Raw genomic sequence first — 57,671 nt, 5'->3', positions numbered from 1 at the left:
TTTCTCTGTTATTTTCTCAGCACTTCAATAGTTTTCTTCTCTTTCCTGCCCTTCAAATATAGATTTTCATTTGGAGCGCAGTCCGTTAATGATTTCTTCTATAAGAAGAAGTGCACCTGAAACTCCCAAATATGTCTTCGGGATTATATGGATGTAGCCTTCTTCCGGAAGGGTTATTTCGATACAAGCTTTGCAACATCCCTTTGCTTTTAAAAGCTGAAGGGTGGGGCTGTCAGCAAAAGCAATATCAACTGATTCAAGGGAAGGATCTCTATCCCAGGCTTCGCAAAATCCTTTTTCCTCCAGAAACGCCTTGAGAGATCCTGTTATTTCAGGATCGCTTCCGGGAAGCAGTTTTACTGCAAAGGGAGCCATTCCCAGGTAGGAGTAAAGCCATTGTGTAAGAGGGTAGGCAAGGGAGCTTTCGGCACGGATTGAAAAGCTGGCTCCTTTGGGGAGACCCGAGTAAGAGTAGAAACGCGAAATCTGCCGGTAACTGGCTTTTCTGGCTTTCTGGATTTCTGCAAGGGCAGGTGCAGGGTCGATATTCAGGACAGTTGCAACTTCTCTCAGCAGGCTTTCACTCGCATTAAACCCTATGGGAGCTCCAAGAGGAGAAAAAACAGCAGGGGTCCCAAAGCTCTCTCTATACCATTCTGCAATCCTTCTGCCGTATTCGGGGAAAAGGACGATATTACAGGCTGCATCGCCTGACTCCCGAATTTCTTCAAGGGAAGTTCCGGCAAGGAAAACTGCCCCCACTTCCAGGCCTAGGAAAGCAAGGAGCCGCTTCATTTCTGCAACCGACCCTTCCCAATGCTTGTGGAGCAGGGAAAGTCCTATCAGATTCACTTTTTTAGGGTTTCTTGGGCGATGGAGGGACCGGAGTTTCATGTTCTCGAGGAGAGCAAGAGCGACATTTTCAAATCCCCTGGCTGCTGGAAGGGAAAAACCCGGGTTTTCCACCACAAAGCAGCGGTTCTGCATTCCTGCTTTTTTGATTACACTCTCCAAGTCGTCTCCCACAAGGCTTGCTCCAGGGGAATTTAGCACCATAAGCAAGCCTTTTTCTTTTGCTGCTATTGTCGTAAGCGCCCTTTCAAATTTTTCAAGGGAACCCCGAATGTAGTCTTCCCCGTCCAGGCCAGTGCAGGGGACTCTAGGCTGACCGAAATAGAACTCGTCCTGAAACGCCAGGGGGTCATGGGAACCTTCCCTGGGAAACTGCCTATCCGAGAGAAAACTGTGGTATAACTTACATCCTATAGGGCCATTAAGGATAACAGCCGCGTCCTTGATTCCTTCTACCGCTAGGATAGAACCCGTAAAGGCGTCAGGGGAAAAAATCAACATTATTCACCTCCATCGTATTTCCACCCTTCCACAACCGGTAGCCTTAAAAGCGTACTCCAGCGTTTTGCAAGTTCAAGCCCGCTCAGAAACCCTACCTGAGGGGAGAAAGGAATGGTATCGTAATGCACTCCTTCTTCATGGACCGAAGGGGCATAATTCGAAAGGACCAGGTTCGGCATCAGGGTCCTGACATCCTTTGCCCTTTTTTCATCCGTATAGTCTTTCTCCACCGAGAAGTCTTCATGAGACCGGAGCCCAGGGCTTACCCTTCCGAAAAATGAAACTGAAATCCCAACTTTGATAATTTCCATTCCCAGATCCCGGATCGTATCCAGAATCCAGTCAATCTCCTCGGTGTAACTCACCACGAGTACGCGCTTTCCCAATAAATAGGGGGTATATTTTGCAATCTCTGCCCTGTAAAGTTCTTCCTGTTCCTGTAGCAGTGGGGAGACATCCTTTCCGGGAAGCAGGCGTTCTGCGAGTGTTTTTACCCAGATGGAACTTTCCCGGAAACCCACAGGAAAAGGAAGCTCAAAAAACTCAAGCTTGAAACGCCCGGAAAGATATGCTTGCAGAGTTCGTGTTTCGGGGTCACCGAAAGCCAGCAGGTTTATTTCCGCTTTTTTAAAAGAGCGAAGGGAAAAGGTGTCTGTCCCCTTTAAAAACCTGCAGTTGACTCTGTACCCCAGCTTTTTGAGCAGCCCTTCGATAGTACGGAAGTGTTCCTCTTCCCGCAGGGAAAACTCCCTTTCTCCTATAATATTGACCAGGCCTTTTTCGAGCTTTACGGCAGGGTCAATCAGGTCAGCAACTCTTTTGTATCCTTCAAGTAGCCCTGTAGAAAAGTCTCCCGTAAGGACTCCTTCCACAGGGAGGGGGATGACCATCGCTCCAGGAAAATGGGCTTCAGCTCTTGAGGCTGCCTCCCTTATATCGTCTCCTATGATTCCTCCGGGGCAGGTGTTTACCACAAAGACCGTTTGCCAGCCGGCTGACAGGGCTTCTTCGATTTTACTCTCAAGCTTTTGAAGCCCTCCGAAGATGATTTCCTCTTCCTTCATATCTGTAGGCAGGATACCTGGAACCTTCTCAACCCCACCTGCATTTATTCCACCTCCTCTTAAAAACGAGCAGGCAAGGGCATCGGCCGTGATATGAGTACAGCTCCTTGGCCCGTGAAGGACTGTAGCGGCATCTCTAACCTGAAAAGTCGCAGTCGCAGCTCCTGAAAACGCACAGCCGTAAAGAGGCGGTCTGAAGGGATATGCTGTCGGGAACGGTGTGGACATTTCTTCAGGAGTTTCTGCAGGCTTTGTTTCGTGAATTCCGGAGGAGATTTCTGTGGAATGACTGTTTTCCTGTCTGGAGGAATAAAGCTCAGTACCGGTTTTTTTATCGGGAGCAGGATCTGTACCTAATGGCTTTATGCAGGGCCTTTCCCGTCTTCCCAGCACCAGAGCTTCAAGCTCAAGGTCATCAAGTGGGTTGGCAGGGTGGAGCAGGCTCCTGTCTTTTTCCAGGGTTTCAACATACTTTGCCAGCTCTCTGAATATACTTGCAGGAGTAGAGGAAGGAAAAGCTTCTGCCAGGGTTTTTCCGGCTTTTTCAGCCTGGGAAAAGACTTCATCCCTGGGGATGGAGGCAAGAACTGGCAACCCTACCGCCCGGGCAAAGGCAAAGACTCTTTCCTCCTCAGCAAAAAGTCTTCGCCTATTGAAGATGATGCCTGCAACCCTAGGGGCTGCATCCTCAAAATTCATGATCCCCCGGAGGATGTTGTTTGCTGCGTACAGGGCCATATATTCCCCGGAAGTCACCAGAAAAATCGCATCTGCATATTCTTTCCTGAGGGGAACTGCAAACCCGCCGCAGACCACGTCCCCAAGCACGTCATAGAGAACGACGTCAAAGGAAGAAGCCCTGAGTCCCAGGCGTTTTAAGACCTCAAAACTGCTCAGGATCCCGCGGCCAGCACAGCCAATCCCGGGTTTTGGGCCTCCTGCTTCCACGCAGGCAGTACCTCCGTAGCCTTCAAATACCAGGGCTTCAAGTTGCTGAGCTTCCTGGGGAGTTTCGCGCATATAATCAAGCACTGTTGGGATAACAGCCCCGCTAAGTAGCAGGCGGGTGGAATCGTGTTTCGGGTCGCAGCCGATCTGCAAGATCCTTTTTTTCAAATCAGCAAGGGCAGCCGAGAGATTTGCAGAGACTGTAGACTTGCCTATGCCTCCCTTCCCGTAGAGAGCAATCTGGATCACGTTTTTTCCCCCGATAATTTATTGAACTTAAAAGGGCAAAAACGTGGGAACAGAGAATTAATTATTTTTCCTGCTTTGACGGACATACCTGAATTCTGAAGGATCTGTAATAGTTTTTTAAAAGGAACGATGTTATAACAGATGCGCTGTTCATCTAATTTTTCTGTAAGTTCAAAGATATTCTTATTTTCTAAGATTAGAACTTTCTTTATTTGGGAATTATTTGTAATAAACCAAACCATTTTATCCTGAAACATTTTACAACCCACTATACTCAAAACAGTCATTTTTTACCTACTTTAAGGACAGTGGTACTATAATATATATTTAGAGGTTAGAAAAATATACATGGTACTTTTGCAGTATAAAACAATGACATTTAGAATCTAGCAAAGATCGGCTCTATCGGAAACTTATGAAACCTGACTTTGACAGTATCCACTAATTGGTACTGACTATTTCCCTTCTTTTTTATCCCAAATTGACTTGACAATTTGTTTAAATTTATAAAAATTTGTTATATTTTCTATGTAATTCCACTCTTTTTTACTACCATCAAGCTATATTGATTCGATCAAAATTCGCAAAAATATAATTTTTGACTCCATTTATCTTGAACTTAACTGTAAGTGTCAAATTGGTCGTGCACTATTAGTTAGTTGATGTTATTTCCAAAACAATTTTAGTGGCACATCATACCTTTTTTGTAATTCAGTAAGGTTAATAACATGCTTGACGCACGAAACATAAGGCATTTCTAGCACTGGAAAATTAATCTTGAAGACATCAACCGTATAATGATGGATGATCACCTTTTTTGGAATCGATCAATTCTGCTCTTTCCAGATCAAAGTTTTCAATTATTTTATCATCACTCTTATTCAGTTTCATGGAAGTGAGATAGTCCATTTCAGCATCCTGTATAAGGTTGAGATTATCTTTGGTATTAGCTCCTTTATCAAAAACAATAAGAGAGCCTTTTTTAAACCTACTTTTAACCTGGTTAAAAGTATCAGAAAAGTGCTCAAGATCAAGAACGTTTCCTTTATTCACTGTAATTCCAATAGGTATGTTTATGGGGTCAGCTAACTCACTAACTGCAACTGTTATCTGCAACTTGTCAGGCCTATGATCTCTGCTATATCCGAATTTACCAAGGTTAGATTTAGTCCCATAAAAGACTATACTCGTCCAATCCAGGTTTATATTCGTATCTTCAAAACCATAAGTAGAAAATAGAGAGTCCAGAATATCACACAGAATTTCCTCTTTGTTACGTCCCAAAAGCTCAAGAGTTCTGTAAAGAACTCTTTCGTGAAACCTTTCAAGGTTTAAGATATCTAGAATCTCGTTCTGATTTAACCATTTGCCAGCTTCTTTGATGCTAAAATTATCAGTTAATTTGTAGTTTAACAAACCGATTAGTAAACTATTGAGATCAAGACCCTTGCTTTTATTTTTACTAAAAATATCACCGAAATTAAGCTTTTCATAAAAATATTGGACAGCAAGAATAGATCCGATAGGAACACATATATTCTTGTTAGGAATTGTAGGGAAGGCTCTCTGTTTTGTGATGTTCATTGGACCGAATTATACAAAACAGAGAGCACTTATTTTTATGTAACTGTCAAAGTCAGGATGAAACTAATATCCTCTACCCAAAAAAGCTATATTATATACAGTATCAAGGAATATATTAAAATAATACATTAGTTCGCTAAAGTATGTTCTCAACCTTTACTTTACCTCTATTTACATACGCTACACTGCTGTTCTTACTGAGCCTATCCCAAAAGCCACTTCACTCTTAATAGTTGAGAATTCTCAGAATTGTTTTCAAAGATTATGAGCTTGATTAATTTCCAAAATACAAGGTTCAAGAGGCTAATTTCAGGTTTTGGGATGAACTCACTCTTAATTTTCGTCTGATCCATTCCTGAATGGGGAGTAGAAATATCTCAAATCTGAACTTATCCTATCTATAACTTGAGGCCCTCTCATGACGATTGAAAGTGTTTTTTCTGAAGGTATAGGCATATATTTTTAGTATGAAGGATACCAGTGCGTAAAAGCATCGGTGCTCAATTGATATCTAGTTGACATTTATGCATAGTTCTGAAACTCTTATATGTGCAAATAAGATCAGTTTTATATGTACAAATAAGATCGGTTTTGGGATAGGTTCAATGATAAGAACCTTCAACATTCTTCTCCATTCTGATCTCACGTAATTTACTTCAAAATAACGACAACTTCTTTGCCTAATTTGCCTGCGGATTCCACAAATTCTGCTGTATCTACATCAGGAAATGTGTCTATAATACAAATATCAAACTTTTCATCTAAACAATTCGCTAATTTTCTTATATCCATATTATAAACTTCAAATTTGTCTCCAGATGCTACTAATTTTTCTTCACTGCCTGAAAGTTTAACTGGAAATCCATTAACTTCTAAATTAATCAAAGTAGTTTCTATTGCAGGACTCCATATATCATTAAAAACAACTTTTCGAGCACCGGCTTTAAGGCATGTGATTCCTAAAGTCCCAGGACCACATGTACAATCAAGAACAGTAGGCTTATCGTAAGCTTCCAAAGCATTTTTAAGTATCTCTATTTTGGGCGGCTTTAGCTTTGGAAACTCTATGTGAATTTCATGCTGATATTTGTATATTCCTAAAATCCCATAAGGGGTTTGTATTATATCACATCTCAAATCGCATCCAGCAAGAAGTTCATATACATGAGGATTAGAATCAGAATCTTTTATACCCACAGTTTTTCTTACATCCCCCTTTAAAACTCCTTTAACTTCCTTAACTTCCTTTACAATTATTTCAGCACATTTTTTATCTACTTTATTAGATAATATTACTAAAGAATCCTTTGGCAAATAGAGAATAGAATTAGTTGGATAGCCAGGAGTTACAAGAGGGACACATGCATTCCTTAAATTAGCTTTTTTGTCTTTTATTCCTTCATCCATCATTATTTTTAGCACGTGAGATATTACAGCATCAAGATGCCTCTTTCCGCATTTACAACTTCCAAAATTGTTATCTATTTCATCTAAATTAATCTGTTCTGCTAGAGGAGAGAATTTCTTTATTTTTTCTGTTTTGCAATCGTTGCACGGTTTGTAGAATAATTCAATGTCTTTTATTGCTGTTGAAATAGGCTTTATGCATGTATCTCCACACTTACACCTAATTTCCATATATTTAAATATGGAATTTTTGTATAAGTACTATGTTATTTTTTATTGCCCCTAAATTTTTTCAGACTCTCTTAGAAGGTAAATGATTTCTTTGACCGATTGGAGCTTAATTCTAAAAAAGAAAATACTGAAAGTTTGAGGATTCCTTTCATTATTAATTATCAAATTTAAACAAAATCTGCATCTAATCTGATTTAATTTACACTTAGAAATCTGTATTGGATTCTCAACTTATTCTTCTAAGATTTCTTCAATTTTTGCTCCAAGATTGCGCATATCTTTAAAGAAGTTCGGATAAGAAATTGATACAGATTCAGTCGAGTCAATTGTTGTATTTCCTGCAACCATTCCTGCCAGTGCAAGAGCCATAACAATTCTATGGTCATCCCAGCCATGCACTGAAGCTCCATGTAATTTTCCACCTGTAATGATCAGGCTGTCCCTTTCCTCTTTAAGATTTACCCCAAGTTTAGGAAGTTCGGTTGCAAGGGCGCTCAGGCGGTCTGTCTCCTTATATCGAATATGTTCGGCATTTTCAATCCTGCTTGTCCCTTCGGCAGCTGCAGCCAAGACAGCGACTGTCGGGACAAGGTCAGGAGTTGCTCCGGCGTCGAAGGTTATTGCTTTTAATTTCCTTCCTCCCCTGACGGTTACATTACCTGCTTCTTTATCCCATGTTATATTTGCTCCCATCTGTTTCAGGATTTCAATAATTACTTTATCCCCTTGTCTTGAGGGGAAGAGGTTTTTGACTGTAACTTCAGACCCATCAGTAAGGGCTGCGGCTGCAAGGAGATAGGATGCAGAGGAAAAGTCTCCGGGAACGGTATAGTCTTTGAAATCATATTTCTGTTTTCCCGGGATTATGAATCTGGTACCGTTACTGTCATCGGTTTGAATTTTAACGCCTGCCAGTTCAAGCATCTCAAGGGTTACATCCACGTAAGGCCTTGACTTAAGTTTTCCTTTTATGGAAAGAATGGTACTGTTTTCAGCAAGCGGACAGGTTATTAGAAGAGCCGAGATAAACTGGGAACTGATAGAGCCATCAATACTTACATCCTGTCCCTTAAGTCCGCCTTTGACAACAAGCGGAGCTCTCTCGTTTCCTCGAGTGGAGCAAGCTTTTACTCCCAATTGACTTAGAACTTCAAGAAGAGGCCCGTTTGGCCGGGTACGAAGGGAGGCATCTCCGGTAAGCACTGTAATCCCATCAGTGAGCGCTGCTACTGCGGTCATGAAACGAAGGGTTGTCCCGGAGTTTGCAGCATCGATAACATCATCCGGGATATTGGGTTTACCCTTGACTCCGTGGATAATAAGCTTGTCTTTTTCCCTTTCAACGGAGGCCCCAAACATCTCGGAAGCCTTGACTGTAGCAAGAGTATCGGCTGAAATAAGGGGACGCCTGACGATTGATTCTTTTGAGAGAGCTGCAAGGGTTACAGCCCTGTGAGTGTAACTCTTTGAGGGTGGGGCAAAGACTTCCCCTTTGATTGAGGATTTGTCGATAGAAACACGCATGTGTACCAGATCTCTTCGATTTCATATTTTTGATTTTTCATGAGACTCAGGTGCTTACTTCTAGCCTTCTGAATACTCTTTTTGTAATGCTGCTAATTATTTGATCCGAGTGAAAAAACCTTAAATGTACTTTTAACTCAGTTAAGAGCTCGAATTGGAACCCGGTTTAGAAATCAGTTTACGCCTTTTACGATATTTTCTACCATATCCCAGTCATGGTCATAGACGTGTGCTGAGATACTAATAGTTGTGATTGTTCCGGGTTCTGTTCCCACTCTGTCAGCTACGTACTCGAGAAGTTTTGAGAGCCCATAAAGATTTGCAGGATAGGCTCCCCCAAAATCATGACTTCTGAAGAGAGTTGTGAGGTGTATCTTTCCATCTCTTATTTTAAAATCGTCGAGCATCATGCAGGGGACTTCATTAATTTTCATATCCACTGGAGGGATCCAGGTAATCGCTATTGCTCGCCTGGAAGTAGGACTTTCCTGCAGCTTTTCAATCACATATTCTATCTGGTCTACTTTCCCATGCCAGTTTCGAAGGCGTTGCCCGTATGTATACTCAAAGTCCTGTATGTTTTCTCCCGAGATCAGTTGTTTTGCATACTCTTCAAGCCTTTCTTCATTCCAGGCAGTCTCGTGCGGGATCCTGTTAGTATAGGGATCTTCAATTACTATCATCAAATCCATAAATTCCCTGATCTGACTTCCTCTTTCATCCGTAATAACTTGCCCGTGATTTTGGATAATGTTAAGCCCGCGGTACCATGCATCAGAAATAGTTTTTGCCCTGACGATCCTGCCAATTCCAAATTTATCTTTCATTGAAAACTCCCCGATAAAATCCGGATATGCACAATTAATATCGTTATCCGGTAAAAATATCTCAAATCTGCTATTTTGATTAATATCTCTAATTTTTAGGATTTTTTGGACACACTTTCCCATAGCTAAATATGGTATAATATTCTACACAGGTAGAGTTATTTATCCTATTTTCTTTATTCAGCACTTTCTTTTATAAGTGCTTTCTCTCAGATATAACTTAAATTTCACCATGACTATTGATAGCATATAGCATGCCCAACTTAAAAAAATTTCGGGTAAAAAAGAAAAATGGAATTCCGGACAAAAAAATACGGAAAAGAGATCAAATCAAATTTAAAGAATAATAAGCAGTTGAATCTAAACTGAATTAAATCTGGATAAAAATATCAAATTAAAAACTTGAAAAAACTAAAGAAAAAAGCCTGAATAGAAGAAAAGAATTTAATAAAGGTCTGAGAAAGGTTCTCAGACTCTCATTGCTCTAAGGCGCCTTATCCTCTCTTCTGTTTCTGGGTGAGTGCTGAAGAGAGACTGAATCGTTCCTCCTTTTAATGGGTTAACAATAAACATATGAGCGCTGCTTTCCGTTGCCTGCACATCTGAGGCTCTTGGGTTGTAGTGAGAGTTCCCATATTCAAGTTTTTGAAGGGCATTGGCAAGAGCCCATGGTTTTTTACACATTCCCGCCCCTTCTGCATCGGCTGCATATTCTCTTGACCTTGAGATTGCAAGCTGAATCAAAGTTGCAGCAATAGGTGCCAGAATGGCCATCGCGATAAGGCCTATGATTCCACCGTTTTCGTCATCATCTCTGCCGCCAAAGCCGCCGAAAATTGCAGCCCACTGTGCCCAGTTGGCAAGCATTGTGACGACACCTGCAAGGGTTGCAGCTATGGCACTTATCAGGGTATCCCTGTTCTTCACATGTGCAAGTTCGTGTGCCAGCACACCTTCCATTTCCTCATAAGAGAGCAGTTCAAGAATTCCGGTTGTAGCAGCCACAGCCGCATGCTCTGGATTTCTTCCAGTTGCAAAGGCATTCGGCATTGAAGATTCTACGATATATACTTTGGGTTTTGGCATTCCAGCTTTGAGAGCCAATCCCTCGACAATCCTGTGCAGGTTCGGAGCTTCTGCAGGGGAAACTTCTTTTGCTCTATACATCTTGAGTACTATTTTGTCACTGTACCAGTAAGTTCCGAAATTCATAATTACTGCAAACAGGAGAGCAATAATCATTCCGCCTGTACCCCCCAGGTAGTTTCCTATTAGGACCATGAGACCTGTAAGGGAGGCAAGCAAAATTGTAGTTTTAAGCATGTTCTTCATGACTTCTCACACGACGTCCTCCCAGGCTAATGTCTGGGTTTTCGGTCTTTGATTCTTGTTTCTGGACTTATTTTTATAAATTAGGCAGATTAGAATCAATTGTATATATCTTGAATACAGATATATATTTTTTCTCCCGCAAAACACGGTTAGCACAATTGTGTTATTTAATTTCCTTATTTGTCTGAAATCAATTTAAAATCCTATTAAAACGGAAATTTTGTTCTCAAATAGGGATTTCATTCAAGAAGTTTTATTTTGCTCCTTTGGAATATTCCTTATTTAATCCCAAATTATTAACTAATATTTCTTTTTTGGTATATTTACATTTGTGCGTTTTAGGTGTGATTTAGTTTGATTTCAAACTATTATTACAACTTCAAGTATATGTATTTATTGAAAAAATTTTCTTATTGAGCTGGTTTATCGGTAAAGTAGACAGATGACTAGGAGTATTGGTTATATTGCTCCATCTTCAAGATAATCCGTATTAATTTTCTCAACTTTGTCTCTTTTTGACTTGATACTCTACTTTCACCAGCCCAATTTCATATTTTTCAACCTTGCCAGTTGTTAGCCTGATCTCTTTTCCTATACGGTCAAACAGTGGAATTCCATCCCCAAGAATGATTGGAACAATAAAAATGATCATATCCTCAATCAGGTCTTCTTCAAAAAATGCCTTAATAAGCTGTGATCCACCCATAAGCCAGATATCTTCATCAGTATTTTCCTTCAGCCTGCGTGTAAACTCTCCGATGTCCCCTGAAACAAATTCTACATTTTTTTCTCGGCGCAGCGGTTTGTTTTGTCCTGTAAAAACGTATATTTTCTTCTCCGCATAAGGCCAGTCTCCGAAGCCCAGAACCTGTTCGTATGTTTTTCTGCCCATAAGGACTCTGCCGATTGATGCATAAAAATCTGAATAGCCGTAGTCGGTTTGGGAATTATTGTCATACTCTGTTAACCAGTCTATGCTTCCGTCTTTTCTAGCGATAAAGCCGTCAAGGCTGCAGGCGATATAGAGTTTAATTCTAGGATTATTTTCTTTCATTGCCCCTTCCCCTTTTAGTTTTATTACTACTTTTTATACAATTTTGCTTCTTATTTATCATTTCATTTCATTTCAGTTTTATGTTTCAGGCCGTTCGCAAGCGAACGGGACGGGACGGACGGAGATCCAATATTCGCACATCCTGGGTGAAGTTTTTGTTCTATTATTTCTTCTATTTTTCGCCGAATTAAATCAGAAAACGCAGGATTCTTTCATGTAGTCTCATATAGAAGACCATAATAAGACAAAATTGGGCTCTCATACAAGATTGTTTTCCAGTCTAATTCCAAGAAATCATAACCTTTTTACCTTTCCTTTCCCAAAAGCTCCTCCATGTCTCCCCTTAATTCCGGCATCCCCCTAAAAACAGAACATTCTACAAAAGACCGTCTCTACTGGAACTTCCTCAATATGATCCCTTTCCTTATCGGTTCTATTGCAATCGCCAAGGATTCGCTCAAATGGGTAGCAGTTTACATCGGAATAGCCCTTTTTTTCTTCCTGATTATCGAATTCAGGTTCGTGTGCACCCACTGTCTTTACTATATCCGGGGCAAGGGATGCGTAAAATGTATGATGCTTCCGGGAGTACCAAAAATCTTTAAAGCCCGCCCCGGCCCTCACAGCCCTTTTGAGAGGGTTGTTACTGTTCTCGGGGCTCTTCCCATGTTTCTTTTTCCGGTATACTGGCTTATCAGGGACCCTTTGCTTCTGGGAGCCTATATTGTCTCCTGGGCGCTGTTCTTTCTGACAGCCCGACGATACGAGTGCGTCCGCTGCATTAACTTTGAATGCCCTATGAATTGTGTGCCTGCAGGAATGAAAGAAGAATTTGAAAAAAAGGATGGAATTTCCGAGAATATTGAGTTTCCTAAAAAAAAATTTCAGGCAGAAGGTTCAAGCAAGTGTGCCTCTCTCAGAGTAGAACACAAATTTAAAGATTTCCTTTACTGGAACTTTGTAACGCTGACTATTCTTTTTTCTGCGGGGCTTGCGATCGGTATCAGTTCAACAGGGTGGCTTCTTGCATACATTTTCACAGTTATCTTCCATTTCGGTATTCTGGAACAGCGCTTTTTCTGTACTTACTGCCTTTATTTTGTCAGGGGAGAAAAGTGTCTGAGGTGTATGATGAACTGGGGCTGGCCAAGGCATTTTAAACCAATACCATGCCCTCCGAGCAAATTTGATCTGGCAATTACATCTCTGGGATTTATAATCATAATCCTATTCCCTCTTCCCTGGCTTTTAAAAACACCATTCCTGCTTGGAGCTTACCTGACTTCCATATTGATTTTTTTATTGACAATATGGAGGTATGAGTGTGCCCGCTGTATCTATTTTGGATGCCCTTTTAACAGGGTGCCGGCTGAAGTGAGGAAAGAATATGAAGAGAAAAATAGAGCTGAATAAGGTCCAAGGCGATCAGGCTACTATTTTCCTGTATTATACTCTGAATAATATCCTCAGAAAATTCCCATGCACAATCGCTTGATATTGCTTTTTTCTGGAAAACTATCGGTATACCTTAAATGTGCATAAACTCTTTAAAAAACATATTCGGGAGCGTTTTCCTTTTTCTTATAGGTTAGAATATGTTTTTATACCATTATGTTTATCCGAACATATCGACTAAACCATCAAAAGTCTGTGTAGGGATTTCTATGCGTGGAAAAATAGGTACGATATTTATAATTTCTTTACTGGTTCTGGCTGTCGCGTCCTGCGGATGTGCAGAAAATACGGGGCAGCAGGCCGTTCCTAATTCAAGTACTGAACTTCAGAATTCAGGTACTGTGCAGATCACCGATATGCTGGGCAGGCAGCTAACTGTACCGGGTGAAATATCCTCGGTAGTAGCCACTTCTCCCCCGTCAACTATCCTCGTTTATATGCTTGCGCCGGACAAACTTGCAGGCTGGAATTTCAAAAATAATTTCACCCAGCCTTTCATGGAAGAAAATTGCACAAAGCTGCCTGAAATAGGGGGCTGGTTCGGGACACAGACCGGGAACTATGAAACTATAATCAATATGCATCCTGACATTGTTGTTGAAGGGTACACCACGGATGGAGAAATCCATGAAGCCATAGAACGCAGGCAGGAAAGTTTCGGCAGCATTCCAGTGGTTGCTGTTGATGAATCCATTATCTTTGTGACACAATCTGACCCTACTATCGAATACGTGGGTAAGCTGCTTGACTGTGAATCCCAGGCTGAAAAATTGATTGAGTTCCGCAGTTCAATTCTCAATGAGATCAACAGCACTGTAAAAGATATCCCCGAAGACGAAAAAGTGCGTGTTTATTATGCCGAAGGCCCCAAAGGGCTGATGACCGACCCCTCAGGCTCTCAGCACTCTCAGGTTATTGATATCTGTGGCGGCATCAATGTTGCAGACTGCCAGCTTACACCAGGGAAAGGCATGACGCAGGTTTCAATAGAGCAGGTCATGACCTGGAACCCCGAGGTAATTATCACATCAGATCCGCAGTTCTATTCAACGGTGTATTCCGATCCTCTCTGGGCAAGCGTGGATGCTGTGCAGAACAAACGGGTATACCTTGCTCCTCAGAATCCTTTCTGTTGGATTGACAGGCCCCAGGGCCCTCATCTCATTATCGGGACTGCCTGGACTGCAAAAACGCTGTATCCGGACCTTTTCACAAACATGGATCTTCCCCAGTTAACCCGGGAGTTCTATTCAGAGTTTTTCCACTATGAACTCACCGATAAAGAACTGAATACGCTACTTAACCCTGCAGCAGAGGCCTGAAAGTGAGCGAGAAGGGCAAATCTCCGGGTTTTCCCTATATTGCTGAGCATATCTTTGCTCCCATCTACCCTGTAATAGCAGCTCAAATTATCGAACAGAGCGAAAGAAAACAGGGCATATGTCTGGACCTGGGATGCGGTATTGCATCCCTGGGAATAGCTGTTGCGGAAATCACAGATATGCAGGTCTATGGTGTTGATTTTTCAGCGGAGATGTGCAGGCTTTCAAAAGACAAAGCTTACCGCCACTGCCTTTCAGGCAAAGTTGTTCCTTTGCAGGCTGATGTGCACCTGCTTCCTTTCAGGAATAACTGCGCAGACCTCATAGTAAGCCGCGGTTCAGTATTTTTCTGGAAAGATCTGCCTGTGGCTTTCACGGAAATTTCCCGCGTCCTTGCTCCTGGCGGACAGGCATGGATAGGGGGCGGTTTCGGCACAAAGGAGTTGAAAGCACAGATAGCTGAAAAAATAGTTGAGATAGACCCGGACTGGCATGACAGTTCGAAAGAACGCCTCAGTCCGGAAAACATCCAGGCTATACAGGAAGCTGGAAGGCAGACCGAAATTCTCTCCCGCGTAGTCCAGGACGGGTCGGGTTTCTGGGTGGTATTAAGCAAAAGAGGTTAAAAAATGAAGTGCAATGTGTGCGAATTCGGGTGTGAAATCAATGAATACAGCAGGGGCAGATGCGGCACTTACGCCTGTGCCGGTGATACTATAGTCCAGGATCCTGATATGGGATACATGGGGGCATACCCTGTTTCCATAGAATCAATTCCTTTGCTCCATTATTATCCCTCAGGTAAGTTCCTTCAGGTCTTCAGTGCCGGCTGCAATTTCCAGTGTTCCGGGTGTGTGGCTCGCTTGCTGGCATCAGGTAAATCTCTTCCCCGTTCCTCTCTCACCCCCTCTCAGGTAGTGGAAAGGGCTCTGCAGCAGAAATGTCTGGGTGTAGTTTCCACACTCAATGAGCCTGCTGCAAATTATTATCTTTTCAGGGACCTTGCAGTGAAGGCAAAAGAAATAGGTTTGCTCGCAGGCTGCTCCACCAACTGCTATTTCACAGCCGAGGCTTTAGAAGAACTTGGGCAGTTTGTGGATTTCGTAAATATCGGAATTAAAGGTTATTCTGATAAGAGTTATATAAACTGTGGAGTTCCTTCCTCAGCTCCTGTTTTCCGTAATATTTCCCAACTTTTCGATATGGGTGTACATGTTGAAACTTCAGTCGTTTATTCGAGGGGAAATGAGGAAGAAGTGATAAAGGTTGCAGAAACACTGTCTGATATTTCCCCAACCATTCCGGTTCAGGTCATGAGATTTATTCCTTTTGGGGATGCTCCTATTGAGCTTGAACCCTCAATAGGAGAGGCGGAGAGCCTGTGCACCTCTCTGCGTAAGCACGTAGATTATGTCTATCTCTTCAATTCCCCTGGTACGGAATTCTTGAATACATACTGTCCTGAATGTGGCAGCCTCCTGAGTGATCGGGAATTTCACGGGCCCATGGGATCCAGGCCTGTAAAACCCTGGATAAGTTATACATGTAATTGCGGTAACAGTGTTCCAGTTAAAGGGCTAACTGCAACTGAAAGTTTCAGTGAGGCAGGTTTCATTGGCGGTTACAGGATAAGCCGGGCTTTCGGGATGGTTCATGCAGTGCTTACATGTCTGGGAATACTGGACGATTCCAGGTTAATAGAGACCTGGGGGAAGATCTCCGATACTGAGACCCTTATGCAAATACACCATATGATACAGCAGCCGTATTCTTATCTTGAATTTATCAGGCTTATTGCTGAAAAGGCAAATGTGCCGGAAAAAGGAGAAGAGCTTATTTCCTTTATCCGTACACGCCTGGAGCTTGTCCAGTCTCTTGCAGCAGAAAACAGCGGTCATAAGGTGTATTACTGCATGGGTTCTCCTCTCTTTGCCCTGAACGCCGGGAGAATGGAAAATAACCTTGTGGCATTTTCCGGAGGTGTGAGCATCAATAAACAGCTTCAAAAGGAGGGCAAGCCGGGTATAAATGTCTCTCCTTCATTCATCAATGAGCATAATCCTGACACTATTTTCATCTCCGGTTTCCTTTCCCGCCCACTTGATGAATTCTACGACCTATGCCGGCAATACGGAATAGAAGCGGAGGCTGTAAAACAGCAGCGTGTCTATGCTATCCCACCATCCTGGGATTTTGGAAACCCCCGCTGGATACTCGGGCTCATGTACATAGCAGACAGGCTGTACCCGGGAAACTCAGGAATTGACCTGAAAAAGGAAGCAGATGAGTTCTACCAGCAGTTTTATGGCATGTCGTTTGAAGAAGCCACGCCTAACAGGTCTTTTCACAGGCCTTCCTCCGGGATCTGGCCCAGGCTGAGGTGTACTCATGCCTGACTGCAGGTATTCCCGCACTGCTCTAGTGTACGTGCTGCCCGTTGCCTTACTCATAGTCTCCCTTTTCGTAGGGAGGTATCAGACTCCTGTCTCGGTGGTTGTGGACGAGAGTATGAAAGCTTTTTCATCTCTCTTTTTTGGTACTCCTGCTTCGGTTTCCACCCATCACACCGTACTATTCAACGTAAGGCTGCCCAGGATACTTGCAGCTTTACTGGTAGGAGCTGCGCTTTCAACAGCAGGTGCCTCTTTTCAGGGGATTTTCAGGAATCCCCTCGTCTCTTCCTATATTCTGGGAGTGGGCGCAGGTGCGGGTTTTGGAGCATGCCTGGCAATACTGCTGTGGAATAATTATCTGTTTATACAACTGATGGCTTTTGCTTTCGGACTGCTGGCGATGTTTCTTGCCATAAGTATGGGTAAAGCCAGTAAAGGTACGGGAACTCTGGTGTTCGTGCTTTCCGGCATGATAGTCGGTTCTGTTTTCACGGCTCTTACCTCACTGGTAAAATATGTGGCAGATCCTTATGATGAACTTCCTGCAATAGTATTCTGGCTTATGGGAAGCCTCGCTACTGTTAGGTATGCTGATCTGCTCTACATATTATTGCCCATGTTTATTGGGGCTCTGGTGCTGTTTCTTCTCAGGTGGCGGATCAATATCCTGTCCCTCGGAGACGAGGAAGCTAAAGCTCTCGGGATAAACGTGGAAAAAATGCGCCTGATTATCATCGTTTGTGCAACCCTTATGACTTCAGCCGCAGTCAGCATCAGCGGCGTTATTGGCTGGGTCGGACTGGTTGTGCCCCATATCTCAAGGATGATTGTTGGTCCCAACTACAGCCGCCTCCTGCCTATGAGCATGGTTCTCGGGGCATCGTTTATGCTGCTTGTAGATGACCTGTCAAGGACTATTGCAGCTACGGAAATTCCCCTGGGAATCCTCACGTCTCTGGTAGGCGCTCCTTTGTTTGCATATCTTCTCAGAAGGGGGCGCATGGGATGGAATTGATGCTGGAAGTAAAGTCACTTGACTTTTCCTATGGAAACGTGCCGGTCTTTGAGAATGTATCTTTCTTACTAAAAAAGGGCGAGGTTATGTGCATACTGGGCCCGAACGGGGCTGGAAAGTCCACATTGATCAAGTGCATTGCAGGGATTCTCAAACCTGTCGCCGGTTCTATCCGAATTATGGGAGAAGATACAGCTTCTCTCGGGGCAAGGGGCATTGCCCGGCTTATAGGTTATGTGCCCCAGCAGAATGAGGTTGTGTTTCCTTTTTCCGTACTGGATTTTGTTATAATGGGCCGTGCACCTCATCTTTCCATGTTTGCATCCCCTAGTGCAGAGGATATGGAGATTGCAAGGGAGTCACTTGCAGTGGTTGGACTTTCTGATCTTGCGGAAAGGCCAGTTTCCAGTCTCAGCGGTGGACAGAGCCAGATGGTGCTGATTGCCCGGGCTCTAGTCCAGAAGCCGTCTCTGCTCCTACTGGATGAGCCTACTTCTCACCTTGACTTTGGCAACCAGATCCTTGTGCTGGAAACTGTGCAGAGACTGGCATCTATGGGAATATCCATCGTGATGAACACACATATGCCGGACCATGCATTCTTGGTGGGCAACAGAGCTGCAGCTCTGACCGGAGGCAAGCTGGTTGCTTTGGGAGAGGTTGAAACGGTTGTAACCAGCAAAATGATGTCTTCGGTCTATGGTGTAAAAGTAGCTGTCAGGGAAATTGAAGATATGAAAAGGAAAGTGTGTCTGCCCCTGCAGAGGAAGTAAAAGAACTGAATATATTTTGAATAACAGAAAAAGGGCATAATAGCCTGAATTTCGCTTTCACGATAAAAGGCTGAATATAGAAAAACAAAAACTACTAACTAGTGGAGAATTTTTATGAACTTAAAAACATTTAATTCTTTAGCTCTGGCTATCTTTGTGCTAACGCTTATTCTGGCGCTAGCAGGAACGTGTGCAGCTATGTCGGTTGAAATAAGAGGTACACCCTTTGATACCGGAAGTACGGATGCGCAGAATATTTCGTGGGATTTCAGAAACTTCGGAGCCTTTTTCTTTGGTGCAAATAAGTACAGTAGTCTCATGAATGGGTCTGGAGAGCATCTTTATTTTGAGGACAAAGGAGACAGTCCTTCTCTTGGGAAAGATAATCCTTCAGCCAATATAATCGATGAGGGTGAACTCGTTTATACTGTCAAACAGCTCCCTTCGAAATATAGGGTATTTTCTGAAGAAGAAAATGTGACAAAGGTGTCTTTCTTTTATTCACTGCCGCTCTTTGGTAAACCATATTGTACTATTGATGATGATGCAACACAGCTCACTAAGATATTGTTCCAGCAGGATGAAAACGAAAAGATAACACTCAAGGAAGGAGAGAGTTGGGATATTGCCGGCGGATACAGCCTTACTCTGAACGGGATTGACATTGACGGTAATAAATGCTATTTTTCGCTTTACAGGAATAATACGGAGTTAGATACTGCTTTAGTCTCTGTGGACGGCACTATAGATGATAGGATATTTACTGCAGAAGATGAATTCGGGGATAACTCCTCACATATTTATTTCATTACCTTTGTAGACTCTATCTTTTCAGGTGCGGATGCAAATTTTGCAGTGTTCAAATATACCTGGCTGATAGATAAAGACAAGCCTCTTTCCATTAAGTCCGGGGATAAGTTTGGCAGTTTTGAAGTGGACCAGGCTCTTGAAAATCTGATAGTAATGTCAAATGCCAATTCCATAAAAATTAATCTTAATGCTGATAGCATGACTAACATTACGGATGAGTGGTATTTTAAGACCTCTGATGAGGGAAAAGGAAGTAATGGAGGATATGTAATCTATCCTGCAAAGACAATCGTTGTCGAAGAACAGCAGCCTGGTACTGCAGGAATGAATACTACACTGAACACATCCGGCAGCGTTCAAATGGAAGGGAAAAATAATACGCAGCCAGCTGTAGTGGTAGAAAATACCAGCGAGAAAAACAGAGAGACCTCTAATGAAAGTTATAAATCCTCCTCTGAAACCCCGGATGAAGCAGAAACACCTGTAACTGTTATCAATAAAGGTCCAGCAAGCTCTGGTTTTGGAGGATTTCTGTATACCATTCTCCCAATCCAGTATGGTTCATTATTTTAAAAGGAGTTGAATTTTAAGGAGTGCATTAAACTTTAAAACCCTCATAAAGTTCCTCCTTTTTTAATTTTTAAGTCAGTTTTTAAGTCGAATACGATTCTCTGTAGAGGTGAAGCCTTTTGATTTCTGCCTGTAATTTGAAATTTTGAGTTTTTTCGAGCTCATTTTTCGGAGTTTGAATGGTTTTGGCCTGCGTTTAATGGGTATTTGTTAGATTCGCCTATTTTACCTGTAAAAACTTGTTTTGCTTTTTTTCCGAGTTACTTATTGCCTGAATCGGGATCCTGACCTAAACTCTGAAATAGAGTAACTTTATGAAGTAAGGTAACTATACTTCGTGCAAGGAAAAAGTGACAACCATGAAAGCTGCCTGCATCCAGATGAATATCTCCCTTTGCTCAAAACAGGAAAACCTTGAGCGTGCCCTCTCTCTGGCAGAAGAAGCCGTCTCGAAAGAAGCTGAACTGCTCGTATTTCCGGAAGTTTTCTCAACCGGGTTTTGCTATGACCGCATAGCTGAGGTGGCTGAGTCTGTTTCCGGTCCCACTCTGGAAGCTTTATGTGATTTTTCAAAGGAACATGGATGTATTCTTGCAGGTTCAATGATAGAACAGAAAAAAAGGCAATTAATAGGTGCAGAAAAGCCATCTCCCTCTCAGTTCAACTTGGGTTTCTGCATCGAATCCGGAAAGCTAGCTGGCATCCACCGAAAAACCCAGCTTTACGGTCCTGAGAAAGAATATTTTGCATTTGGAGACCAGATACATCCTATTCAGCTTCAAAAATATGGGCTCTCCATAGGGCTCATGGTTTGTAACGAAATTAGGTATCCGGAAGTTGCACGAAAACTTGCCCTTGAAGGAGCAGACCTGCTGGTTTCAGCTGCCGACATTCCTGACTTTTATCTATATCCCTGGCGCATTATGTCCCTTTCTAGAGCAGTTGAAAACCAGCTACTACATATCGCCTGTAACAGAGTGGGAAATGATAAATACTCAACTTATCCAGGTGGCTCTCTTATTGCCGACGGATGGGGAAGGGTTCTGGCAGAAGCCGGAAAGGAAGAGTGTGCCCTCATTGCGGAAATTGATCTCGAGGAGGCAAAAGAGATCAGACAAACAGGTTCCATACTCGAAGACCGTAGACCTGACCTTTATTAATTTAATATTGAATTTACCATATATCTGACAAAAAAGTCTATAATAATGGATTAATCTAAAATCAAAGTTGAAAAATAAACCTAAATTACAAAAACAATCGTTTAGATAGTAAAAAATAACCAAATAAATAACTAAAATGACCAAATCATTTGAAAAATTAAAAGGTGAACCCTGCAGGGTTACCCTTTCAGCTCTTTAATTATCAGTTCGCGTGTCGTTTTTGCATCAGCCGTACCTTTTGTCTTTTTCATGACCTGTCCTACAAGGAAGTTCAGGGATTTTTCCGTGCCTCCAAGATAGTCCTGCACTGCCGCTTCATTCTCGGCGATTGTTTCGGCAATTGCTTTAGTCACCAGATCGTCTTCGGCTTTGAAAAGGCCTTTTTCTTCAATAATTTGGGATGGAGTCTTTTCCTCCGTAGTGTCCAGCATGGTTCGAATTACTTCAACGGCAGCCCTGTCACTGATTTTACCTTCGGCAAAGAGGTTAACCAGTTCTACCATATATGAAACTTTAAAGGAGTTCTTTATCTTCGGATCTTTTGCATGGATGAAACTTATCTTCTTCCCGTCATAAGAAGAGATTGCAAGGTCACGGTAATTTAATTCCCCAAGGAAAACATCAGCCGTCCATGTTGCTGCAATCTTTGGGTCCACGCCCTCTGCACAGACGTCTTCATAGAAATCGGCAAGCATAATCTTTGATGTCAGAGATTTTGCATGCATGTCCGTAATTCCGTACTGCTCTATGAAACGGGAACGTTTTGCGTCCGGAAGTTCAGGCAGAGTTTCCTTAATTGCAGGAATCCAATCTGTAATTTGCATAGGCATGAGGTCGGGTTCGCGGAAGTAGCGATAGTCTTCAGCTTCTTCTTTTGTCCTCATCGAGAGTGTTACGCCCCGGCCTTCGTCGTAATGGCGAGTCTCCTGTGAGACTTTTCCTCCACGTCGGATCACATTTTTCTGGCGCATGATCTCATAGAGAAGAGCTCTTTCAACTCCTTTATGAGAGGAAATGTTTTTGATCTCAACACGGGTACCCCAGTGGACCGAAACGTTTGCATCCACACGCATTGCTCCTTCCAGGTTTCCGTCAAAAACGTCCAGATACTCAAGGATGTTCCTGAACTTATCAAGGAACCTTCTTGCCTCTTTGGGGCTGCGCATATCGGGCTCTGTAACTGTCTCAATTAGAGGCATTCCCGATCTGTTGTAATCGATAAGAACACCTTTTGATTTCCCTATACTTCCGATGTGCACGAGTTTACCAGGATCTTCTTCCATATGGGCTCTTGTAATCCCTACCGCATGTTCCCCATCTTCTCCTTCAATTACGACTTTTCCATTGCTCACGATTGGGAAATCGTACTGGGTGATCTGGAAACCTTTGGGAAGATCAGGGTAGAAATAGTTCTTCCTGTGGAACTGCGTCTCTTCTGCAATCTCTCCCTCAAGGGCAAGCCCCACTTTAATTGCTGCTTCCACTGCTTTTTTGTTCAGCACAGGCAGTGTTCCCGGAAGGCCCAGGCAAACCGGACAGGTATGAGTATTGGGAGCGGCATTGTGATAGTCTGTAGAACAGCCGCAGAACATCTTGGTTTTAAGCTTATTCAGCTGAATATGGATTTCAAGCCCGATTCTTACCCCGTCAGGGTTTTCATAGACCATTTATGCCACCTCCGGAGGTCTCTTTGTGTGATAATCGGTATTCTGTTCGAAAGTGTATGCTGCATGCAGTACAGCAGGCTCGTCAAAGGGTTTGCCAATTATCTGAAGCCCTATCGGAAGATCGTCCGTAAAGCCGCAAGGCACGGAAATTGAGGGTACACCTGCAAGGTTAATCGGGCAGGTATTTACGTCCGAGAGATAGAGGGTAAGCGGATCTTCAATTTTTTCTCCTATTTTGAAAGCAGGGTTCGGCATAGTTGGAGCCATAAGGAGATCAACTTTTGAAAGAGCACTATCAAAGTCCTGCTTCACAAGAGTCCTGACCTTCAGGGCTTTTAAATAATACTTGTCATGGTATCCTGCTGAAAGAGCATAGGTTCCAAGGAGAATTCTTCTTTTCGCTTCTGTCCCAAAGCCCTCAGCTCTTGTCTTCGAAACCATGGCATGCCAGTTTTCGCCGTTCTCTCTAAGTCCGTAACGTGTTCCGTCGAAACGGGCAAGGTTTGAAGAAGCTTCACTCATTGCAATGATATAATATGAAGCAAGGGCATACTTTATGTGGGGCATAGAGACCTCTTCCCAGGTTGCTCCAAGGTCTTCATATTTGTGTATGGCATTCCATACGGCTTTCTCAACGTCTGGATGTATGCCTTCTCCGAAAAACTCTTTCGGGACACCAATTTTGAGTCCTTTTACATCTTCGACAAGGGCTTTCTGGTATTCGGTTTTACTGTCAATTGAAGTGGAATCTCTGCGGTCGTAGCCGGCTATAACATCCATCAGCACTGCAATGTCTCTTACATTGTTTGCAAGAGGTCCTACCTGTTCAAGAGAGTTTGCATAAGCCACTACTCCATACCTTGAAACTGCTCCATATGTTGGTTTAAGCCCGACTACTCCGCAGAAAGCTGCAGGGCAGCGTACGGATCCCCCTGTATCCGAGCCGAGAGAAAAAGGAGCTTCTCCTGCTGCAACAACTGCTGCACTGCCTCCGGAAGACCCGCCAGGTACTCTTTCAAGGTCCCAGGGGTTTGCAGTCGGCCCAAAATAGCTGGTTTCCGTAGAAGAGCCCATAGCAAACTCATCCATATTGGTTTTTCCTAGGATTACAGCACCTGCAGCAAGAAGTTTTTCGATAACATGAGCATTGAATGGTGGAGCATAGCCCTCCAGAATTTTCGAACCACAGCTGTTTGGCAGTCCGACTACGGAAATATTATCCTTTATTGCAATTGGCACGCCTGCAAGAGGGCCGTCATGTCCCTCAGCATCAATTTTCTTTGCCTGCTCAAGGGCTTTTTCAGAGACTTTTATATAACCATTAATTTTGCTTTTTTCTATAACTTCGAGGTAGTGAGCTGTTACTTCTTCGGCTGAACTTTCTTCTATTTTCTCTTTTACCTGTGCAACACTCATCCATTTTGCCATCAAAAATCCTCCTCAGCCGATTTTCGGAACCCTGAAAGTTCCATCCTGTTTGTGTTCGGTGTTTGCAAGAACGACTTCCTGTGGGAGGGATTCTTCTACCACATCCTCCCTGAATACGTTATAAATCTCAGCCACGTGATAAGTGGGAGCTACATCTTCGGTCGGCAATTCATCAATCTGTCCGAAGTATCCCAGCACTGAATTAAGTTTTTCCATGTATTCGACGGTTTCCTGTTCGCTGATATCAATGCGAGCAAGCCAGCCGATGTGTTCTACATCTTCTTTTGTGATCATGAAAGTTCCTCAAAAATAGAATGATCCCGAATAGAATGCTATTGGTTGCTTCATAATAGAAACAGGTTAATGGGATAAATATATATTCATCTCCCCCTGCATTCGTTTCCGCTCCCAATTGTTACCCAAGTTCCATCTTGGGAGGACGGTACATTTTCTTTTTGCTAAAGAGTGTTGATTTATGGGTAACTTTAATTTGGATGTGATGGCAGCAGTGCATTAGCACTTGTTATTACTTTTTCTGTCTTCTATTAAGATCGTACATCTGGACTTTTTTCATTTTTGCGAGATTGAGTACTTTTTCAAGTTCATTGTCGGCAAGATCTCTAGCCTCTATGTAGCCGCTGTCTACGGCTTCGTTGAATATTTCGTATCCCAGGGCTGAGCGAGCAAGGACTGTAGTCCAGCCTCTGGGGCTGCCAACTCCACCAAAGGAGATATCCGAATTTTCGGCGGTAAGATCCGTACAAAAACGACAGGAAGAACTCCTATATTCGTCAAACTCACTGAGTTCAAAAATTTGTTGTTTTCCGTCCTTCAGAGTAACCTCAAACTTTCCTTTCCGAATTTTCATGGCATCTACGTTTTCCAGCGTGATTCCATAACTTTCAAGTACTGATTTAATTCCCTCATAGGAGAAGGTGTCCATGCAAAAGAGCCCGAGTTTGAGAACCTTTGCTCTCATGAAAAGATGTAGAAATCCATAGGAACTTTTTTGCATTTTAGTGACTGCATCAATATTACAGCTTGTCCCTACGAAGGCAATGCTGTTCATTCCCTGCTTAATTGCACTCATAAGAGCTTCAAGCGTCATTGAGTGGGAATAAATACTGCCGCTACTCTCAAGGATCTCTTCCCTTGTCTTCGCAACTATCGGTACAGGTTTCCAGGTTTCCTCTTTTGAGTGGGTGGTGACCACGGCAGCGTCAATCAATCCCTCATCAAGGGCGTACAAAAGCAAGGATGTCACAACTCCACCATCCTGTCCTTTTATTTCGGGAATAGCAGATCTTGCTGCATATGAGAAGCGAAAACTTCCTATAAGTCCCTCTTCTGTGGTGATGGTTCTCGGACACTGGTAGTAGCAGACCCCACAGGCTTTACAAGGCCCTACCAGCTTTGGTGCGCCATCCTCTATTGTTATATACTCGCAACTTGCTGCGCAGGCTCCACAGAGCGTACATATACCTGGTTTTATAATGTCCTTTTTTAATTTTCCAAAGGAAATTCTCTCTTTCTCGCTAAGATTTCGCTTGAGCCGGATTACACTTTTTTCTAGAGCATCGAATTTCTGTTTACATTCGGGACTGCAGAAATAATAGCTCTTTCCCCCATAGTACGAAAAATATTCAGTATTCTCAGATATTATTTTCTTGCAGATAGGATCAAGTGGCATTAAAAGCCTCCGAAGAAGATTACGCAAACAATTTTAGAAAACAACATAAATGCCATCAAATGCGTGACTCCCGCACGAATTTGATGCTATCCTTAAAGGAGATTGATCTTGTACCAATCAAGTCAATAATTAATATTAAAAGAGTATAATTAATATATATCTTTTTATAATTATAAAATATCTGATTTTATGCCTTTTCTTTTCCCTTTACTTTTCTTCTTGTTTTTCCTTTCCTCTTTCCTCTTCTTCCTGTTTTTCCTTTCCTTTTTCCTTTTCTCTATTTTTTAGATATAATTTTTTCTCGTAATACGCTAGAGGATGATTGATTTTCTCACACAATCTGTCTCTTCCTATGCAGTTGCCATAGGTTCTCATCGTATCACACGCAGGAGGCTTGTATATATTCCCTGTTGCGCCTGCAATATGTTCTATTTGATAAAGGGTAGTTTCCGCATCAAAATCAGGAGAGACATTGAAGAGGTTAAGAATTTCATCCACTGACATTCCTACACTGAGCAGGAAGGAAGTCATGGCAAAACGCATAGAATGGGCAAGGTTCACTCCACCCTGTACGTTTGCAAGGGCATGGGATATACAGGGGGGAAAGAGTTCTGGTTCCACTGCGCCAAAGTCTGTTGCTCCGAATTTTTTCTTGTGTATCTCAAAATGGTCTTTTATTTCAGCAACATAAGGAGCGCAGAAACTTGAGATTTCAGAAGGGATTTTAGGAGCAGGAAACGATTTTTCTATTCTTTCTTTGATCGCTTCTTGAAGAAGTCTTACGAAGTCCTTTTTCGTAACTACGACCATTCCGGATTTAAGTTGTCTATTTGTTAATTTCCATATGGGTTCCCTTATTGAAGAAGAGAAGCGTATATAATCTGCAAAATGCATACTGAAATGTAATTCTTCAGCTTCTGCTTGAATCCCAAAATCTTCCCCAAATTCAAGCAAAAAATCAGTACTTTCTTTTTCGAGCCATTTTAAGGCTGCTTCTGCCTCTTTAAGGGCATATCGCTTGGTAAATAACTGATCATCTACGCAAGCGACCAGAATTTGAGCAAAAGGATAAGAGAGAGTTTCGGAAAGAAGCCAGCTTTCATCTTTTGTCAGCGATTTTTCAATCTCTCCCTCGATGGATTGCATTACTCTTTCCATCCCGCGAGCTCGAGATCTCCGAAAGGCTGGAGAGTTAAGTAAACTCTCTAACGAAACTCCAAGGCTTTCTACATAAGCAGATACTTCTGAAGCAAATGGGTAAAGAGCTATGTGTTCCTCGTCCATCTCAGTCCGACTCAATTCTTGGAGCCAGGAGGTAAGAAATCCTTCCTGCACCGTTTGCAATTTCGAAATCTATGAGTATTGGGAAGTCTTTTCCAAGGGAGAGAGTAACCTCATTTACTTTGTTTGTGGGCTTGACTATATCGGTCAGATAGTCCAGAGAGAAAAGAGAACAGGCTTCACCTGCCTTAAGATCAATTAGCTGGTCTCTGCCCATCTCCAAACGAACCTGGTCGGTATCGCCTTTTGCTTCCATGTAAAAAGTATCGTCAGAAACTCCCATAAGCATATGGTCGCTTATCTTTTCTGCAGCTTTCACAGCACGTCTGAGATCTGCACCGTTCAGGACGACTTTGGCAGGCAACTCGAGCTGGGGAACTCTTGGTTCTGCCCTAATAGTAGAAGGATCGAGAAGAGAAAGTGTATAAGACAGCCCTCCGACATCAATCAGGAGTTTATGATTCCCTTCTTCAAGTTCCATCTGGACTGTGTCGTTCTTATCTGCAATTCCCAGCAGGTCCATAATCTTGTTCAGGTCGACTCCGATTTCACATTCATCAGCATCATATTCATCGAAAGCTGATGATCCAAGCTCAAAAATTCCCATTGCAACATTGGCAGGATCAACGGCTTTTACCGAAATACCTTCAGGTTTTATCTTGAATCTAACCTCATCTACAATTACAGCCAGTGCGGCAACCGCATCTTTCAGAAGCTCTGCATTAATTGCTGCCTTGAACATAATTCTTCTCCAATAAATAAATTTAAGTCTTAGACTCTTTATTACTCTTGAGATATAAATTCCTTTACAGATTCGGAAATTCTCACTCTATTTGAAGAGTAAGCTCTCCGAATAAGGTTAAATGGGTTTCTGGAATCGGAAAAATCATTAGATTCAAACTCCCGGCAACTATATAAATCTTGGTCAGAAAACAGGATGGCTTCAGGCTCTGCTTGAGGCAGAAAGGAAGCTGTAGCCTGATAAATCTACTTTTCCGGGAAATGTGTGCTTTTCAAGAGTTGATAGAAGAGCAATTTCAGTCGTATTCTCTCCAAGTAAATCCGCATTTCGTACATTTAAAGAAGCGAGTTTCGGATTCGTCAGCAGACCTAAGCTGTCTGAGCCACCAGGCTGCGGTATTATTTCCGCACTCTGGGCATTTTGCATTTGTTGTCGGTAGACCTGAAGTCTGTTCCCCTTCCAGAACTACGATTTCACGGTCATCAATCTTAGCTTTAGAAACAAAACTTTTTTCATCATTTTTTATTGGTATTATGTTTCCGCATTTTCTACACTCAAAATTACCGTTTTTAGGAAACATCATACTTTTACATTTGGGACAGAATTGCATTAATATCACTTTTTGCATCGTTTATAATTTTATTATGGTCAAAAGCCAGTTCAGGAATAGAATCAAGCTCAAAAAGATCAACGGACTCCGCATCAGATCCTGATTTTAGCTCTCCGAATCCCTTTGCGAGATAGCATACAGAAACTGTATGTCCTCTGGGGTCGCGGTGAGGATCGGAATAAACCCCTGCAAGTTTGATAAGCTCTACAGAAAGGCCTGTTTCTTCAAAAGCTTCCCTAGCTGCTGCTTTTTCGGTACTTTCTCCGATCTCTACAAAACCGCCAGGAAGTGCAAATTTTCCCTGATATGGGGGATTCTTTCTCTTCACGAGTACAAGCCTGTTTTTAAAGAGGATTATGGTATCAACGGTTAAACTAGGAGTTTGAGGTTTCATAAAACGCCTTCGCATTTCCTTTCCGGGAGATCTTTTTTCCGCCACCAATCCCTTTTGAATTAGCTTTTTTGGCAAGAACGCCAGAATAGAATAATATTAGTATTGTGCATAACGTAGAAATTCTTCATCTTATTTCAATTTTGACATTGTAAGTCTAGTTTCTATCACGCAGAAAAATCCCTTATGCGGTTGCTTCTATTAAATGTTTCCCTTTTATAGAAACAGGAGTTTATTTCCTATTTCTGAAATCTCTCAATCTTTACTTTTATATATATTAGAACATTTTGTAACGTTCTGTTTGTGACGTTATTCTTCTATAATAGGAATCTATTATCTTATTTACAGGCTTAACCACTCTCTATCAATATCTTAACGGAGGTAATATTTTTATATCTCATTAATATGGGAAGTAAAATCCATAACCTTTGAGTTCCTAAATACTAGACTATGAACTAACGAACTTACTAGATTTATATGAAAATCTATTAATTATTTAGATAATTTCATTCGTCACTTTCCAGAAACTTCATAACTTGCCAGAGACTTTCTTAGCTTTCAGAAACAGGATAATCTTCAGAACTAAACTTTACTCTGGCAAAAGAGGTCGTGAAAAATGATAGAAAGTATACTATGGCTCGCAGTCGGGTTAATGGTTACGTCATCCGTCATCCCCAGAACTCTCAGGGTTCGTAAACTTGTCGGAGGGATTGGATGGGGCGTATTTTCCATCCACTGGAGCTATCAGCCTCTCCATTATCTCAAAATCATGGACTATGCCAATGTGCTCCTAACAATAGTAGTAACCCTATTTTGTCTACTTGTAGCGTACATCATGTTTCTGGAGTACAGAAAAGGCCCAATAAAAATAAGAAATAATAGAGAGGTACTGCATTCAACATCAGCCCAGGGTGAGGCTGATTCTCTTGACGTAACCTCGATGCTTACAAGTGCCAGTGCACTAGGAGCTCTTGTCTATTTCCCGTTTGCGAATATTGACTCTCTAAACACTTGGATTATAGGAGGAGTTACTTCTCAGGTTTTCTGGGTTCTCCAATATTTCGACGTCCCTGCATACATGAAAGCCTGGAATATGATTACACTTAACGGATATACAGTTGAGATTATTCTTGCCTGTACGGCAATTGAAAGCATTGCTCTCTTTATGGGTCTTATAGGTGCAGTAAGAGCTCCCCTTAACCGCCTGGCTATGGCTTTTATCGTGTCAGTGCCAGTGATCTATATACTTAATCTTATCAGGGACATTTTCGTGGTAGTTGCTTATGGAGAGCAATGGTTTGGGGCTGATAGCTTTATAATTGCGCATAATTATATTGCAAAGGCAGGTTCAGGTATTGCCCTCTTTATAATTTCATATGTAGTACTCCAGATTCTGCCTGAATTGTTTGAAATGATTGATGGCCTTTGGGTCATATTTTCTAAAGAATTGAGATCCCTTCTGCGCAAGTCTGGAGGAGACTGAGGTCAATGCTTGCAAAAGGATCGGAACCCTGGCTTTTTACCGCTGCGCTTGTTACTGCACTGTTTGCCATCCTTTCCAAGGCAATGAACAGCTCCAATTTAAACTACGCTGCTTACATAGCAATGGCAATGACTTTCTTTATGGTTCTTTTTTTCAGAGATCCTGAAAGAAAGGTAGAAGTTTCGGACACTTATATGATTTCACCGGCCGATGGTACTGTCATAGACATTCGAGGCCGGAAAGTCTGTATTTTCATGTTTCTCCAGAATGTACATGTAAATAGAGCTCCGATTTCGGGAACGATCAGGGAAATAACTTACAAGAAAGGCGGATATCTTCCTGCTTACTGGAAAGACTCTGAAAGAAACGAAAGGAACGAGTTTATTATTCACAGCAAGTATGGGGATGTCAGTGTCATACAGATTGCAGGCACAATTGCCAGACGAATCGTCTCCTATCCTCAAGTAAACGATAGTATCGAGCAGGGACAGCGTATCGGAATGATTCGCTTCGGGTCAAGAGTTGACGTAACAATCCCTCACAACTTCGAAATTATAGTACGGAAAGGAGAGCGGGTACTTGCAGGCAAAACCGTTATAGCGACAATAAAAAATGACAGGGATTTTTGAACATGAACGTATTTCAAATGTTAAGACTCCCGGACCTGGTCTCTCTTTTGAACCTTATCTGTGGAATTAGCTCAATTGCGGTAGCTGCTCAGGCTACAGTCCAGGTTGCCACATTCCAAACGGCGGCAGCCCAGGATGGTTTTGCCCTTGCTTTGATCTTACTTCTTATCGCAGCAATTGCAGATGGGGCGGATGGGTACATAGCCAGGCGATTTAAAGGAGGAGAACTCGGGGAACAACTTGATTCCCTGGCAGATGCGGTTTCTTTTGGGGTGGCTCCGGCTCTTCTCGTATACCTGCAGTTCGGACAAATAAATCCTCTTGTCGGAGAACAAGACCCTCTTATTGCGGTATTTCCGGCTTTTTATGCTATCTGCGGAGTACTCAGGCTTGCACGCTTCAATTCCATGGCTTCCAGTAAAACGGGATTTGAAGGTCTTCCAATAACTGCAGGATGCGTTATGCTTGTTACATACATGTTACTGAGCGAAAACCTTGTCAAAATAGACTTCCTCTTAGCGTTGACCCTTGGTCTTTCTATTCTTATGGTGAGTTCAGTAAATTATCCGAAGATCAGGAATGCCAGGGTTCTCGCTTTTATAGCCTCCATTTTCGGGATAACAATGCTTCTCTACCTGTATAATGTCGAATATATGCGGATTTTCTCGATCCTACCTTTTATCCTCATGTTGACGTACATTTTCTCTCCCTTTTTCAAGGTCCCTCTATTAAGCAACCTGGGTAGTAAGGAATATCGAAATAAAGGACTGAGAGCAGGGAAAGAAAAGTAATAAAACCAGTTTATCTGAGACATACACTATGAGTTCCCGAAGGGAGTGATTTATTTGGTTCAAGAAAAAGTAACTGACAGAGATAACGCACTTTTTGAGGCAGGAATAAAACTAGGAGCTCTTTATCACCAATTTACGGGCTCTCCTGTAAATTTGAACACTGTTTCAAGCCTTGAGCAGGCTATCCAGGAAAGCATTTCAGTCCAGCCTTATGTGGAAGATATTTCCGTAAAAATCGACAGGGATATGTTGAGAAGCAAGCTGAACGACGAATTCGGTTATTCTGAACTTCAGGGGCCTATGCTTAAAGTAAAAATCACTGTAAGATACGACTCTTCAAGGATAAAAGTCGGAATGGAATACGACCCGGAACTGAGTTATCCGCTGATGAAAATTATAGAAATCGAAGAGGTAAACGTTTAAGATAAATAGCCTCTAAAATAAAGACCAAAGTGTTAAAATATGGAAAAATATGGATCAAATTGGACAATATAGTAAAGTAGGAAACAGAGCTTAATACAAAAAGTAGAATTTAATAAAAAGTATAATTCAATAAAAAGTAGAATTTAATATAAAAAATGGAACTTAATGTAAAAAGTAGAACTTAAAGTAAAGAAATAGAGGTTTTTAAACCTCACACTTTACTGTTTCAAAAGCCCTGATAACTTTTTCATTTTGATCCGGAGTCCCGACCGTTACCCTGATAAGAGTATCTCCAGCTTCCCTGAATGAGTCACAGGAACGTACAATGATTCCTTTTTTCATGAGGCTCTGTGTAACGGTTTTTGCTTTCAAGGGGGCAACATCCACAAGTACGAAGTTTGCCTGGGAAGGATAAATCTTAAAAGAAATTTTTTCTCTAAGATACTCTCTGCCCTGTCTTGCGATTTCTATACTCTTTCTCAGGTGTTCAGCATCCGAAAGGGCGGCTACTCCTGCTTTTAAAGCCGGAAGACTTACTGAAAACGGAGTTGCTGCCCTTATATACTCTTTTGCCAGCCACTCAGGCATGATCCCGTAACCCAGGCGCAGGCCTGCAAGCCCGAATACCTTAGAAAAGGTTCGGCCCACAACAAGGTTATCATATTCCCTTACAAGCCCTGCAAGGTTCCTGTCAGCAAATTCAACATATGCCTCGTCAACGAATACAAGAGCCCTGGTATTTTCAAGGATTTTCCTCAGATCAGCTTCGGGAAGGAGGTTGCCTGAAGGGTTATTAGGAGAGCATAGGAAGATTATTTTTGTCCTGCTGGACTCGGCTTCCAGAAGCTTTTCAGGATCAATCGAGAAATCCTGGTTTCTTCTTACAAAGACCGGCTTTCCTCCGCATGCTCGTGCCGGAAGCTCGTAATAGGCAAAAGTCGGAGTAGGGACAATGACTTCGTCTCCTTTTTCAATAATCAGCCTGCAAAGCCCATCTAGAAGCCCGTCCATTCCTGGTCCTGAGGCTATGAGGTTTGAAATCGGGAAGCCTGTGTATTTTGAGAGAGCCTCCTTGAGTTCTATCGCGTCTGCTGAAGGGTAAATATTTGCACAGGGAGCGGTGTCCACCAGGGCCTGAACAGCCTTTGAAGAGGGCCCGAGGGGGTTTTCGTTTGAGCCGAGTTTGATGATTGAAGCCGGATCAAGCCCGTAGGCAGAAGCTATTTCTTCTATGGATTTCCCTGGAACGTACTCTGCGATATCAAAGATTTCTTTTTTTATCAGTTCAGGCCTGCTCAAGAACATCAACTACCGTATCGATCTGTTCTTTCGTAATCACAAGTGGAGGAACCAGACGGAGCACCGAGTCAGAAGTACAATTTATGAGTACTCCATATTCCCTTGCAAAATCCACAAATTTGCTGCAGGGATATTTTATCTCAACTCCTATCATGAGCCCTTTCCCGCGGACATCTACAATATCTTCCCTGTCCATGTTCCTGAGCTTTCCCATGAAATAAGCCCCATTTTCTTTTGAGCGCTTAAGGAGGCCCTCTTCCTTAATTGCCTCAATCGAAGCGAGTGCAGCTGCGCAGGCAAGTGGCCCGCCTCCGAAAGTAGAAGCGTGCTGTCCACGCCCAAAGCTGAGCCCGTCCCTAGCCGCGATAGCACCCATTGGAACGCCTCCACCTATTGCTTTTGCCATACTCATGATATCGGGTTCCACACCGAACTGTTCTTTACAGAACCATGTGCCTGTCCTTCCAAAGCCTGTCTGCACCTCGTCAAAGATAAGGAAAGTTCCAGTTTCATCACAGATTTCCCTGACTTCTTTGAGGTATTCAGGATCCGGGATATTAACCCCGCCTTCTCCCTGAATGGGCTCAAGGATCACTGCAGCCGTGTTTTCCGAAATAGCCTGCCTGATAGCATCAGCATCGGAGTACGGGACAAAAGTAGTCTCGGAACTCACAGGCGGCATGAAAGGGTCTCTGTACATGCTCTTGTGGGTTACGCTGAGCGATCCTATTGTCCTGCCGTGAAAGGAGTGTTCAGCAGCTACAAAGGCGCTTTTTCCGGAAGCCAGACGGGCTAGTTTCATTGCAGCCTCCACGGCTTCAGCCCCGGAATTACAGAAAAAAACGCGTTCCATACCTGTAACCGAGACCAGGGCTTCTGCGAGTTCGGCCTGAATTTCAGTATAATAGAGGTTAGAAACGTGCAGCAGTTTCTCAGCCTGGGCCTGGATTGCCCTGACAACTGTTGGGTGGCAGTGCCCAACATTGTTTACTGCAATTCCTGCTACACAGTCAATGTACTCTTTTCCGTAAATGTCCTTGACAATTGCTCCCTTTCCTTCTGAGAGTACAAGGGGCTGACGCCCATAGGTCTGCATTACATATTTTGAATCTTTTTCTACAATTGAATCGTATTTCGCCTGCAGATTCTCAGGCTCTGTAGCCTGTAAATTTTCAGGCTCTATAACATTCTCTGTCAATTGGATCCCTTCATGAAATTTGCTACTTTAAACTGATTGGAATGTTTAACGAATTAAAGGATGAATATTTTTGAATTCAAGTTTGGTTTTGAGTTTCAAGTTTGGTTTTGAGTTATATCTAAATCTGGAGGCCGTATCGTTCTAAATGAATGTATTGTTTAAATTTTTGAAAGTCTTTTACTTTGAGGATCTGAAGAGTGGCAGTTGAATTACACAGTTGAATTCTGCTATGTCCTCTACGAAATTCAGATAATTCCCTGATTCCCTATGAATGTTACTGCTTCTTCTCAAAAAAGAAATTTTCCGCAATTCTTTCCCTGAGGAATTAGCTCACACCCTGCAGGATAAGATTCGCCAGATCTTGAATGAAAATTCAGAAGTGTTATGGTCAGGGGAAATTACGGAGTTTCCTGGGAATCAAAGGAATAAGAACGGACCCGAGCCGGATTAATCACTTTCAAATTACTCTCCGGACTTCTGTTCCTTTCTATAAGTTCTGGACCCTGCGAAACGTCTAGTTCTTTCCAGGGCCCGAGTTCTGGCAGTTTTTCTTTTTCTACCAGGCACAAAAATATTACTTGCTTTCACAATCTGCTTGACAGGTGAATCTATTTCCACCATATTAAGGGGTTTTACGGGTTTATCCTTAGGCTCATTTTCTGTTGCATCCTTTGGCTCATTCTCGGGCAATTCATTAGTTTCGCGCATAATTAATTTCCCTAAAGCATTGACTTCTGCAAGAACAGGCTTTTCTGCAGCATCACGTAAGAAAGATACTCCTGAAGGTGCTTTTATTGTACCATCTACCCTTGCGTTTTCATATAGTAAGACCGAGTTAGCGTTTACTCCACCGAAAACTCTACTGTTCCTGCCAATCTGAACATCTCCTTTTGAATAGAGATTGCCATAGACAGTGCTATTTTCACCAACGAAGATCTTGCCCTCTGAGTAAATGCTTCCCTTGAGGGTCAGTTTTTCCCCTGTATCGACAGTCTGTGCCCTAATATTCCCTATTATCAGGCAGTTGTCCCCAATAACGGCTTCCCCGGTAACCTCAATAGTTTCAGAGGAAAACTTTGCGCTGGCAGGTATTATCATTACATTTTCACTGGGTTCTTTTCCTTCAAGGCCTTGCGTGTCCTCGGAATCATCAAAAAGTTCCTCTACGGCTTTTTCAATTTCTTCTCCTTTGCCGAGACGCATCATTTCCCTTATATAAAGAAATAGAAAAATAATTACAGGGACCGGATTCCTTACCACTATCCATCCCTTGGCTTCGAATCCTCCCCGGATTTTAACTTCTTTTCCTACGTCCAAATCTCCCTGTACGAGCAGCTTCCCGTCAATGGTTACAAATTCTCCTAGGTAGGCATTTCTCCCGACCTCTACCCTGTTCCCCAGTTTCGACCACATGTCAATCCTGATATCGTTACTTGCCTCGATATCTCCGGAGACAGTCACTCCTTCTCCCATAATAACAGAATCGCCGATTATGCTGTAGTCAATATTAGAGTGATCGCCGACAATAACGTCTCCCTTGACTGTAATCATGTTTGCTTCGATTCTGGTATCATCTGGAACCAGGAAGTATTTTAGAATCTGTTCTGGCTCTGGAATAGTGCTCACTCTCCGGGAAACTATTATTTCTTGGAACTTTATTTCTTGAAACTTGTATCTTTTAAAGTTTGGATTTCAGATTGAAACTGAGCTTTTAAAAACCCATTTTTTCCGAATAGCATTCATTCAAAAATTACTATCTATGATATATTCTTATTCATTTTATTCGTTCATTATAAGAATATTTCAGCAATATAAGCAGCAATTTATATCATATTTAACTATATGTAAATTTGCGTAAAACTTAAAAAGTTGTAATTTTTAGCATAAAATTTAACACTTATTTCTCTTTTGATGTACCTTTTTTATATCTCCATAAGTTTTCTGAAGCTTTAGATTCACTTTTCTTTTTTCGAAGCCACTCCTACTCTTACATCCACGGCTGCGCCACTATTAAGAGCCATTATCTCTGCTGGAGATAGAAGCAGTTGCCCTGTTGCAAGCAGTCTGTCAGCCTCGTCTGTCACGAGCACTTCTTCTCCGGCTCTCAATTCAGGATCAATTTCAATTACATGTTTTATAAAAGCGGTTTTACCTTTTTCCACAAAAGGAGCAGCTTCCTCTGAGACAACGACCCTGAGCTTTTTTCCTGGCAAAAGCCTGTGGACGATGGAAGCTCCTTCAATACTGAGGGTAAAAAAGCCATCTTTTGCTCTTGCTGTGGCTATACGTTTTCCGGAGTGTAAGACCTGACGTACTCTTTTTGTCCTGGATAACTGGAATGTTGAGCCATCTGGGAAAAGTTCTTTTCCGGTGCCTTTTCCAAACTGGTAGTCTGCTATCATGCGGACTCTGGCAAGTCTTTCAGTGTCATAATTCATAGCAGTACGTAATATATGCAGACCTTAAAGCCATTCCGGTTATCTGGATTTCCTGGGGCCTTACTGCAGGAAATTTATATCAATTTATATTTTTCGAAGGAAACAATAAAATATTTATATTAAAACATTTTAAGCAAAATCGATAAGCTAAACTCCTGAGTGAGCGGGGTTTTAAAAACAAATTGAGGATGTGTTGATTCGAAAAATATTTCCCTTGATGAAACTCATCTTCAGATGCTTCACCCTCTTCTGGAAATCCCAGTGTTTTTGAAGCTGGCTGGCATAAGTTTAGCCTAAGTTAGGTATCGAAACTTATAATTTTTGATTTTTCTTCTCGTGGAGATTGTACGAAGAAACTGAAAAATTTCTTCAGATATGGCGCTGAAATTAAAATAACAATTTATATATAAGGGTGGATCTACTAAATCTCTATATACTTTTAAGCTCAGCCGCGTCTCCTTTACTGTGAGGCTGTTTTCAAAAATTAATTTAAAAAAGGCGGGAACAATTTTTGGTTCGTAAAAATGTATCCATGGAGGATACACACCTTAAAAAACTTCGGCCCTTCTTGGATAAAAATAATGGAAATCTAAGTGCTGCAATCCGGGATGCAATCGAGCTTGCAGATGCAGCTCTTGAGGGACATGAGTCTGTAGAGGATGCACTGGAATATTTCACAGAGGATTCTGCAAAGTATCCTGAAATGCGAAATAATTTGATTGAAAATGGCGAATGTATACTTATAAGTCAGCTTTCCTTCAGATGGTTTATTGAAAATACGAATGGGATTCTAGTTGCTGACGAACTCGTAAGTGAACTTTTTAACCCCTATCGAATAAAAAGCCTTCCAGAACTTCTGGAATATATGAATAAACGCAGTACGAACCACGGCTGGGGAATTGAAGCCTCTCTAATCAATTGGGAGGAAGACAAGACTGAAGTAATAATGCTTGAGCATGGAGAGCCCAGTTTAAGAGCCTTTATTGCTGAAGCACTCTCTATTTTTCTTGGCCGTTACTTGAGTTTTGATGTTTCTTTTGTCCAACGCAAATCTAACTCTATCCTGATTTTTCTTAAGGATTATAAATCTGATACTGAAATTCCTCCTGGGATCAGGAAAAATTTTGGAACTCTAGATTATACGTTTAAAGAGATCAAAAGCAGGCCCGACTTCTGGATAACTCTTGTGGAAAGGTATATGCTACACAGATATGAGAGAATAAACCTTAATAAAGATGCATTTGAAGTTTTCCTCTCAGGTGGAGTTCCGGATATAACAAGCTTTTTTGAAACCTTTACAGGTAAAGCTATTTGGGAAATCCCTCTCTCCGAGCTGTTTGTTATCTGTGATGAAGTAATCTCAGTCACCCAGCTCGCAAGTGAGATTGAAAGGACCAGTGAAGGCGGGAATATGTATTTAAAAATCAGACATCAGTTTTCCGACGAAAAGGTTATTCTCAAATTGGTTGAGCTTTTCTCAAAAGTATTCCGGGCCGCAGGCTACGCATTCGAGGTCAGAACAATATCAAATCTCATTATCTTTGAGTTTGCAGGGGCGTCTTAATACTGTTTACTCTCTAATACTCAATGTTCTCCTGAATATCTTTGGTTTCAAGATTTTTTCTACATTTTAAATTTATCTACATAATGTGAATTATTATTCTGTTATCTTTACTTTTTACTTCTTGATTTTTCTATTCATTTTCATTTTTCGTTCTAATGCAACTACTTTTTTTCCGAAATTTTTAAAGTTTTTTAGTTCAACATGCATTTTTTGGCTTTCAATTCTAGCAAAAATATTAAGAAGTAGAAGCAACAATCTATTATCGGGTTTACGAAAATGAAAATGTGCTTATATCAAGAATTTTGAGCTGCTCACAGTCTCAAGAAGACAGGAGAGGGAATCCGCTTGATAATCCGAAAAAATATTTCTATTGATCAGTGTTATGTGGATAAATTAAAGCCCTTTCTGGAGAAAAATAATGGAAACTTAAGTGCGGCAATAAGAGATGCTATCGAAACTGCCTCTCTCGCTCTGGCTGGAAGGACCTGTGATAAAGGAGAAAAAGACTCAAGTAAGGTTTCACAGGATGCAGAATTTCGTAATAAATTAATTCAGGAAGATGAATTCCTGCTTGTTCATCATACTCTGCTTGAATGGCTTATTAAAAGGACTTCAGGGTTATCGATCGACGAAGCAACTGTATATGAAATAATAAATCCTTATAAAATTAAACGAATCCCTGATCTTGTCAGTTATATAAATTCGCTCAACGAGAAAATGGGCTGGAACATTAAGGTTGATGCGGAGTACAGTCAGGACATAGAGCCGGAAACTGCAAGCCTTACTCTATCAAACGGGAATTCCTGTTTCAGGGGAATTATGGCTCATAGCTTGGCTCTTTATCTTGCAAAACAGATGAAACTGGATGTTCAGGGTTTATTCTGCAGATCAAACGTAACAAAGGTCTACTTTAAAAGGTTTGAGTTCCTTAATTTTCAAAAGGTTCCTAAAGGGCTTGAGGAACACTTCGGATTTATGGAGAGCACTTTCCAAGAACTTCAAAAAAAGCCGAAATTCTGGAAAAACCTTATCAAAGCCTACAGGCAGCAGAATTACCAACGGCTCAGCATGCAAAGAAAGACTTTCGAGGCTTTTGTTTCAGGGAATCTCCCATCCGTGGCTGAAGTGACAAGAAATTTTGAGTTAATTACAGGCAGGCCTCCTACAGCCTTTACCCTTGCTGAGCATATCATGATTTTCAAAGAAATTTACCTGACGGACAGTATAGGAAGTGATATCGAAATTTGCACTGAAAAGAGCAGAGAATATGTGAAACTTATTCATGATTATTCTGACAAAAAAGTATGTGAATCTATTACAAAATATTATTCTAATATTCTCAAGTCAATTGACTACTCTTTTACAGTCACAACTAGCCCCCATATGATCCTGTTCGAATTCGGGAAAAACCTTGGTTCAACCGATGTTTCTGTGGAATAATTAATCTTGAATCCTCACTTTCTTGATTACTTAATATTCATTATGATGGATAAATTCATATGTGGGAGTCTCCTATCCTTTTCCATGAGTGACGTAATTTTGCTATGGGATTGCCCTCTTCTTTTTGAAAAATTGTTTGTGGAATACGGGCTTCAATGTACTCGTGCGCTCTCAACTTCTCTTGGTACTCCCTATCTTCCTGCTTGCAAGATTATGATCCTGCCGACAGGTTTTGCAAATAAACATTATACGAAAACAGGTGTGGGACTTGAACGTGGCAAACGTTCACTTGAAAAGTTTGTGACAAAAGGGGGGACTCTTCTTGTTTTTAGTCCTCTTGTCCCGGAATATGATTATGAGTGGCTTCCTTTTTCTTTGAAATATGTAATGGAAGAAAACCCGTGTACTCCTCAGCCTGTGGGTAAGCATGATGCCCAGAAACTTGTGGAAAATATTACCCTCCCTGCAGGATGTGACGGTTACTTCACGGAAACCGATGCTGATGTAGTATTAAATGATGATAAGGGCAGGCCTATAATGGTCGTAAAAGAAATCGGAGAAGGTATGATCGTTGCAACCACAATACATGAGCTCCCTGCAGCTGGATTCTTTGAGTGCAGGGTTGCATGTACAAAAAAGGTAAAAGCCTGAGATAAAATTAAAGCAAAAAACTGGAAATAAGCATAAAAAAACTTTAAGGGAAAATAAGCAGCTACAGGTACAATTTTCTATTACCCTTCATTTAATCTTTTTTACATTTTTGTCCTTTTTATACTGGTCCCTTAGTTTCTTTATTTCTTCTACTTCGTTTTTCAGTTTGATTACAAAGAAACCGAAACAGGGTTTTGTAAACTGGAATACAATATCGTCTCCTGAAAAGCCTACAGGAGCAGTTATACCAAGCAAGATGATACCTTTTACTTTATACCCCCCAGGTACTAAGTATACTTCCTCAGAACACCTCTTTATGCAGTCCTCGCACTCCTTGAGAGTTATGTTTTTCAGGAGAATCTCATACCTGTATTCTCGTAAGCACGCCATTTTCGTACCTTTCATGCTTTTTCTTTTATCAGCTCCAAAGTACCCTTGTAATCGTTAATCCTTAATCGACTACTAATTAAATTTATACATTAAAATATAAAGGAATGATATATTAGACATTTCATTCTGAAAAAACAACAAAAGATTCTCTATAATTCTTTTTAATTTTATTTCCAATATTTCTGTACTCTTATTGTTTCTTTTGTCTGGAACACAATGAACTGAATAAAAGTTTAACTTCGATGAAGGTTCAACTTCAATGTCAAATAGTTTTAATTCTGGTGTCAACAATTTAATATATAGATTATTGATAAAATAAGAATGGTTAAATTGGACTTAGAAAATTGAAACTTGGCCGCATAGAACATACGCTGAATTCAATATTCTCACTCAAATGTTTTTCTGGTTTCAAAGATCTTCGCAGAAATCTTAATTGCAAAAATTGAATTTTATAATTAACCTATACTCCATTTCTAAATATAAAATACCTCAGAGATGAAATATTATGACCGGCGCAAAAGTGCTCCTCATGATGGGATGTCCAGAGATTCCGATTCAAACCAGCATTGCATTATATCTTTCCCATAAGCTGACCAAACTGGGATTTGATGTAACCGTTGCCGGGACAGCTGCCGCAAGCAAGCTCTTGAAAGTCTCCGATTTCGACGGCTATTATGTAAAAAAGCTGATAGATCTCGACAAAACTATAGTAGATATCATTGAAAAAAGAACGGATTTCGACATGTGCTTTGCTTTTATGCATAACGATGCCGGAATGACTTATGCAACGACTATGAGCTCCATTTCTCAGGCCAGGATGTATTCCATAGTCTTTGGCAGGAACGCCGAGGCACTGGCCGAATCAATAGAATTCGATTGTGAAAAGATCGTTGCACAGGATGCTCACAATCCCACTCGTCTCAAGAACAAACTGGACAAGGTGATGGAGGAGATCGTCAAATGAGCTGTATCGAGCAAATGAAGTACACAATCCACCTGCAAAGGATAAGCTTCAAAGAAGCCAGAGAATATATTGAGGAAAACTCGGACGAGGTTTACTACGTATCTCCTGGCTACAAAATTTTCAAAGATTATTATATAATAGGAATACCTCCCATTGCAGTTGGCGCAAAGGGAAATGCTCTGGTCTTCCCCTATACAAAGCCCTGCCACGGAAGCTTTGTCCTGAGCATAGACAATGAGGATAGCATAAAAGAGATCAATCGGCTCAGGGAGACAGGAAAAGAAAAGGCAACAACTACAGTGAAGAAAAGTAAATCTACTGAAAGTTCCAGGTCACCTCTGACCAGCTATGGGGATATGTGGAAAAAATAAAATCTAAAAAGCTGGAATGGCAAGATTAAGGAGCAAATCTCAGCACCGAGGAAAAAAGGTCTTAATACTAATAAGAGAATACCTTAAACCTAGGAAAAGTGCCTCAATACTGAGGAAACAGAAGATTTCAACATCGAGGAGTACTGAGGAAACAGAAGATTTCAACATCGAGGAGAATAGATTTCAACATAGAGGAAGAAAAATTTACTCTCCCTCTAAATTGATTTTCAAAATCGATCTTTTACAGAATCCTGTACATTTTCACTCTAATCGATCTTTTACAGAATCCTGTACATTTTCACTCTATTACCAAGTCTTTGATCTTGATCCCGCTCTCTACAATTTTCCCTACGATTTTTCCGCCGGTAATTTCTGCAGCTTTTGCAGCATCTTTTTCCGGCAAGATGATAAGAAAGCCCATGCCCATATTGAAGGTTCTGTACATTTCAAGATCTTCGACTCCCCCTTCTTTCTGGAGGAATTTGAAGATTTCCTGAGGCTCTAGGGGATCGTAGAAATCAAAGCCGAGTTTTGTCACTCTTCTTAGTTTCAAAAGTCCGCTACCTGTTATGTGGGCAAGCCCATGGACTTCACATGCCTTCAGCACATCAAGAATCTCAATATAAATTCTTGTTGGAGTCAGGAGCTCGTCTCCGATTGTTTTTGAACTGTCATAGGGGCAGAGATCATGGTAAGAATATCCTGATTCTTCAATGATTTTCCTTACAAGGGTATAGCCGTTGCTGTGGACGCCTGTGCTCGGGACACCTACAATCACATCGCCTACCTTTACTTTCTCTCCCTCGACAATCTGATCTTTCCTGACGATTCCAAGGCATGTACCTGCAAGGTCAAAACCTTTAATTATTTCAGGTAGGGTTGCGGTTTCTCCACCGACAATTGACATCCTGGAAATTTCCGCACCTTTTACCAGCCCTTCTCCTATCTGAGCAGCAAAACCTTCTTCGTGCTTTTCCAGGGCAAGATAATCTACAAAGGCTACGGGTTCGGCCCCTATGGCCAGAAGGTCATTTACATTCATTGCGATACAGTCTATGCCTACTGTGTTCCACCGCTGCATTTCGTTTGCAATAAGAACTTTTGAACCTACCCCATCCGTTGTCAGGGCAAGGGCATATTCTCCGAAGTCCAGAAGCCCTGCATAATGCCCTATTCCTGTAAGGGGAGCTCCTATACCTTTTCGAACGTAACTGAGTTTTTCAATAAGGGTTTTGACGGTTTTTTCTTCCTTTTTAATATCTACGCCTGAATCTGCATACGTTAAGTGTTTTTCGCTCATTTTTTGCCCCTCCCTGCCTGCATTATAGCGGTTTTTTAATTCCGTTTCCGTTGTATAATTCAAATTCATCATGTAGAGTCTTGACTGCGGCAAATGCATCATCTTCCCGCACTACGAAAGAGATGTTGTACTGAGAAGAGCCCTGGCTGATCATAATAATATTAATCATTGAGTTCCCAAGCGCTCCGAAGACTCTTTTTGCCACGCCTGGAGTCCCTGCCATACCTGCACCCACGACTGCAACTACGCAGACATTTCTGTCTGAAGTGATTTCCCTTACGATTTCCCGATTAAATTCTTCATGGAGAGCTTTTAAAGCGGGCTCGATGTGTGCCTCACTGATTACAAAAGAGATATTGGATTCGGAAGAGCCCTGGCTGATCATAACAACATTAACGCCTGCTTTTGCAAGCGCCGTAAAGAGCCTTGCTACAGTCCCGACTGCTCCCACCATCTCTGCACCTTCAATATTGATAAGAGCCACATTTTTAATCAGACTTACGGCTTTTACAACATGTTTGCACTGGAACTTTTCCGAAACTACAAGTGTGCCAGGAAACTCAGGTTCAAAAGTATTTTTAACACGTACAGGAATGTGTTCACGCATGGCAGGCTCAATCGTCCGTGGATGCAGCACGTTTGCTCCGAAGTAAGAGAGTTCCATGGCTTCGGCATAAGAAATCTGCGGGATAGTCTTTGCCTCTGGCACGATTCTCGGATCAGTAGTCATGATCCCGCTTACTTCTTTCCAGAGCCAGATCTCATCAACTTTCAAAGCTGCACCCAGGATAGAAGCTGAGAAGTCAGACCCGCTCCTTCCAAGAGTGGTAATAATCCCATCCTCATTTTCTCCTATAAATCCAGTGACTACAGCAATCTGTGACTCGAGTCTGCACCCAAGCCTCTTTTTTACAAGTTCGTAAGTTTGTTCTAGAGGCCTAGCATTTCCGTAATCCGATGATGTTATAATCCCTGCTTCTCCACCTGTGAATTCGGTCGATGCTATTCCAAGAGAACGGATAGCTCCTGACACAATCGGAGCAGCCAGGCGTTCTCCGTAAGAACAAATGTAATCAATTGACCTTGGAGTAAGCTCACCAAGATAACAGATTCCAATCAACGCTTTTTCGAGCTCATCAATTCGAAGGTCAAGAGTCTGGATAACTTCTTTTGCTACTGTGGGGTCATCAATGGCATCCTTCACGGCTTCATGGTGTTTGTTTGTTATTTCTGTTTTAAACTCCTTCACAAGGGTGACTTTGCCTTTTGTTGAGGCAAATAGTGCATTTTCCAGAAGCCCATCGGTTACTCCACCGAGTGCCGAGGTTACTACCACGATCTGGTTGCCTTCTTCATGATACCTCTTCAGAAGTTGGGCAACATGACGGATTTTTTTTCCGTCCCCAACGGAAGTTCCTCCAAATTTCATTACAATTTTCATGATCGGATCACGTTTTATCATTAACTGATTATTTTCACACCGTTTACTTAAACTGTTGATTAATTTAGTTACCCTCACTAATTTTTCGGATTGGAATGAATAATTCCGGGATTCCTGCAGGTTTGCAGGTTTCTTCTCAATAAGATGGTTTTTTGTAGAGAAAGCTATATATCGGCTCTTTTGCCACTAATATATTTTATGCTGAGAACCTGTTCTGTATAGGATATGGGTAATATATTATAATGTTTGTGTAAAATGGGTTTAGAAACTAAAATCTCCAGATAGGAAGAAAAAACTGCTGGCAAATTCCCAATAAATCTCAGTAACTGGTAGAAAATAATATATTTAATTCCCGAGATGAAAGACTAAGTTAGTTGAAGACAGGTGAAGCAATGAAATACGCTGTACTTATAGGAGACGGAATGGCTGATTACCCAATAGAAAAGCTGGGTGGAAAAACCATTCTCCAGGCAGCCCAAACCCCTGCTATGGATTATATCGCAGCCCAAGGAAAAATGGGACTTGCAAAAACTATACCTGATGGGCTTCCTGCTGGGAGTGATGTCGCAAATATGTCCATTCTCGGGTACGATCCGTCAGTCTATTACTCTGGTCGGGCTCCTTTGGAGGCTGCCAGTATGGGTGTGGCTCTTGCACCCGATGATGTGGCTTTCAGATGCAGTCTTATAACTATCGAGCACGGAAGAATAAAAGATTATAGCTCAGGGCATATCACCAGTGAAGAAGCTAGGATTCTCATCGAAACCCTTGATACTGAACTCAGTACAGAAGAACTAAGCTTTTATCCAGGTATCAGCTACAGGCACCTCCTGGTTGCCAGAAACAATCTAGGAGCTGAAACGGAATGCACTCCCCCGCATGATATTACCGGGAAAAAATTTGAGGAATATCTGCCCGGAGGAAAAGACGGAGATTTCTTTTCTGACATGATCAAAAAATCTATGATCGTTCTTGAACTGCATCCAGTTAATCTGAAAAGGATTGAGGAAGGTAAGAATCCTGCAAACTCAATTTGGGTCTGGGGCCAGGGACATGCTCCAAAGTTTACGCCTTTTAGGGAATTGTACAACAAAACCGGAGCAGTTATTTCGGCAGTCGACCTTCTGAAAGGCATTGGAGTTTATGCAGGCCTAGACGTAATTGAAGTTCCAGGAGCAACCGGTTATCTGGATACCAATTATGAAGGAAAAGCCAGTGCTGCAATCGAGGTATTGAAAACGAGGGATCTTGTTTTTGTCCATGTGGAAGCCCCGGACGAAGCCGGACATGAGGGGAGTATTGATAAAAAGTTAAAAGCTGTAGAAGATTTCGATAGTCGAATTGTAGCTCCTATTCTTAAACATGCCGAGGCTTCAGATGAGCCCTTTACGATTCTCGTGTTACCTGATCATCCAACTCCAATTTCCTTAAAAACCCACACTCCAGATCCTATTCCCTTCGCAGTCTACAGGACTGACAAAACGGATTCTGACGGAGCAGAGACTTTTGATGAAGAGTCGGCTAAAAAAGGTTCTCTGGGCCTTGTAAAAGCTTCAGATATTATAGGAATACTTTTGAAGGCCAAGTAACTGCCTTCTCTAGTTTTCAATTCGAGGACCTATTTGTTTTTCATCTTTTTAATTTCCACGAAAATCTATTGCTCTGGATTTTCGGAAACTTTTTCTTTTATCGTTCAGGTTCTTTTTGTATTACGTTTTTGTGAAATTGCCCAAGAAAATGTATATATCCTTTCTCAATATATTTAGAATAGCACATAGCTGTGTTATTTTTAATTTAGGGGGTAATTAATATGAGATGGCCTATGAGAAGATCATTTTCAGGCCCTGCACGCTGGGACCCTTTTGAAGAGATCAGAAGGACGCAGGAACGCCTTAACCAGCTGTTTGAAGACTTTATGCCAATGGAAGAATGGGGAGGCGGAAAAGTTTACACTCCTGCCATTGATATTAAGGAAGAGGAAGACAAGCTTGTTGTCACTACCGACTTGCCTGGGATTAATAAAGAGGATGTTCAAATTAACCTTAAAGAAGACATGCTTGAGATCAGTGCAAAGACCGGGAAGGAAAAAGAGACCGAAGAGGAAGGATATCTGCGCCGGGAGAGGGCATATACTCAATTTTACAGGGCAGTTCGCCTGCCTACCAGCGTTAAGGAAGAGGGAAGCACTGCAAAAATGGAGAATGGTGTCCTGACAATTACGCTGCCGAAAATGCAATTGGAAGAGCCGACAAAGAAAATATCTATTGAGTAATCTTTCTGGACCGGAAAGATAACTCTGAAAACATATCAGACTGCGGGAAAAAATCGCAGTCTTTTCTTTTTTCATCTTTTTCTGTTAATTTCTGAGTTTATTCCAATTCAAAACTTCAATTTTTGAGTCTTGTATTTGGAAATCATTTCATTTATGTTACTTACCACGGGAGTTCTTATTATAATACTTGGAATCAGAACACGGCTCCACATGAATAGAAAAATGGCCATTACTGCCGCAAATTTCTTTTAGTCTATTTTCGATCTGCGTTGAGATTTCATGTGCATCCACAATATTCAAGTCCCGATTAACCTCAATATGGACATCTGCAGCCATGGCATTCCCTATTTTTCGGGTTTTTAGCTCATGGAAGCCTAAAACACCTTCAGTAGTAATCAGGACTCGTTCAATATTTCTGTAAGTTTCCGAATCGAGTGAAGCTTCCACCAGTTCATTCAGGTTTTTGTAAGAGATATCGAATGCCACTTTAAAGATAAAGAAACTTAATATTACTGCGGCTATTGGATCGAGCACTACCCACTTGCCTCCAAGAAGTATGGCGCCTCCTATTCCTATCATGGTTCCTATGGAAGAGAAGGCATCCGAACGGTGGTGCCAAGCATTTGCAGTTACCGCATCACTCTTAAGTTTCCCGGCGTATATCATGGTATAACGGTAGAGCCATTCTTTTGACACAATTGACAGAATTGCCGCAATAAGCGCAATCGAACTTGGAGCTGGCAGCGCTTCTCCCCGGGAAAACGCTAAAACCTTCTGAAGTCCACCCCAAAAAATCCCAAACGCCACTGCAGCAAGGACAAGCCCGATAAATGCCGCAGCTAGTGTCTCGATTTTTCCATGTCCGTAGTTGTGAGTTTTGTCCCTGGGTTTCTTGGAAATCCTTAAACCCGCTATTACTGCAATGTCAGTCATGAAGTCAGATAGAGAATGAGCTGCATCAGCAACCATTGCCGAGCTATTTCCTACAATTCCGGCCACAAATTTAAAACTTGTTAGCAAAACGTTGACTACCATCCCAACTTTCGTTACATGAGCTGCCTGGGAATATCTAGTGTTCTCATTCTCCTCGTAATTGAAAAGAGCTTCTCTTTTTGTATCTCCAATACCTTCCATAATTTCTCATATTATCTTGTTATCTGAATATATTTGAGATATCATTTTTCAATATTTATTACCCTTAAACGGGAATACAAAAATTAGCGGTTACTAGATATAAAATTATCTTCCATTAATTAAATAATTTATAAAGCTCTATAGCTCTTTCTGAGGATTAATTTGACTTTAATATTAATATCTATTTGTAAAATAATATTATTTTTTTCATGGAGGATAATGTCATAAAGATCTCGTCAACTTCACATTTTTCATACAAATAGTATATGAAAATTTCTTCTCTAATTCCTCTATTTATCAACTTGTTGATTCACTATCTACTTTTATATTGCCTTTTTATTCCTTTCATGTTTTGTTGAAAAACATCGCAGAAACTCAGCAGTAACGCGGAAAAATATATTTTATTTCTTTAATTCTCTCTTCTTTCTCTCCTTCTATTTCCTCTGGAAATTCTTTACTTTTCAGGGCTTCAGCCTGTGCAACTTCAGGGTGCTGTTTCAAAAACTCCATTGAATATTCAGTAGTTTCTTTTGCTGACAATTGAAAGATCTCGTCAATTTCTTCTTTGCTAAACTGTCCGTGATAAAGAAGAAGCTGAGTTACTTTTTTCCTAGTGGCTTGAGGTTCGTTCTCATAGTCCAGGGAGTAATATAGCTTGCTTATGATAACCCTTAAACTCCAGATTCTGCTTCGTTCGTTGTCCTTTAACTCAAAAGGGCTTCTATCTTTTATTTTTTCTATAATTTCATTCAGATCATACTGGCTCGTATTTAACACCTCTATTCAATTTCGGTTTGCAAGCAGATAAAAGCTCTTTAATCTTCAAGAGAAAACAGGTGTTATCGGTGAATAAAAATACCGAAAATAGAGTTAGTTCGAAAATAAAATCTCTTTAGGAAATAAGTTAATTTAAGGATCTATAGATTGAAAAGATAAATAGATCTAGAAATAGTAAGTTAAGCAACTATAAATTAAAATAAAGCAAATAATGCAAACTAAAAACAAAATAAACTGAAAAATAAGGATCTTAATAAATAGGTGAAAAGCGCGGCATCAGGAAATTGTTTTCATCATCTTTTGCTCAGTTGGGGTAACTCTCATCATCGCCGCAAGATCCAGTATATCGGTGGTCTTATTTATGGTTACTGCCTTTACTGCTGTAAATTATTTGTTTAATAGATCAGTCCTATTATTTCCTATACCTAACTGAACAAATGCTATTCTTATTTATTAGTTTCAAAGACTTTGAGGAAAATACTTGAAATTTGAAGCCATAGCCGTTGAGAATATTCCCCTTATACATAGTGGGGATAATCTGCCCTCGATCATCTATGAGAACATAGAATTTCAGGACAGAGACATTGTTATCGTTGCCTCGACCGTTGTTGCTAAAGCTGAAGGGGAGATCTTCAGGCTAGAGGATATTACTCCAGGAAAAGTAGCACTTGAGATCGCAACTCGGAGCGGAAAAGATGCGAGGTTTATCCAGTCTGTGCTTTCCAGGAGCAGGGAGGTCCTTGTTGAAAAGCCATTTATGCTTGTGACAACTCTAGCAGGACATACCTGCGTAAATGCAGGAGTTGATGAGTCAAATATTGAAGACGGATTTCTGCTCTACCCTCCGAAGAATCCAGATGCCAGTGCTGCAAGGCTTGGGGAAGAACTCGAAAAGTTGAGCGGGAAAAAGTTAAGTGTCATTGTCACGGATACAAACGGGAGAGCTTTCAAAATAGGGCAGACCGGTGCTGCTATAGGAATTTACAAGATAAAGCCTGTCAAGCACTGGATTGGAGAAAAAGATCTCTTCGGAAAAGTCCTTGAGATTACAGAGGAAGCAATTGCTGATGAGCTTGCAGGCACTGCAAATCTTCTAATGGGTGAAGGTGCAGGTGGAACTCCTGTAGTCGTAATTCGAGGGCTTGATTATTATTATAATGAAAATACTTCTATAAGGGAAATGTATCGTTCTGAAGAGCAGGATATTATCAAAAAAGGACTCCGCTGCCTTCAAAAAAAGAATTGAATTAAAGAGAGTGCTTGGATGGTTCGGCTTCTAGTTCCAATTTTGCCCGGCTGAAAAACAATTTGCTTCAACTTAATATGAACCCAATAGTGTTAAGAACGGATCATTGTTAGAACCATTTTGAACCTTTCCAGGGCACGGAGTGAGTGGGGTTCGCTGGCAGGCATTATGATCATGTCCCCCTTCTCCAGAATGTTTTTATTTCCGGAAATAGTGATTTCTGCCTTTCCATCTATTACTTGGACCATGGCGTCAAAAGGGGCAGTATGCTCGCTCAGTCCCTCGCCTCTATCGAAGGCAAATATAGTTACGGTCCCTGTATCCTTACGGATAATTTCTCTGCTTACAACGGCTCCTTCCTGGTATTCAATCAAAGCGTCTATTCTTAATGTTCTAGCTTTTAATTCTTCAGACACTATTCCACCTCTATCGCTTTTCCATCAGTTTACGTAACCTATTCAGGTACCTGACAAACTTTTGCGCGGATATAATCCAGTCACGTCAGACTCTGTATTTCTTCAGATTTTTGAATAAAATACCTTCAGAACACGTTTTTATATTCTTTTATGCAAGAAATCTTGGGTAATTAGTTATTTTAATTCTTTTATGAAAATGTTCTTATGCAAGAGTTAGCGGAGGATGATTTTAACTTTTGCAGATTCAGTTCTCGCTTGAAGTCTCGCTTTTCAACTCAAAAGGTATATGTTCCACTTCTACACCCGCATCCCTGAAAAACTTAAGTGAATCGTTATCAGGATAGAAAGTTGCATATACTACTCTTTTGATGTTCGAGTTGATAATCATTTTTGTGCAAAGGATGCAGGGCTGATGTGTACAATAAATAGTTGCTCCTGCTATGCTTACCCCATGGATTGCAGCCTGGATAATTGCATTCTGTTCTGCATGTACTGCCCTGCACTTTTCCTGTCTTGTGCCTGAAGGGATTTTTTCCATATCCCTAATACACCCGATTTCAAGGCAGTGATCCATGCCGCTGGGTGCTCCATTATATCCGGTTGCAAGAATGCGTTTGTCCCGGACGATCACAGCCCCCACGTTCTTTCGGAGGCAGGTAGCCCGTTTGCCTACTACAAAGGCGATTTCGAGAAAATATTCGTCAAGGGAAGGTCTTTTTATCATTGTTTTTAATGAACAGTAAGTGGTATATTAGAGTTGTGACATTAAGATTCTACCATTTTTAAGAGTTAATTTTAAGTGGAATGAATTAACGGTGTATAGAAAAAAGTTTTTTCGAGAAAGAATTAATATAATCTGTGAGAATAAATGTAGTCTGTAAAGTTACAGAATTAAAACAAATTAACTTATTTATAATATTAACCTATTTATATTATTGAGACATCCAGAAAGTTATCCCCCTTACCTGAACCCGAGTAGCCAGAATAAGTTCAAGATTCTCAAAGAAATTTGTTTATATATCTGATTATAAATCTCGTGTTCTGGATTTTACATCCGGATTCTATATTTCTGGATGTGAATAGTGTTCGGATAATTCAATATAATAATAGATGCATACATCCGGAGTATTAATTATGGCAACAAGTTTGGCCGATATTTTAGATAACTTCGTGAAAAATCACGATAATCGCCAGTTGCTGGTGTTACCCCTTGCAATACTCGCAGTTTCTTTATTAATACTGCTAGTTTCCTTTGTAAATAGCGGGTCGCCGGTAATCCTGGGAATGGATTTCCAGGGCGGTACTCAGATTTCGATAGAAACAGCTGATTCTCCTGCTGTGCTTGAAAAAATGTATTCTTCTTACCCTCTTACCGATATCCGGCAGGCAGGAAGTAGGGTTATCATGCAATTTGGAGTCATGGACAATGATCAGCAGCAGCAGCTTGAAACAGATGTCACGGGCCACTATTCCAATGTTCAGATTCAGCATATTGGGCCCACTTATGGAAAGAATTTGCAGATACAGGCTATTCAGGCCATTTGTATTTCCTTTATAGGGATGTCCATTGTAGTATTCCTGATCTTTCGGACCCTTATACCTTCCCTTGCAGTGATACTTTCTGCCTTTTCAGACATTATAATTGCAGCCGCTTTCATGAGAGTTGCAGGGATTGAACTTTCCCTGGGAACACTTGCCGCCCTGCTTATGCTTATCGGTTATTCTGTAGACAGTGACATTCTGCTCACAAATAGGGTAATTAAGCGCCGTGGAACCGTAGATGAGAAAGTTTCCCGGGCTATGCATACAGGTATTACCATGACCACCACTACCCTTGCAGCTCTCGCTGTCATGTACCTAGTTTCGACTTTCTCATATCTGGTCATTCCCTCATTCACACAGATTACTCTGCTTTCGCAGATCTCAATCGTGCTTATTGCGGGACTTTTTGCAGACATGATGAATACCTGGCTCCTGAATACGGGAATTCTACGATGGTATGTAATGAAACCCGAATTCAGAGGGAGGTATAACAGATGAGCGATATAAAAAGCCTGTTTAAGAATCCAAGAGTAATTATCTTCCTTTTACTCCTTCTTGGCTCTATTGTGGCTATTCACCCAAGTTATACACCCGGAGAAGGTGTGACTACTAACCTTAACTTTGGGCTTGACCTGGAAGGCGGGTCCTGGCTCCAGATAAAACTTGAGGGTGCACTTGCCCAGATTGATGCCAATTCAGGAAAGCTAGTCAGCGGAATTGTCGAGCCTATAATTGGGTCCCCTATTGAAATCACAAAAAATAGCCTTGACGTCGGCGGCTCTGCAGAGAAATCTGTCACCTTTACAACATCTGCGGCTGTTAGTGCCTCCCAGCTTGAGTCTCTCGGTACGGTAAGCGTTGACAAGCTGAGTGAAGGCAAAACTCAGGTAACTATCTCTGATACCAGTAAAGAGTACCTCATACAGACTTACCTATCAAAAGCTCTTGATGCTGAAGTAGTTTCTATTAGTACTGAGAATGGAATTACCTACGAAATCAGGACTGCAGTTACTGAACAACAGCTTGAGACTTTACTGGAGAAGGTCGGAGCCTCGATTCACAAGAACGAAGATGGGACTTTAGCTTTCAAAGAAGGGGTCAGCACTGAGACTAGGGACCTGACAAAAGAAATCCTCAGCGACAAGCTGAACTCTCTTGGCCTTAAAGATATTCCTGTAAGGACTGTAGGGGAGGACTATATCCTTATTGATTTTGCAGGCATTGATCTGGCAACTGCCAAGGAAATAGCTGAAAAGCCTGGAAAGTTTGAGATCAGGATTCAGACAACCGGAAATGAAACCCAACATGTCCTTTATGGTGATGCCATTCAAAGTGTGGGAATTCCAAGCTTCCATGATGGACAGTGGCATACTTCTTTTACCCTGAATGAGGAGGGAGCTCGACAACTCCAAAAAGTTGCACTCGAAACTGGGGCAATTGACAATCCGGATTCCCATTACCTAATAATGTATCTTGACGAAGTTGAAATATATGGAGCTCCTTTAAGTTACTCTGCAGCTGAAAAACTGAGAGAAGGTCCTATATATTCCTGGGAAGCTTCCACGGGTACTGATGAAGCTGCTAAAACCGAAGCTACAGCACTTCAGGTTCACCTTCGAGCAGGGGCTCTTCCTGTCAATGTAAAGCTTGTAGGTTCAGGACATGTGGACGCAGGACTCGGGGAGCAGTTCAAAACTGCAGCTCTGATTACAGGTTTGATTTCCCTGGTTGCAGTTGCGGCCGTTGTTTACTTCAAGTACAAGAGGCCTGAAATCCTGATACCCATGGTCGGTACTTCCTTCAGTGAAGTTATCATGATCCTTGGAGTTGCAGCAGTTATAGGCTGGCAGCTTGATCTGGCATCAATTGCAGGTATTATCGCGTCCATTGGTACTGGAATTGACCACCTTGTAATTATTACGGATGAAGTGCTTTACGAAGGCAAACTCCCTCCAACAAGGGTCTTCAAGTCCAGGATAACAAAGGCTTTTACAATCATTTTAGGGGCAGCTTCCACAAACATAATTGCTCTGTCTCCTCTGGTCGTAATGGGCTTTGGCTCTTTGAAGGGGTTTGCAATTACTACCATCATTGGTGTCTTCATAGGTGTGATTTTTGCAAGGCCGGTTTATGGTGTAGTAATCAAGGAACTCCTTCATGTAGATGAAAATGGAAACGCAAGCATAACCGAGTAAATATTTAAGGAAAGATAAAGGCCCAAAATTGATATTTAAAAACTAAAAACAAGGTGAATGTGTGCAGGATCTCTGGACTTTGAAATACAGGGCAGGTACCCTGAAGGAAATACTTGGAAACGAACAGGCAGTAACCACGCTTTCCGAATTGTCGCAGTCAGGGACCCTGCCCCACCTTATTTTATATGGGCCTGAAAATTCCGGAAAAACAACAGCGGCTCTCGCTCTTGCCAGGCAGCTTTATGGAAGTACTTGGAAAAACAATTTTACATATTTCAACGCTTCGGATTTTTTTGACCAGGGGAAGCGTTATCTTGTCCGAGATAAGCGTTTTGTGCGTTTTCTGGGCACAGATGACCCAAAGAAGATCTATAAAAGCGTGATCGATATTTTCAAGGAAATTATCAATGAGTATGCTGGAATGGCTTCGCTTGATGCCGATTACAAGTTAATTTATATCGACAATGCTGAGTCCCTAAATTCTGACGCACAGCACGCTCTCAGGCGAATTATGGAAAAGTACAGTTCAACATGCAGGTTTATTCTTTCCACTACCAAACCTTCCAAACTTATTTCTCCACTTCGCTCAAGGGGCCTTCAAATTTTTTTTGCATATGTTCCGGATGCTGTTCTGAAAACTCATCTTGAGAAAATCGGCTGTGCCGAAAAGTTGCAGTTTTCGGAAGGCGCATTGGATGCGATCCTTTATTCTGCAAGAGGAAACGTTGCAAAGGCGGTACAGACTCTACAGCTTGTTTCTTTGCTTGCACGTGGATCGATCCTTACCGAAGAGATGGTATATGAAGCTACTACTTTGGGCAGGGATGAAAATATTAATAATTTGCTTTCTGCGGCTCTTGAGGGAGATTTTTCCAAAGGGCGGCAGCTTATCGATGAGATGATCATCGAAAAAGGCTTGTCAGGAACTGAAATTCTTGAAGGACTTTCCGAAGCTCTCGTAGATTCAGGAGAATCGGACGCAGAAATTGCTCGTCTTGTTGTAAAAATTTCCGAAGCTGATGTATGTCTTAAGGATGCAGCCAATGAAAGAATTCAGCTCGAAAGACTGCTCTCTACCTTCTCTTAATTTTTATCGATCCCTGGTGTCTTTACTTTTTCTTAATTTTCACAGATCTTAAGCATGTCTCTATTTTACTTCTCTTCATCCGTTTTCAAAGCATCTTATATATATACTTCTATCTAGAAAACTATCAAAATACAAAACTATTTATACTAGAGTCCTTTGGCTAAAATTAGCGTAGAAAAATATAAATACTATTAGCAATAATCTTTTATTGCAGATGGGCCATAAGCTAAGGCTTCTCAGGAGTTAAGGGGCTCCATTATACTTTTTACGGGAAGTACGGACCTGGATTTCAGGACATCCACAAAGATGTGCTGTACTTCCTGAAGATGGTTCAGAGCCTGGACTTCCTTGAGCAGAAGCCAGATCTGGCCTTCTCAAAAAATCAACAAAAAATCCACAAATAAATCCCTCCATTACTCCCTGAATAACTCCCTCTTTTCAGGGAGATTATGCTCATATGGCAGAATAGAATCCTACACGTGCTTTAAGAAGATAATATTCTGCCTGAATTTAAAAATTGCCTGCCTGAACTTCCCCTTCAGGCAGGCACTACTCTATTAATTACTTTTTCTTTTTCAGTATTTATAGTGCTTTACTGAATGATAGAGAATTACAACAAAGAAAGCAACTATCACCAGCAAGAGGCTGAAGAAACCAACAGGATCCCAGACAAAACCTATCCCTGATCCTCCTTCTTCCCAGGAGACAAGTACTGCTCCCTGGAGCACTGTAGGAATGACCACACAGGCGAAGGCAAGCACGAAGATAAATACGATGTCAAAAACTTCTGTAATGATATTTTTTTCTGCCATGTCTTTAGTCTCCTTAATCGTAGTACTTGAACTCGAACATGTGGTTTTTAATAGACTCTCTCACCTTCAGGCATCCAATAGTCTCTATAGAAACAATCAGTCCAATAAAGATTATATAGAGGTAGAAGAAACCGGAAGCAATCTCCCACGTCTCTGAGAGAATCCTGTATGCTGTAAATCCTTCCACACATACAAGCAAAGCAAGCATGACTATAACGAGAGCTGTATCTCCGGTAAGCTTGCTGTGATATTTGCTTTCCATTGCCTGGTTATTCATCTCCAATGCCTATCGCCTCCTTTCCTATCTTTCCATTTTCCGAGCCCCTGGGTAAGGGCCAGCCCATTTCAGCCCAGTTGTTTTCAATATTTGATTTCTTGTGCTTGTGGCTGAAATAGAAGTATGCAATGCCGTAGAACACAAAAGCGAAGATCAGGTTATACTTGTATCCCCAAAACAGCGTTGAAAGAATCGTAATTGCAATTGCGATTGCAAAATAAGCAATATATGGCTGAAGAGGACCCACAAAAGGCCTGACTTTGCTTGTGGTCTGCGGGAAGAGGTTCCTGAAGCGGATCAGGGAGAAGGGAATCAGCACGTAGCAGAGCAGCCCCGAAACAATTGAGAAGGTAATTACCTGATCAAGGAAGCCGCTGAACGCAAAACCAATTGCAACAGGCATCGTGAAGATTACTGCTCTGTACGGGGTATTATACCTCGGGTGCACTGCTGAGAACCAGGAAGATACATAGTTGTCTCTGGAAAGAGCAAACCAGGAGCGTGAAGAATCACAGACGCAGCCGTTTGCACTGGCAACACAGGTAAGGAATGTTCCGAGCCCCAAAGCGGCAACAAAGATAAATATGCCACTATTCTGTGCAGCCTCAAAAAGCGGATACACGGAAACGCCCAGCATATCTGTGGGAATCA

53 protein-coding genes and 1 pseudogene are annotated in these 57,671 nt (G+C 41.6%); 23 read left to right on the top strand and 31 right to left on the bottom strand.

Translation table 11 applies throughout. From position 1 onward, the window contains the following. Positions 1 to 66: 66 nt before the first annotated feature. The 8 genes and pseudogenes from BP861_RS15740 to BP861_RS15705 all read right to left on the bottom strand — a co-directional run bounded on the left by BP861_RS15740 (position 67) and on the right by BP861_RS15705 (position 11,573). Positions 67 to 1,353 carry a nitrogenase component 1 gene (locus BP861_RS15740; RefSeq protein WP_292376956.1) on the bottom strand — a complete coding sequence of 429 codons (1,287 nt, stop codon included), beginning with the start codon at positions 1,351 to 1,353 and terminating at the stop codon, positions 67 to 69. Then, complete coding sequence (locus tag BP861_RS15735; RefSeq protein ID WP_292376955.1) at positions 1,353 to 3,614, bottom strand: nitrogenase component 1; 2,262 nt, start codon at positions 3,612 to 3,614, stop codon at positions 1,353 to 1,355. The genes BP861_RS15740 and BP861_RS15735 overlap by 1 nt, the downstream gene beginning before the upstream one ends. A gap of 810 nt (positions 3,615 to 4,424) precedes the next feature. Further along, positions 4,425 to 5,198: pseudogene (locus tag BP861_RS15730) on the bottom strand (IS1634 family transposase); the annotation flags it as partial. Positions 5,199 to 5,849: 651 nt separating this feature from the next. After that, positions 5,850 to 6,836 carry a 50S ribosomal protein L11 methyltransferase gene (locus tag BP861_RS15725; RefSeq protein WP_292376954.1) on the bottom strand — a complete coding sequence of 329 codons (987 nt, stop codon included), beginning with the start codon at positions 6,834 to 6,836 and terminating at the stop codon, positions 5,850 to 5,852. 231 nt (positions 6,837 to 7,067) lie between these two features. Further along, the gene (gene aroA, locus BP861_RS15720) at positions 7,068 to 8,360 is read right to left on the bottom strand and encodes a 3-phosphoshikimate 1-carboxyvinyltransferase (protein ID WP_292376953.1); all 1,293 of its coding nucleotides are present in this window, start codon (positions 8,358 to 8,360) and stop codon (positions 7,068 to 7,070) included. Positions 8,361 to 8,533: 173 nt separating this feature from the next. After that, entirely contained in the window at positions 8,534 to 9,187 is a 654-nt protein-coding gene (locus BP861_RS15715; RefSeq protein WP_292376952.1) for a thymidylate synthase, read from the bottom strand. 468 nt (positions 9,188 to 9,655) lie between these two features. Next, positions 9,656 to 10,519: a zinc metalloprotease HtpX gene (htpX, locus tag BP861_RS15710; RefSeq protein ID WP_292376951.1), complete on the bottom strand. Its 864-nt coding sequence runs from the start codon at positions 10,517 to 10,519 to the stop codon at positions 9,656 to 9,658. Positions 10,520 to 11,018: 499 nt separating this feature from the next. Beyond that, positions 11,019 to 11,573 (bottom strand): dihydrofolate reductase family protein, encoded by a 555-nt coding sequence (locus tag BP861_RS15705; RefSeq protein ID WP_292376950.1) that lies wholly within the window; start codon positions 11,571 to 11,573, stop codon positions 11,019 to 11,021. Between the two features lie 333 nt (positions 11,574 to 11,906). On the opposite strand from BP861_RS15705, the gene BP861_RS15700 reads away from it, so the two are divergent. The 8 genes from BP861_RS15700 (at position 11,907) to BP861_RS15665 (ending at position 21,071) form a co-directional block, all read left to right on the top strand. Further along, positions 11,907 to 12,986, top strand: a complete 1,080-nt coding sequence (locus BP861_RS15700; RefSeq protein ID WP_292376949.1) for a hypothetical protein — start codon at positions 11,907 to 11,909, stop codon at positions 12,984 to 12,986. Between the two features lie 251 nt (positions 12,987 to 13,237). Further along, entirely contained in the window at positions 13,238 to 14,350 is a 1,113-nt protein-coding gene (locus BP861_RS15695; RefSeq protein ID WP_292376948.1) for an iron ABC transporter substrate-binding protein, read from the top strand. A gap of 2 nt (positions 14,351 to 14,352) precedes the next feature. Next, positions 14,353 to 14,976: a class I SAM-dependent methyltransferase gene (locus tag BP861_RS15690; protein ID WP_292376947.1), complete on the top strand. Its 624-nt coding sequence runs from the start codon at positions 14,353 to 14,355 to the stop codon at positions 14,974 to 14,976. A gap of 3 nt (positions 14,977 to 14,979) precedes the next feature. Continuing rightward, positions 14,980 to 16,746 (top strand): radical SAM protein, encoded by a 1,767-nt coding sequence (locus BP861_RS15685; protein ID WP_292376946.1) that lies wholly within the window; start codon positions 14,980 to 14,982, stop codon positions 16,744 to 16,746. Next, positions 16,739 to 17,758 (top strand): FecCD family ABC transporter permease, encoded by a 1,020-nt coding sequence (locus BP861_RS15680; protein WP_292376945.1) that lies wholly within the window; start codon positions 16,739 to 16,741, stop codon positions 17,756 to 17,758. The genes BP861_RS15685 and BP861_RS15680 overlap by 8 nt, the downstream gene beginning before the upstream one ends. Beyond that, positions 17,749 to 18,531 carry an ABC transporter ATP-binding protein gene (locus tag BP861_RS15675; RefSeq protein ID WP_292376944.1) on the top strand — a complete coding sequence of 261 codons (783 nt, stop codon included), beginning with the start codon at positions 17,749 to 17,751 and terminating at the stop codon, positions 18,529 to 18,531. Before BP861_RS15680 ends, BP861_RS15675 begins: the two co-directional genes overlap by 10 nt. A 114-nt stretch (positions 18,532 to 18,645) precedes the next feature. Beyond that, a complete protein-coding gene (locus BP861_RS15670) occupies positions 18,646 to 19,914 on the top strand; it encodes an S-layer protein domain-containing protein (RefSeq protein WP_292376943.1) in 1,269 nt (422 codons plus the stop codon). Positions 19,915 to 20,270: 356 nt separating this feature from the next. Beyond that, positions 20,271 to 21,071, top strand: coding sequence for a nitrilase-related carbon-nitrogen hydrolase (locus BP861_RS15665; RefSeq protein ID WP_292377022.1), 801 nt, complete (start codon positions 20,271 to 20,273; stop codon positions 21,069 to 21,071). A gap of 179 nt (positions 21,072 to 21,250) precedes the next feature. On the opposite strand, the gene gatB is transcribed toward BP861_RS15665, so the two are convergent. The 8 genes from gatB to BP861_RS15625 form a co-directional block, all read right to left on the bottom strand. Beyond that, positions 21,251 to 22,738: an Asp-tRNA(Asn)/Glu-tRNA(Gln) amidotransferase subunit GatB gene (gene gatB / locus BP861_RS15660; protein ID WP_292376942.1), complete on the bottom strand. Its 1,488-nt coding sequence runs from the start codon at positions 22,736 to 22,738 to the stop codon at positions 21,251 to 21,253. Further along, positions 22,739 to 24,166, bottom strand: coding sequence for an Asp-tRNA(Asn)/Glu-tRNA(Gln) amidotransferase subunit GatA (gene gatA, locus BP861_RS15655; protein WP_292376941.1), 1,428 nt, complete (start codon positions 24,164 to 24,166; stop codon positions 22,739 to 22,741). A gap of 12 nt (positions 24,167 to 24,178) precedes the next feature. Continuing rightward, positions 24,179 to 24,460: an Asp-tRNA(Asn)/Glu-tRNA(Gln) amidotransferase subunit GatC gene (gene gatC, locus BP861_RS15650; protein WP_292376940.1), complete on the bottom strand. Its 282-nt coding sequence runs from the start codon at positions 24,458 to 24,460 to the stop codon at positions 24,179 to 24,181. 232 nt (positions 24,461 to 24,692) lie between these two features. After that, positions 24,693 to 25,856: a Coenzyme F420 hydrogenase/dehydrogenase, beta subunit C-terminal domain gene (locus BP861_RS15645; RefSeq protein ID WP_292376939.1), complete on the bottom strand. Its 1,164-nt coding sequence runs from the start codon at positions 25,854 to 25,856 to the stop codon at positions 24,693 to 24,695. Between the two features lie 207 nt (positions 25,857 to 26,063). Next, positions 26,064 to 27,140 carry a DNA primase regulatory subunit PriL gene (gene priL / locus BP861_RS15640; protein WP_292376938.1) on the bottom strand — a complete coding sequence of 359 codons (1,077 nt, stop codon included), beginning with the start codon at positions 27,138 to 27,140 and terminating at the stop codon, positions 26,064 to 26,066. A gap of 1 nt (position 27,141) precedes the next feature. Next, entirely contained in the window at positions 27,142 to 27,879 is a 738-nt protein-coding gene (locus BP861_RS15635; RefSeq protein ID WP_292376937.1) for a DNA polymerase sliding clamp, read from the bottom strand. Between the two features lie 295 nt (positions 27,880 to 28,174). Continuing rightward, positions 28,175 to 28,489, bottom strand: a complete 315-nt coding sequence (locus BP861_RS15630; RefSeq protein ID WP_292376936.1) for a transcription factor S — start codon at positions 28,487 to 28,489, stop codon at positions 28,175 to 28,177. Next, positions 28,467 to 28,883 carry an NUDIX hydrolase gene (locus BP861_RS15625; RefSeq protein WP_292376935.1) on the bottom strand — a complete coding sequence of 139 codons (417 nt, stop codon included), beginning with the start codon at positions 28,881 to 28,883 and terminating at the stop codon, positions 28,467 to 28,469. The genes BP861_RS15630 and BP861_RS15625 overlap by 23 nt, the downstream gene beginning before the upstream one ends. 613 nt (positions 28,884 to 29,496) lie before the next feature. On the opposite strand from BP861_RS15625, the gene artA reads away from it, so the two are divergent. Genes artA through BP861_RS15605 form a run of 4 tightly spaced genes read left to right on the top strand, consistent with a single transcriptional unit; the run spans position 29,497 to position 32,206 of the window. Continuing rightward, positions 29,497 to 30,363 carry an archaeosortase A gene (gene artA, locus BP861_RS15620; protein WP_292376934.1) on the top strand — a complete coding sequence of 289 codons (867 nt, stop codon included), beginning with the start codon at positions 29,497 to 29,499 and terminating at the stop codon, positions 30,361 to 30,363. A 5-nt stretch (positions 30,364 to 30,368) separates the two neighbouring features. Next, complete coding sequence (locus tag BP861_RS15615; protein ID WP_292376933.1) at positions 30,369 to 30,992, top strand: phosphatidylserine decarboxylase; 624 nt, start codon at positions 30,369 to 30,371, stop codon at positions 30,990 to 30,992. Positions 30,993 to 30,994: 2 nt separating this feature from the next. After that, a complete protein-coding gene (locus BP861_RS15610; protein WP_292376932.1) occupies positions 30,995 to 31,783 on the top strand; it encodes an archaetidylserine synthase in 789 nt (262 codons plus the stop codon). A gap of 54 nt (positions 31,784 to 31,837) precedes the next feature. Beyond that, complete coding sequence (locus BP861_RS15605) at positions 31,838 to 32,206, top strand: dihydroneopterin aldolase family protein (RefSeq protein ID WP_292376931.1); 369 nt, start codon at positions 31,838 to 31,840, stop codon at positions 32,204 to 32,206. Positions 32,207 to 32,410: 204 nt separating this feature from the next. Here BP861_RS15605 and hisC read toward each other — a convergent pair whose 3' ends face one another. From hisC to BP861_RS15585, 4 genes are all read right to left on the bottom strand, one after another. Beyond that, entirely contained in the window at positions 32,411 to 33,511 is a 1,101-nt protein-coding gene (gene hisC, locus BP861_RS15600; protein WP_292376930.1) for a histidinol-phosphate transaminase, read from the bottom strand. Then, entirely contained in the window at positions 33,492 to 34,703 is a 1,212-nt protein-coding gene (locus BP861_RS15595) for an acetylornithine transaminase (RefSeq protein WP_292376929.1), read from the bottom strand. The genes hisC and BP861_RS15595 overlap by 20 nt, the downstream gene beginning before the upstream one ends. Positions 34,704 to 35,165: 462 nt before the next feature. Next, positions 35,166 to 36,329 carry a hypothetical protein gene (locus BP861_RS15590; RefSeq protein WP_292376928.1) on the bottom strand — a complete coding sequence of 388 codons (1,164 nt, stop codon included), beginning with the start codon at positions 36,327 to 36,329 and terminating at the stop codon, positions 35,166 to 35,168. A gap of 329 nt (positions 36,330 to 36,658) precedes the next feature. Next, on the bottom strand, positions 36,659 to 37,141 hold the full coding sequence (locus tag BP861_RS15585; RefSeq protein WP_292376927.1) for a PUA domain-containing protein: 483 nt from the start codon (positions 37,139 to 37,141) through the stop codon (positions 36,659 to 36,661). 511 nt (positions 37,142 to 37,652) lie between these two features. On the opposite strand from BP861_RS15585, the gene BP861_RS15580 reads away from it, so the two are divergent. The 3 genes from BP861_RS15580 (at position 37,653) to BP861_RS15570 (ending at position 40,796) form a co-directional block, all read left to right on the top strand. Then, positions 37,653 to 38,705: a hypothetical protein gene (locus BP861_RS15580; RefSeq protein ID WP_292376926.1), complete on the top strand. Its 1,053-nt coding sequence runs from the start codon at positions 37,653 to 37,655 to the stop codon at positions 38,703 to 38,705. Between the two features lie 345 nt (positions 38,706 to 39,050). Further along, the gene (locus BP861_RS15575; protein ID WP_292376925.1) at positions 39,051 to 40,145 is read left to right on the top strand and encodes a hypothetical protein; all 1,095 of its coding nucleotides are present in this window, start codon (positions 39,051 to 39,053) and stop codon (positions 40,143 to 40,145) included. A gap of 84 nt (positions 40,146 to 40,229) precedes the next feature. Beyond that, positions 40,230 to 40,796 (top strand): hypothetical protein, encoded by a 567-nt coding sequence (locus tag BP861_RS15570; protein WP_292376924.1) that lies wholly within the window; start codon positions 40,230 to 40,232, stop codon positions 40,794 to 40,796. Between the two features lie 87 nt (positions 40,797 to 40,883). Here the strand turns inward: BP861_RS15570 and BP861_RS15565 are convergent, their stop codons facing one another. Beyond that, positions 40,884 to 41,186, bottom strand: a complete 303-nt coding sequence (locus tag BP861_RS15565; protein ID WP_292376923.1) for a DUF1894 domain-containing protein — start codon at positions 41,184 to 41,186, stop codon at positions 40,884 to 40,886. Positions 41,187 to 41,691: 505 nt separating this feature from the next. Between BP861_RS15565 and BP861_RS15560 the strand changes: the two genes are divergently transcribed. Together BP861_RS15560 and BP861_RS15555 are read left to right on the top strand one after the other, a co-directional pair. Beyond that, the gene (locus tag BP861_RS15560; protein WP_292376922.1) at positions 41,692 to 42,150 is read left to right on the top strand and encodes a DUF1890 domain-containing protein; all 459 of its coding nucleotides are present in this window, start codon (positions 41,692 to 41,694) and stop codon (positions 42,148 to 42,150) included. Then, positions 42,147 to 42,521 (top strand): DUF1894 domain-containing protein, encoded by a 375-nt coding sequence (locus tag BP861_RS15555; RefSeq protein ID WP_292376921.1) that lies wholly within the window; start codon positions 42,147 to 42,149, stop codon positions 42,519 to 42,521. Before BP861_RS15560 ends, BP861_RS15555 begins: the two co-directional genes overlap by 4 nt. Positions 42,522 to 42,819: 298 nt before the next feature. On the opposite strand, the gene purM is transcribed toward BP861_RS15555, so the two are convergent. Beyond that, a complete protein-coding gene (gene purM, locus BP861_RS15550; protein ID WP_292376920.1) occupies positions 42,820 to 43,821 on the bottom strand; it encodes a phosphoribosylformylglycinamidine cyclo-ligase in 1,002 nt (333 codons plus the stop codon). Positions 43,822 to 43,843: 22 nt separating this feature from the next. Beyond that, positions 43,844 to 45,262: an aspartate kinase gene (locus BP861_RS15545; protein ID WP_292376919.1), complete on the bottom strand. Its 1,419-nt coding sequence runs from the start codon at positions 45,260 to 45,262 to the stop codon at positions 43,844 to 43,846. 392 nt (positions 45,263 to 45,654) lie between these two features. Here BP861_RS15545 and BP861_RS15540 point away from each other — a divergent pair, with 392 nt between their 5' ends. Both BP861_RS15540 and BP861_RS15535 read left to right on the top strand, forming a co-directional pair. Beyond that, positions 45,655 to 46,851 carry a cofactor-independent phosphoglycerate mutase gene (locus BP861_RS15540; protein ID WP_292376918.1) on the top strand — a complete coding sequence of 399 codons (1,197 nt, stop codon included), beginning with the start codon at positions 45,655 to 45,657 and terminating at the stop codon, positions 46,849 to 46,851. Positions 46,852 to 47,072: 221 nt separating this feature from the next. Beyond that, positions 47,073 to 47,534, top strand: coding sequence for an Hsp20/alpha crystallin family protein (locus tag BP861_RS15535; RefSeq protein ID WP_292376917.1), 462 nt, complete (start codon positions 47,073 to 47,075; stop codon positions 47,532 to 47,534). 156 nt (positions 47,535 to 47,690) lie between these two features. Here the strand turns inward: BP861_RS15535 and BP861_RS15530 are convergent, their stop codons facing one another. After that, positions 47,691 to 48,668 (bottom strand): cation diffusion facilitator family transporter, encoded by a 978-nt coding sequence (locus BP861_RS15530; RefSeq protein ID WP_292376916.1) that lies wholly within the window; start codon positions 48,666 to 48,668, stop codon positions 47,691 to 47,693. Between the two features lie 375 nt (positions 48,669 to 49,043). After that, on the bottom strand, positions 49,044 to 49,445 hold the full coding sequence (locus tag BP861_RS15525) for a hypothetical protein (RefSeq protein WP_292376915.1): 402 nt from the start codon (positions 49,443 to 49,445) through the stop codon (positions 49,044 to 49,046). 481 nt (positions 49,446 to 49,926) lie between these two features. On the opposite strand from BP861_RS15525, the gene BP861_RS15520 reads away from it, so the two are divergent. Then, positions 49,927 to 50,691, top strand: a complete 765-nt coding sequence (locus BP861_RS15520; RefSeq protein WP_292376914.1) for a coenzyme F420-0:L-glutamate ligase — start codon at positions 49,927 to 49,929, stop codon at positions 50,689 to 50,691. A 92-nt stretch (positions 50,692 to 50,783) separates the two neighbouring features. On the opposite strand, the gene BP861_RS15515 is transcribed toward BP861_RS15520, so the two are convergent. After that, positions 50,784 to 51,065 (bottom strand): cupin domain-containing protein, encoded by a 282-nt coding sequence (locus tag BP861_RS15515; protein ID WP_292376913.1) that lies wholly within the window; start codon positions 51,063 to 51,065, stop codon positions 50,784 to 50,786. A 286-nt stretch (positions 51,066 to 51,351) separates the two neighbouring features. Further along, a complete protein-coding gene (locus tag BP861_RS15510) occupies positions 51,352 to 51,831 on the bottom strand; it encodes a deoxycytidylate deaminase (RefSeq protein ID WP_292376912.1) in 480 nt (159 codons plus the stop codon). Positions 51,832 to 52,241: 410 nt separating this feature from the next. Here BP861_RS15510 and BP861_RS15505 point away from each other — a divergent pair, with 410 nt between their 5' ends. The 3 genes from BP861_RS15505 (at position 52,242) to BP861_RS15495 (ending at position 55,931) form a co-directional block, all read left to right on the top strand. Beyond that, entirely contained in the window at positions 52,242 to 53,147 is a 906-nt protein-coding gene (locus BP861_RS15505) for a protein translocase subunit SecF (RefSeq protein WP_292376911.1), read from the top strand. Further along, a complete protein-coding gene (locus BP861_RS15500; protein WP_292376910.1) occupies positions 53,144 to 54,844 on the top strand; it encodes a preprotein translocase subunit SecD in 1,701 nt (566 codons plus the stop codon). The genes BP861_RS15505 and BP861_RS15500 overlap by 4 nt, the downstream gene beginning before the upstream one ends. A gap of 61 nt (positions 54,845 to 54,905) precedes the next feature. Further along, entirely contained in the window at positions 54,906 to 55,931 is a 1,026-nt protein-coding gene (locus tag BP861_RS15495) for an AAA family ATPase (RefSeq protein WP_292376909.1), read from the top strand. Positions 55,932 to 56,174: 243 nt separating this feature from the next. Here the strand turns inward: BP861_RS15495 and BP861_RS15490 are convergent, their stop codons facing one another. The 4 genes from BP861_RS15490 to BP861_RS15475 all read right to left on the bottom strand — a co-directional run. Further along, on the bottom strand, positions 56,175 to 56,345 hold the full coding sequence (locus BP861_RS15490; RefSeq protein WP_292376908.1) for a hypothetical protein: 171 nt from the start codon (positions 56,343 to 56,345) through the stop codon (positions 56,175 to 56,177). Between the two features lie 161 nt (positions 56,346 to 56,506). Continuing rightward, positions 56,507 to 56,743 (bottom strand): AcrB/AcrD/AcrF family protein, encoded by a 237-nt coding sequence (locus BP861_RS15485; RefSeq protein ID WP_292376907.1) that lies wholly within the window; start codon positions 56,741 to 56,743, stop codon positions 56,507 to 56,509. A gap of 13 nt (positions 56,744 to 56,756) precedes the next feature. Beyond that, complete coding sequence (locus BP861_RS15480) at positions 56,757 to 57,020, bottom strand: monomethylamine permease (RefSeq protein WP_292377020.1); 264 nt, start codon at positions 57,018 to 57,020, stop codon at positions 56,757 to 56,759. Next, positions 57,013 to 57,671, bottom strand: a 659-nt coding sequence (locus BP861_RS15475) for an APC family permease (RefSeq protein WP_292376906.1), incomplete at its 5' end; no start/stop codon positions are given. The genes BP861_RS15475 and BP861_RS15480, both read right to left, overlap by 8 nt.

The sequence above is a fragment of the Methanosarcina sp. UBA411 genome, assembly GCF_002495725.1.
Lineage (GTDB): Archaea > Halobacteriota > Methanosarcinia > Methanosarcinales > Methanosarcinaceae > Methanosarcina.
The sequence above is the reverse complement of the archived record's forward strand: the minus strand, read 5'-3'. Positions and strand labels throughout refer to the sequence as shown.

Excerpts from the sequence above, each read along its gene's own strand:
- BP861_RS15740 (WP_292376956.1), bottom strand. The coding sequence starts at position 1,353 with ATGTTGATTTTTTCCCCTGACGCCTTTACGGGTTCTATCCTAGCGGTA.
- BP861_RS15725 (WP_292376954.1), bottom strand. The coding sequence starts at position 6,836 with ATGGAAATTAGGTGTAAGTGTGGAGATACATGCATAAAGCCTATTTCA.
- aroA (WP_292376953.1), bottom strand. The coding sequence starts at position 8,360 with ATGCGTGTTTCTATCGACAAATCCTCAATCAAAGGGGAAGTCTTTGCC.
- BP861_RS15715 (WP_292376952.1), bottom strand. The coding sequence starts at position 9,187 with ATGAAAGATAAATTTGGAATTGGCAGGATCGTCAGGGCAAAAACTATT.
- htpX (WP_292376951.1), bottom strand. The coding sequence starts at position 10,519 with ATGAAGAACATGCTTAAAACTACAATTTTGCTTGCCTCCCTTACAGGT.
- BP861_RS15705 (WP_292376950.1), bottom strand. The coding sequence starts at position 11,573 with ATGAAAGAAAATAATCCTAGAATTAAACTCTATATCGCCTGCAGCCTT.
- BP861_RS15700 (WP_292376949.1), top strand. The coding sequence starts at position 11,907 with ATGTCTCCCCTTAATTCCGGCATCCCCCTAAAAACAGAACATTCTACA.
- BP861_RS15695 (WP_292376948.1), top strand. The coding sequence starts at position 13,238 with ATGCGTGGAAAAATAGGTACGATATTTATAATTTCTTTACTGGTTCTG.
- BP861_RS15685 (WP_292376946.1), top strand. The coding sequence starts at position 14,980 with ATGAAGTGCAATGTGTGCGAATTCGGGTGTGAAATCAATGAATACAGC.
- BP861_RS15680 (WP_292376945.1), top strand. The coding sequence starts at position 16,739 with ATGCCTGACTGCAGGTATTCCCGCACTGCTCTAGTGTACGTGCTGCCC.
- BP861_RS15675 (WP_292376944.1), top strand. The coding sequence starts at position 17,749 with ATGGAATTGATGCTGGAAGTAAAGTCACTTGACTTTTCCTATGGAAAC.
- BP861_RS15670 (WP_292376943.1), top strand. The coding sequence starts at position 18,646 with ATGAACTTAAAAACATTTAATTCTTTAGCTCTGGCTATCTTTGTGCTA.
- BP861_RS15665 (WP_292377022.1), top strand. The coding sequence starts at position 20,271 with ATGAAAGCTGCCTGCATCCAGATGAATATCTCCCTTTGCTCAAAACAG.
- gatB (WP_292376942.1), bottom strand. The coding sequence starts at position 22,738 with ATGGTCTATGAAAACCCTGACGGGGTAAGAATCGGGCTTGAAATCCAT.
- gatA (WP_292376941.1), bottom strand. The coding sequence starts at position 24,166 with ATGGCAAAATGGATGAGTGTTGCACAGGTAAAAGAGAAAATAGAAGAA.
- gatC (WP_292376940.1), bottom strand. The coding sequence starts at position 24,460 with ATGATCACAAAAGAAGATGTAGAACACATCGGCTGGCTTGCTCGCATT.
- BP861_RS15645 (WP_292376939.1), bottom strand. The coding sequence starts at position 25,856 with ATGCCACTTGATCCTATCTGCAAGAAAATAATATCTGAGAATACTGAA.
- priL (WP_292376938.1), bottom strand. The coding sequence starts at position 27,140 with ATGGACGAGGAACACATAGCTCTTTACCCATTTGCTTCAGAAGTATCT.
- BP861_RS15635 (WP_292376937.1), bottom strand. The coding sequence starts at position 27,879 with ATGTTCAAGGCAGCAATTAATGCAGAGCTTCTGAAAGATGCGGTTGCC.
- BP861_RS15630 (WP_292376936.1), bottom strand. The coding sequence starts at position 28,489 with ATGCAATTCTGTCCCAAATGTAAAAGTATGATGTTTCCTAAAAACGGT.
- BP861_RS15625 (WP_292376935.1), bottom strand. The coding sequence starts at position 28,883 with ATGAAACCTCAAACTCCTAGTTTAACCGTTGATACCATAATCCTCTTT.
- artA (WP_292376934.1), top strand. The coding sequence starts at position 29,497 with ATGATAGAAAGTATACTATGGCTCGCAGTCGGGTTAATGGTTACGTCA.
- BP861_RS15615 (WP_292376933.1), top strand. The coding sequence starts at position 30,369 with ATGCTTGCAAAAGGATCGGAACCCTGGCTTTTTACCGCTGCGCTTGTT.
- BP861_RS15610 (WP_292376932.1), top strand. The coding sequence starts at position 30,995 with ATGAACGTATTTCAAATGTTAAGACTCCCGGACCTGGTCTCTCTTTTG.
- hisC (WP_292376930.1), bottom strand. The coding sequence starts at position 33,511 with ATGTTCTTGAGCAGGCCTGAACTGATAAAAAAAGAAATCTTTGATATC.
- BP861_RS15585 (WP_292376927.1), bottom strand. The coding sequence starts at position 37,141 with ATGAATTATGACACTGAAAGACTTGCCAGAGTCCGCATGATAGCAGAC.
- BP861_RS15570 (WP_292376924.1), top strand. The coding sequence starts at position 40,230 with ATGAGTGACGTAATTTTGCTATGGGATTGCCCTCTTCTTTTTGAAAAA.
- BP861_RS15565 (WP_292376923.1), bottom strand. The coding sequence starts at position 41,186 with ATGGCGTGCTTACGAGAATACAGGTATGAGATTCTCCTGAAAAACATA.
- BP861_RS15560 (WP_292376922.1), top strand. The coding sequence starts at position 41,692 with ATGACCGGCGCAAAAGTGCTCCTCATGATGGGATGTCCAGAGATTCCG.
- BP861_RS15555 (WP_292376921.1), top strand. The coding sequence starts at position 42,147 with ATGAGCTGTATCGAGCAAATGAAGTACACAATCCACCTGCAAAGGATA.
- purM (WP_292376920.1), bottom strand. The coding sequence starts at position 43,821 with ATGAGCGAAAAACACTTAACGTATGCAGATTCAGGCGTAGATATTAAA.
- BP861_RS15545 (WP_292376919.1), bottom strand. The coding sequence starts at position 45,262 with ATGAAAATTGTAATGAAATTTGGAGGAACTTCCGTTGGGGACGGAAAA.
- BP861_RS15540 (WP_292376918.1), top strand. The coding sequence starts at position 45,655 with ATGAAATACGCTGTACTTATAGGAGACGGAATGGCTGATTACCCAATA.
- BP861_RS15535 (WP_292376917.1), top strand. The coding sequence starts at position 47,073 with ATGAGATGGCCTATGAGAAGATCATTTTCAGGCCCTGCACGCTGGGAC.
- BP861_RS15530 (WP_292376916.1), bottom strand. The coding sequence starts at position 48,668 with ATGGAAGGTATTGGAGATACAAAAAGAGAAGCTCTTTTCAATTACGAG.
- BP861_RS15510 (WP_292376912.1), bottom strand. The coding sequence starts at position 51,831 with ATGATAAAAAGACCTTCCCTTGACGAATATTTTCTCGAAATCGCCTTT.
- BP861_RS15505 (WP_292376911.1), top strand. The coding sequence starts at position 52,242 with ATGGCAACAAGTTTGGCCGATATTTTAGATAACTTCGTGAAAAATCAC.
- BP861_RS15500 (WP_292376910.1), top strand. The coding sequence starts at position 53,144 with ATGAGCGATATAAAAAGCCTGTTTAAGAATCCAAGAGTAATTATCTTC.
- BP861_RS15490 (WP_292376908.1), bottom strand. The coding sequence starts at position 56,345 with ATGGAGGGATTTATTTGTGGATTTTTTGTTGATTTTTTGAGAAGGCCA.
- BP861_RS15485 (WP_292376907.1), bottom strand. The coding sequence starts at position 56,743 with ATGGCAGAAAAAAATATCATTACAGAAGTTTTTGACATCGTATTTATC.
- BP861_RS15480 (WP_292377020.1), bottom strand. The coding sequence starts at position 57,020 with ATGAATAACCAGGCAATGGAAAGCAAATATCACAGCAAGCTTACCGGA.